At 65.6% G+C, this 57,671-nt stretch carries 48 protein-coding genes (1 of these 48 only partly in view); 19 read left to right on the top strand and 29 right to left on the bottom strand.

Features of this window, described 5'->3' with window-relative positions:
- Nucleotides 1-133: 133 nt before the first annotated feature.
- The 5 genes from folC (at nt 134) to L0U84_RS34065 (ending at nt 6,068) form a co-directional block, all read left to right on the top strand.
- A complete protein-coding gene (folC, locus tag L0U84_RS34085; RefSeq protein WP_233856435.1) occupies nt 134-1,444 on the top strand; it encodes a bifunctional tetrahydrofolate synthase/dihydrofolate synthase in 1,311 nt (436 codons plus the stop codon).
- Nucleotides 1,445-1,473: 29 nt separating this feature from the next.
- Nucleotides 1,474-2,427 carry an SPOR domain-containing protein gene (locus L0U84_RS34080; RefSeq protein ID WP_233856433.1) on the top strand — a complete coding sequence of 318 codons (954 nt, stop codon included), beginning with the start codon at nt 1,474-1,476 and terminating at the stop codon, nt 2,425-2,427.
- Between the two features lie 7 nt (nt 2,428-2,434).
- On the top strand, nt 2,435-2,986 hold the full coding sequence (locus tag L0U84_RS34075) for a CvpA family protein (RefSeq protein WP_129961753.1): 552 nt from the start codon (nt 2,435-2,437) through the stop codon (nt 2,984-2,986).
- Nucleotides 2,987-3,075: 89 nt separating this feature from the next.
- Nucleotides 3,076-4,626, top strand: a complete 1,551-nt coding sequence (gene purF / locus L0U84_RS34070) for an amidophosphoribosyltransferase (RefSeq protein ID WP_233856431.1) — start codon at nt 3,076-3,078, stop codon at nt 4,624-4,626.
- Nucleotides 4,627-4,871: 245 nt separating this feature from the next.
- A complete protein-coding gene (locus L0U84_RS34065) occupies nt 4,872-6,068 on the top strand; it encodes an O-succinylhomoserine sulfhydrylase (RefSeq protein WP_233856429.1) in 1,197 nt (398 codons plus the stop codon).
- A gap of 22 nt (nt 6,069-6,090) precedes the next feature.
- Here L0U84_RS34065 and L0U84_RS34060 read toward each other — a convergent pair whose 3' ends face one another.
- Both L0U84_RS34060 and L0U84_RS34055 read right to left on the bottom strand, forming a co-directional pair.
- Nucleotides 6,091-6,879: an AraC family transcriptional regulator gene (locus tag L0U84_RS34060; protein ID WP_233856422.1), complete on the bottom strand. Its 789-nt coding sequence runs from the start codon at nt 6,877-6,879 to the stop codon at nt 6,091-6,093.
- A gap of 20 nt (nt 6,880-6,899) precedes the next feature.
- Entirely contained in the window at nt 6,900-7,241 is a 342-nt protein-coding gene (locus tag L0U84_RS34055) for an FKBP-type peptidyl-prolyl cis-trans isomerase (protein ID WP_129961749.1), read from the bottom strand.
- A gap of 195 nt (nt 7,242-7,436) precedes the next feature.
- Here L0U84_RS34055 and L0U84_RS34050 point away from each other — a divergent pair, with 195 nt between their 5' ends.
- Nucleotides 7,437-8,258, top strand: a complete 822-nt coding sequence (locus tag L0U84_RS34050) for a sensor histidine kinase (protein ID WP_233856420.1) — start codon at nt 7,437-7,439, stop codon at nt 8,256-8,258.
- Between the two features lie 91 nt (nt 8,259-8,349).
- The gene (locus L0U84_RS34045; RefSeq protein ID WP_233856418.1) at nt 8,350-9,693 is read left to right on the top strand and encodes a hemolysin family protein; all 1,344 of its coding nucleotides are present in this window, start codon (nt 8,350-8,352) and stop codon (nt 9,691-9,693) included.
- A gap of 40 nt (nt 9,694-9,733) precedes the next feature.
- On the opposite strand, the gene treY is transcribed toward L0U84_RS34045, so the two are convergent.
- The 8 genes from treY to L0U84_RS34005 all read right to left on the bottom strand — a co-directional run bounded on the left by treY (nt 9,734) and on the right by L0U84_RS34005 (nt 29,476).
- Nucleotides 9,734-12,598, bottom strand: coding sequence for a malto-oligosyltrehalose synthase (treY, locus tag L0U84_RS34040; RefSeq protein WP_233856416.1), 2,865 nt, complete (start codon nt 12,596-12,598; stop codon nt 9,734-9,736).
- Nucleotides 12,595-14,793: a 4-alpha-glucanotransferase gene (malQ, locus tag L0U84_RS34035; protein WP_233856414.1), complete on the bottom strand. Its 2,199-nt coding sequence runs from the start codon at nt 14,791-14,793 to the stop codon at nt 12,595-12,597. Before malQ ends, treY begins: the two co-directional genes overlap by 4 nt.
- Nucleotides 14,790-16,694, bottom strand: a complete 1,905-nt coding sequence (gene treZ / locus L0U84_RS34030) for a malto-oligosyltrehalose trehalohydrolase (RefSeq protein ID WP_233856412.1) — start codon at nt 16,692-16,694, stop codon at nt 14,790-14,792. Before treZ ends, malQ begins: the two co-directional genes overlap by 4 nt.
- Nucleotides 16,695-16,832: 138 nt before the next feature.
- Nucleotides 16,833-19,046: a glycogen debranching protein GlgX gene (gene glgX / locus L0U84_RS34025; protein ID WP_233856410.1), complete on the bottom strand. Its 2,214-nt coding sequence runs from the start codon at nt 19,044-19,046 to the stop codon at nt 16,833-16,835.
- A gap of 115 nt (nt 19,047-19,161) precedes the next feature.
- On the bottom strand, nt 19,162-21,372 hold the full coding sequence (gene glgB / locus L0U84_RS34020; RefSeq protein WP_233856408.1) for a 1,4-alpha-glucan branching protein GlgB: 2,211 nt from the start codon (nt 21,370-21,372) through the stop codon (nt 19,162-19,164).
- A complete protein-coding gene (gene treS / locus L0U84_RS34015; protein ID WP_233856406.1) occupies nt 21,365-24,832 on the bottom strand; it encodes a maltose alpha-D-glucosyltransferase in 3,468 nt (1,155 codons plus the stop codon). Before treS ends, glgB begins: the two co-directional genes overlap by 8 nt.
- The gene (locus L0U84_RS34010) at nt 24,829-28,281 is read right to left on the bottom strand and encodes an alpha-1,4-glucan--maltose-1-phosphate maltosyltransferase (protein ID WP_233856404.1); all 3,453 of its coding nucleotides are present in this window, start codon (nt 28,279-28,281) and stop codon (nt 24,829-24,831) included. The genes treS and L0U84_RS34010 overlap by 4 nt, the downstream gene beginning before the upstream one ends.
- A 532-nt stretch (nt 28,282-28,813) precedes the next feature.
- A complete protein-coding gene (locus tag L0U84_RS34005) occupies nt 28,814-29,476 on the bottom strand; it encodes a DUF1345 domain-containing protein (RefSeq protein WP_233856402.1) in 663 nt (220 codons plus the stop codon).
- 379 nt (nt 29,477-29,855) lie between these two features.
- On the opposite strand from L0U84_RS34005, the gene L0U84_RS34000 reads away from it, so the two are divergent.
- The 4 genes from L0U84_RS34000 (at nt 29,856) to L0U84_RS33985 (ending at nt 34,570) form a co-directional block, all read left to right on the top strand.
- Entirely contained in the window at nt 29,856-30,482 is a 627-nt protein-coding gene (locus L0U84_RS34000; protein WP_233856400.1) for a sorbitol dehydrogenase family protein, read from the top strand.
- Nucleotides 30,483-30,591: 109 nt separating this feature from the next.
- Nucleotides 30,592-32,193: a GMC family oxidoreductase gene (locus L0U84_RS33995; protein ID WP_233856398.1), complete on the top strand. Its 1,602-nt coding sequence runs from the start codon at nt 30,592-30,594 to the stop codon at nt 32,191-32,193.
- A 20-nt stretch (nt 32,194-32,213) separates the two neighbouring features.
- Nucleotides 32,214-33,644, top strand: a complete 1,431-nt coding sequence (locus L0U84_RS33990) for a cytochrome c (RefSeq protein ID WP_233856396.1) — start codon at nt 32,214-32,216, stop codon at nt 33,642-33,644.
- A gap of 188 nt (nt 33,645-33,832) precedes the next feature.
- Nucleotides 33,833-34,570 (top strand): metallophosphoesterase, encoded by a 738-nt coding sequence (locus L0U84_RS33985; RefSeq protein WP_442794077.1) that lies wholly within the window; start codon nt 33,833-33,835, stop codon nt 34,568-34,570.
- A 48-nt stretch (nt 34,571-34,618) separates the two neighbouring features.
- Here the strand turns inward: L0U84_RS33985 and L0U84_RS33980 are convergent, their stop codons facing one another.
- The gene (locus L0U84_RS33980; RefSeq protein ID WP_233856392.1) at nt 34,619-35,320 is read right to left on the bottom strand and encodes an RES family NAD+ phosphorylase; all 702 of its coding nucleotides are present in this window, start codon (nt 35,318-35,320) and stop codon (nt 34,619-34,621) included.
- Entirely contained in the window at nt 35,317-35,754 is a 438-nt protein-coding gene (locus L0U84_RS33975) for an MbcA/ParS/Xre antitoxin family protein (RefSeq protein WP_233856390.1), read from the bottom strand. The genes L0U84_RS33980 and L0U84_RS33975 overlap by 4 nt, the downstream gene beginning before the upstream one ends.
- A gap of 112 nt (nt 35,755-35,866) precedes the next feature.
- Between L0U84_RS33975 and L0U84_RS33970 the strand changes: the two genes are divergently transcribed.
- The gene (locus tag L0U84_RS33970) at nt 35,867-36,565 is read left to right on the top strand and encodes a hypothetical protein (protein ID WP_233856388.1); all 699 of its coding nucleotides are present in this window, start codon (nt 35,867-35,869) and stop codon (nt 36,563-36,565) included.
- Between the two features lie 44 nt (nt 36,566-36,609).
- Here L0U84_RS33970 and L0U84_RS33965 read toward each other — a convergent pair whose 3' ends face one another.
- A complete protein-coding gene (locus L0U84_RS33965) occupies nt 36,610-37,461 on the bottom strand; it encodes a LysR family transcriptional regulator (RefSeq protein ID WP_233856386.1) in 852 nt (283 codons plus the stop codon).
- A gap of 98 nt (nt 37,462-37,559) precedes the next feature.
- Between L0U84_RS33965 and L0U84_RS33960 the strand changes: the two genes are divergently transcribed.
- Nucleotides 37,560-37,946 carry a tautomerase family protein gene (locus L0U84_RS33960; protein WP_233856384.1) on the top strand — a complete coding sequence of 129 codons (387 nt, stop codon included), beginning with the start codon at nt 37,560-37,562 and terminating at the stop codon, nt 37,944-37,946.
- Between the two features lie 162 nt (nt 37,947-38,108).
- On the opposite strand, the gene L0U84_RS33955 is transcribed toward L0U84_RS33960, so the two are convergent.
- On the bottom strand, nt 38,109-39,137 hold the full coding sequence (locus L0U84_RS33955) for a zinc-dependent alcohol dehydrogenase family protein (RefSeq protein WP_233856382.1): 1,029 nt from the start codon (nt 39,135-39,137) through the stop codon (nt 38,109-38,111).
- Between the two features lie 121 nt (nt 39,138-39,258).
- Between L0U84_RS33955 and L0U84_RS33950 the strand changes: the two genes are divergently transcribed.
- A complete protein-coding gene (locus L0U84_RS33950) occupies nt 39,259-40,176 on the top strand; it encodes a LysR family transcriptional regulator (RefSeq protein WP_233856380.1) in 918 nt (305 codons plus the stop codon).
- Nucleotides 40,177-40,317: 141 nt separating this feature from the next.
- On the opposite strand, the gene L0U84_RS33945 is transcribed toward L0U84_RS33950, so the two are convergent.
- Nucleotides 40,318-41,562: an MFS transporter gene (locus tag L0U84_RS33945; protein ID WP_233856378.1), complete on the bottom strand. Its 1,245-nt coding sequence runs from the start codon at nt 41,560-41,562 to the stop codon at nt 40,318-40,320.
- A 224-nt stretch (nt 41,563-41,786) separates the two neighbouring features.
- Nucleotides 41,787-42,035: a hypothetical protein gene (locus L0U84_RS33940; protein WP_233856376.1), complete on the bottom strand. Its 249-nt coding sequence runs from the start codon at nt 42,033-42,035 to the stop codon at nt 41,787-41,789.
- Nucleotides 42,036-42,248: 213 nt separating this feature from the next.
- Between L0U84_RS33940 and L0U84_RS33935 the strand changes: the two genes are divergently transcribed.
- Both L0U84_RS33935 and L0U84_RS33930 read left to right on the top strand, forming a co-directional pair.
- On the top strand, nt 42,249-42,953 hold the full coding sequence (locus L0U84_RS33935; protein ID WP_233856374.1) for an SDR family NAD(P)-dependent oxidoreductase: 705 nt from the start codon (nt 42,249-42,251) through the stop codon (nt 42,951-42,953).
- Between the two features lie 86 nt (nt 42,954-43,039).
- The gene (locus L0U84_RS33930; RefSeq protein ID WP_233856373.1) at nt 43,040-43,885 is read left to right on the top strand and encodes a TOBE domain-containing protein; all 846 of its coding nucleotides are present in this window, start codon (nt 43,040-43,042) and stop codon (nt 43,883-43,885) included.
- A 45-nt stretch (nt 43,886-43,930) separates the two neighbouring features.
- On the opposite strand, the gene L0U84_RS33925 is transcribed toward L0U84_RS33930, so the two are convergent.
- The 4 genes from L0U84_RS33925 to L0U84_RS33910 all read right to left on the bottom strand — a co-directional run bounded on the left by L0U84_RS33925 (nt 43,931) and on the right by L0U84_RS33910 (nt 46,995).
- Complete coding sequence (locus tag L0U84_RS33925) at nt 43,931-44,641, bottom strand: sulfate/molybdate ABC transporter ATP-binding protein (protein ID WP_233856372.1); 711 nt, start codon at nt 44,639-44,641, stop codon at nt 43,931-43,933.
- Nucleotide 44,642: 1 nt separating this feature from the next.
- Entirely contained in the window at nt 44,643-45,317 is a 675-nt protein-coding gene (modB, locus tag L0U84_RS33920) for a molybdate ABC transporter permease subunit (RefSeq protein ID WP_233856371.1), read from the bottom strand.
- A 21-nt stretch (nt 45,318-45,338) separates the two neighbouring features.
- Complete coding sequence (gene modA / locus L0U84_RS33915; protein ID WP_233856370.1) at nt 45,339-46,112, bottom strand: molybdate ABC transporter substrate-binding protein; 774 nt, start codon at nt 46,110-46,112, stop codon at nt 45,339-45,341.
- Between the two features lie 181 nt (nt 46,113-46,293).
- Nucleotides 46,294-46,995, bottom strand: coding sequence for a phosphatase PAP2 family protein (locus L0U84_RS33910; RefSeq protein WP_233856369.1), 702 nt, complete (start codon nt 46,993-46,995; stop codon nt 46,294-46,296).
- Between the two features lie 359 nt (nt 46,996-47,354).
- Here L0U84_RS33910 and L0U84_RS33905 point away from each other — a divergent pair, with 359 nt between their 5' ends.
- Together L0U84_RS33905 and L0U84_RS33900 are read left to right on the top strand one after the other, a co-directional pair.
- A complete protein-coding gene (locus L0U84_RS33905) occupies nt 47,355-48,533 on the top strand; it encodes an extracellular catalytic domain type 1 short-chain-length polyhydroxyalkanoate depolymerase (RefSeq protein WP_233856368.1) in 1,179 nt (392 codons plus the stop codon).
- A 109-nt stretch (nt 48,534-48,642) separates the two neighbouring features.
- Complete coding sequence (locus L0U84_RS33900; protein ID WP_233856367.1) at nt 48,643-48,825, top strand: DUF3563 family protein; 183 nt, start codon at nt 48,643-48,645, stop codon at nt 48,823-48,825.
- 157 nt (nt 48,826-48,982) lie between these two features.
- Here the strand turns inward: L0U84_RS33900 and L0U84_RS33895 are convergent, their stop codons facing one another.
- The 7 genes from L0U84_RS33895 to L0U84_RS33865 all read right to left on the bottom strand — a co-directional run bounded on the left by L0U84_RS33895 (nt 48,983) and on the right by L0U84_RS33865 (nt 54,772).
- The gene (locus L0U84_RS33895) at nt 48,983-49,441 is read right to left on the bottom strand and encodes a TspO/MBR family protein (protein WP_233856366.1); all 459 of its coding nucleotides are present in this window, start codon (nt 49,439-49,441) and stop codon (nt 48,983-48,985) included.
- 45 nt (nt 49,442-49,486) lie between these two features.
- On the bottom strand, nt 49,487-50,986 hold the full coding sequence (locus tag L0U84_RS33890) for a cryptochrome/photolyase family protein (protein ID WP_233856365.1): 1,500 nt from the start codon (nt 50,984-50,986) through the stop codon (nt 49,487-49,489).
- 184 nt (nt 50,987-51,170) lie between these two features.
- Nucleotides 51,171-51,590 (bottom strand): organic hydroperoxide resistance protein, encoded by a 420-nt coding sequence (locus L0U84_RS33885; RefSeq protein WP_233856364.1) that lies wholly within the window; start codon nt 51,588-51,590, stop codon nt 51,171-51,173.
- A 171-nt stretch (nt 51,591-51,761) separates the two neighbouring features.
- Entirely contained in the window at nt 51,762-52,214 is a 453-nt protein-coding gene (locus tag L0U84_RS33880; protein ID WP_233856363.1) for a MarR family winged helix-turn-helix transcriptional regulator, read from the bottom strand.
- 156 nt (nt 52,215-52,370) lie between these two features.
- The gene (locus tag L0U84_RS33875; RefSeq protein ID WP_233856362.1) at nt 52,371-53,177 is read right to left on the bottom strand and encodes a BPSS1780 family membrane protein; all 807 of its coding nucleotides are present in this window, start codon (nt 53,175-53,177) and stop codon (nt 52,371-52,373) included.
- A complete protein-coding gene (locus L0U84_RS33870) occupies nt 53,168-54,163 on the bottom strand; it encodes a homoserine kinase (RefSeq protein WP_233856361.1) in 996 nt (331 codons plus the stop codon). Before L0U84_RS33870 ends, L0U84_RS33875 begins: the two co-directional genes overlap by 10 nt.
- 213 nt (nt 54,164-54,376) lie before the next feature.
- Nucleotides 54,377-54,772 carry a hypothetical protein gene (locus tag L0U84_RS33865; protein WP_233856360.1) on the bottom strand — a complete coding sequence of 132 codons (396 nt, stop codon included), beginning with the start codon at nt 54,770-54,772 and terminating at the stop codon, nt 54,377-54,379.
- Nucleotides 54,773-54,960: 188 nt separating this feature from the next.
- Between L0U84_RS33865 and L0U84_RS33860 the strand changes: the two genes are divergently transcribed.
- On the top strand, nt 54,961-56,487 hold the full coding sequence (locus tag L0U84_RS33860; protein ID WP_233856359.1) for an AMP nucleosidase: 1,527 nt from the start codon (nt 54,961-54,963) through the stop codon (nt 56,485-56,487).
- Between the two features lie 109 nt (nt 56,488-56,596).
- Here the strand turns inward: L0U84_RS33860 and L0U84_RS33855 are convergent, their stop codons facing one another.
- Together L0U84_RS33855 and L0U84_RS33850 are read right to left on the bottom strand one after the other, a co-directional pair.
- Nucleotides 56,597-57,127 (bottom strand): chromate transporter, encoded by a 531-nt coding sequence (locus tag L0U84_RS33855; protein WP_233856358.1) that lies wholly within the window; start codon nt 57,125-57,127, stop codon nt 56,597-56,599.
- Nucleotides 57,124-57,671, bottom strand: partial view of a chromate transporter gene (locus L0U84_RS33850; protein WP_233856357.1) — the 3' portion only. Its footprint extends 22 nt past the window's final position; the window shows 548 of its 570 coding nt (coding positions 23-570); its start codon lies off the right edge, out of view; it ends in the stop codon at nt 57,124-57,126. The genes L0U84_RS33855 and L0U84_RS33850 overlap by 4 nt, the downstream gene beginning before the upstream one ends.

Genomic DNA, 57,671 nt, shown 5'->3' with positions numbered 1-57,671 from the left:
TGTGCGCATAAACCGCGCGGCCGCTTCCGCTCCTGACCGGCTGCGTTCGGCGCCCGCCAACCGCGGCCATCTGACCAGCATCCTTCGCAGCGCTGCAGAACCGAACCACCGCGACTCACTCAAGATTCACCCGATGACCACATTCCCCACCCTCGACGCGTGGCTCACGCACCTTGAATCCGCGCATCCAGTCGGCATCGACATGGGTTTGGGCCGCATCTCCCAGGTACGCGATGCGATGAAGCTGTCGTTCGCCTGCCCGATCATCACGGTCGGCGGCACGAACGGCAAAGGCTCGACCTGCGCGATTCTCGAAGCGATCTTGCTGCGCGCGGGCTATACGGTCGGTTGCCACACGTCGCCGCATCTGCTGTCGTTCAATGAGCGGGCGCGCATCAACGGCGCGATGGCAAGCGACGCTGATCTGCTGCCGCACTTCGAAGCCGTCGAAGCTGCGCGCCAGAGCCTCGCCAAACCGGTCACGCTGACCTACTTCGAATTCACGACGCTCGCGATCATGAGTCTGTTCGCGTCGCGTGGCCTCGATGCCGTGATTTTCGAAGTCGGCCTGGGCGGCCGTCTCGACGCGGTCAACATCCTCGATACCGATTGCGCGATCATCACGAGCATCGATCTCGATCACATCGACTATCTCGGCGATACGCGCGAAAAAATCGCGTTCGAAAAAGCCGGCATTTTCCGCCCCGGCAAACCGGCGATCTGCGCGGACCCGGTGCCCCCGCAATCGCTGATCGATCACGCGGAAAAGATCGGCGCGCAATTGTGGCTGTTCGGCCGCGATTTCCGATACGAAGGCCAGGCCGGCAGCGAGCGTCAGCAGTGGAGCTATGTCGGCCCGACGCTGCGACGCTCGGCGCTCGCCTATCCGTCGCTGCGCGGCGCGAATCAGCTGATCAACACGTCGGCGGCGCTGGCCGGGCTCGAAGCTTTGCGCGACCGGTTGCCGGTGTCGGCGCAGGACATCCGGCTCGGCATCGCCAATGTGGATTTGCCCGGCCGTTTCCAGGTGCTGCCAGGCAAGCCGTCCATCGTGCTCGACGTCGGTCACAATCCGCATGCGGCCGCGGTGCTCGGTCAGAATCTCGGCAACATGGGCTTTTTCCCGTACACATACGCGGTGTTCGGCGCAATGCGAGACAAGGACATCGCCGGTGTGCTCAACCATCTGAAAGGCGAGATCGATCACTGGTGCGTGACCGATCTGCCGACGCCGCGCGCGGCGTCCGCGCAGGAGCTCGAAACCGCGTTGCGCGAGCTGGGCGTGGAAGACAGTACCGACAGCAGCGTCACACGTTTTGAAACGCCGGCACAGGCTTTCCAGGACGCGCTAAAACGTGCGTCAGAGAATGATAGAATTGTCGTTTTCGGCAGTTTCTATACGGTAGCGGGTGTGATGGCCTACCGGAAATCGCAGCAACACTGAGCGGGCACCAGGCTCGAACCAAGCGATTCATGGGAATTTTCTCGTTCGGCAAGAAAGACGACGCGCCCAGCCGGCGCGGCGCAAACACCAGTTCCAATCGGGCCGCCCGGGGTGAGCGCGTCGAGCGGCGCACCCGCCGCACCGAGCGCGCCGTCGATGCAGATGCCATGCTGCTCGACCCAACGTTGCCGGAAAAGCAGCGCGCACGTCGCCGGCTCGTCGGTGCAATTGCACTGGTCGTCGCGGCGGTGATCATCCTGCCGATGGTGCTGGATTCGCATCCGAAGCCCGTCACCGACGACATCTCGATCGACATCCCGAGCCGGCCCGCGCCGAAGCTCTCCAGATCCACCGCCAACGAAGACGTGCAAGCCGGCGTCGCGCCGGACAATCCTCCGGCCGCCGACACGGGCGTCGCCGCGTCCAGCCTCGCGCCGGCAACGGCCGCAGCGACCACGGCAGCGGCCTCGGCCTCCGCAGCGAAGCCGACCCAATCGACCCAATCGACCGCAGCGAAACAGGGCACGACCCCGTCCGCCGCAACCGGCGCCGTTACCGCCGCGACGCCGAAGCCCGCCGCGAAGCCGCAAACGCAGTCGCTCGCAGCCAACACCGCGCCCGCTGCTCCCGCCAAACAGACGAAGCCACCCGCAGCCGCACCGTCGGCGTCGACCGACGGCGATGCGAACCCGGCCGCCGCTAGCGCCGACGCGAACTCCGGCACGCCGGCCTCGCCGCCGGGCAACCGTTTCGCGGTTCAGCTTGGCGCTTTCTCGAACGAAGCGAACGCGCGCAATTGGGCCGCGAAGTTGAAAGCGGCGGGCGTGCCCACATATACCGAGCACAGGAAGCAAGCCGACGGCTCGACGCTGACATTGCTGCGTGCCGGCCCGTTCGCCGACCGCGCCGCGGCCACCGCCGCAGTCGCGAAGGTCCGCGAGGCGGGCTTGGTGTCGGGCTCGAACGGCGGCAGCGCACAGTAAGCGAGCGATGTTCACTGCCTTCGACTACGCTGTAATGGCGGTGATCGGTTTGTCGGCGCTGCGAGGCGCCTGGCGCGGATTGCTGTCGGAAGTGTTTGGATTGATCGGCTGGATCGCGGCGTTTTTCCTCGCTTGCGAGTTCGTGGGCTACGTGGTGCCGTATATTCCGTCCACCTGGCCGGGCGGCGCATTGACGCAGTGGCTGCTGGCTTTTTCGCTCGTGGTGATCGGCGTAGTGCTGGTCGCGAGCGTGGTGAGCGCGATGCTCAGCCGCCTCGTGCAGGTTACGGGACTGGGCGGTGCGGACCGCTCGCTCGGTTTGATGTTCGGCCTCGTGCGTGGGGTCGTTCTGGTGCTGATTCTGGTCGCCCTCGCAGGCTTGACCGAACTGCCCAAACAGGAATTCTGGCGCAACGCGCTGCTTCGTCCGTATGCGGTTGCGGGCGTACGCGCAATGAAACCGCTGCTCCCCGAGGCGCTCGCCGCATACGTCCATGTGGACGATTTGGGCGCCCCGAGCAATGCGCAACAGGACTCCGGCGCATACCGGCTGCCTTGACGTCGTAGCGCGTCCCGTCGAATCGAAGCGCGGGCGCGGTCGCAGGCACCGGTCGCCATCATGAATTTCGTACCTTTGAAGGACATGCCATGTGCGGCATCGTAGGCGTAGTTTCCCACTCCCCGGTCAACCAGCTGATCTATGACAGCCTGCTGCTGCTGCAGCATCGCGGTCAGGACGCCGCCGGCATCGCGACGGCGAACGGCAGCAATTTCCACATGCACAAGGCCAACGGCATGGTGCGCGACGTGTTCCGCACGCGCAACATGCGCAGCCTGCCGGGCACGACGGGCATCGGCCAGGTCCGTTACCCGACCGCCGGTTCGGCGTCGAGCGAAGAAGAAGCGCAGCCGTTCTACGTGAACGCGCCGTTCGGCATCATCCTCGCGCACAACGGCAACCTGACCAACTGGCAGCAGCTGAAAGATGAGATGTTCCGCATCGACCGGCGCCACGTGAACACCAATTCCGATACCGAAGTGATGCTGAACGTGCTCGCGCACGAGCTGCAACTGTCGAGTTCGGGGCTGCAGCTCGATCCGGCCGCTCTGTTCAAGGCGGTGTCGGGCGTGCATCGCCGGGTGCGCGGCTCGTACGCGATCGTTTCGCTGATCGCCGGCTACGGCCTGCTCGGTTTCCGCGACCCGTTCGGTATCCGGCCGCTGTGCCTCGGCAAGCAGGAAACGGCAGAGGGCGTCGAGTGGATGCTGGCGTCGGAGTCGGTGGCGATTGAAGGCATCGGCTTCGAATTCGTGCGCGACGTGCAGCCGGGCGAGGCGATTTTCATCGACGCCGAAGGCCAGTTGCATTCGCAGCAGTGCGCGACGTCCCCGAGCCTGAACCCCTGCATCTTCGAACTCGTGTATCTGGCGCGTCCGGATTCGGTGCTCGACGGCGTGCCGGTCTACAACGTGCGTCTGCGCATGGGCGACTACCTCGCCGAAAAGATCAGGCGCGAGCTGCCCGATGTCGCGATCGACGTGGTGATGCCGATTCCCGATTCGTCGCGCCCGGCCGCGATGCAGGTCGCGAAGAAGCTCGGCGTCGAGTATCGCGAGGGCTTCTTCAAGAACCGGTACGTGGGTCGTACCTTCATCATGCCGGGTCAGGCGGTGCGCAAGAAGTCGGTGCGCCAGAAGCTGAACGCGATGACCATCGAGTTCAAGGGCAAGAACGTGCTGATCGTCGACGACTCGATCGTGCGCGGCACGACGTCGCACGAAATCGTGCAGATGGCGCGCGATGCGGGCGCGAACAAGGTGATTTTCGCGTCGGCGGCGCCGCCGGTGAAATTCCCGAACGTCTACGGCATCGATATGCCGACGCGTGGCGAACTGGTCGCGCATGGCCGCTCGGACGAGGAAGTCGCGCGCATGATCGGCGCGGATCACCTCGTGTATCAGGACGTGGATGCGCTGAAGCAGGCGGTGCGCGATATCAATCCGGCGCTGAAGGAGTTCGAGGCTTCGTGCTTCGACGGCAACTACGTGACCGGCGACATCACGACCGAGTACCTCGACCGCATCGAAAGCGCGCGTCTCGCGCCGTCGTCGCAATCCGATCGCGATGCCGCGAGCGAAGCGATCGACGGTGGCGGCCCGGCGCGTTCGCAGCTGCATCTGCAACTGTCGGTCGGCTGAGCATTCACCACGACGCGAGCGTGCTAGCATGACTGCTTGCGTCGATTTGATCTCAGCTTGCGGACGCGGGGTGACCCGAAACAGCTAAAGCGCAGGGCGGAAAGCCGTCCTTGCTCCAGCCTCCCCGTACATGAAGCCCGCTTATGCCGACGCATAAGCGGGCTTTTTCGTTTCCGTAGTCACCGAAGCACCCACGAAAGCGTCGCCACCGAAACAGATACCGAACCTTGGAGACCAGAACCAACATGGACGACTCCCCGAACTTCGACTTCGATACGCTGGCCGTCCGCTCGGGCACCGCGCGCAGCGACTTCAACGAGCACTCGGAAGCGATCTTCCTGACCTCGAGCTTCGTGTTCGCGAGCGCCGCGGACGCCGCCGAGCGCTTCAAGAACTCCGAAGACTATTTCACGTACTCGCGCTTCTCGAACCCGACCGTCTCGATGTTCCAGGACCGTCTGGCCGCGCTCGAAGGCGGCGAGGCCTGTATCGCGACGGCGTCGGGCATGGCCGCGATCATGTCGGTCGTGATGTCGACGTTGCAGGCAGGCGATCATCTCGTCAGTTCGCGGGCGCTGTTCGGCTCGACGCTCGGCATGTTCTCGCAGATCTTCAGCAAGTTCGGCATCACGACCACGTTCGTCGATCCGACTGATTTGAACGCGTGGAGCGAAGCGGTGCGTCCCGAAACGAAGATGTTCTTCCTCGAAACGCCTTCCAACCCGCTGACGGAAGTGTCGGATATCGAAGCGATCGGCAAGATCGCGAGGGCCGCGAAGGCGCTGTTCGTCGTCGATAACTGCTTCTGCAGCCCGGCGTTGCAGCAGCCGCTGAAACTCGGCGCGGATGTCGTCATGCATTCGGCGACCAAGTTCCTCGACGGCCAGGGCCGCGTGCTCGGCGGCGCGCTGGTCGGTTCGAAGCAACTCATCATGGAAAAGGTGTTTCCGTTCGTGCGCAGCGCCGGGCCGACGCTGTCCGCGTTCAACGCGTGGGTGCTGTTGAAGGGCTTGGAAACGCTATCGCTGCGCGTCGAAAAGCAGTCAGCGAACGCGCTCGAAATCGCGCGCTGGCTCGAATCGCATCCGGCTGTCAATCGTGTGTTCTATCCGGGGCTCGAATCGCATCCGCAGCATGTGCTCGCGATGCGTCAGCAGAAATCGGGCGGCGCGATCCTGTCGTTCGAATTGAAGGGCGACACACCCGAGCAGATGCGCGCGAACGCATGGCGCGTGATCGACGGCACAAGGGTGTGCTCGATCACCGGCAATCTGGGCGACACGCGCACCACGATCACGCATCCGGCGACGACCACACACGGCCGTATCACGCCCGAAGCGCGCGCGGCGGTGGGCATCAGCGAAGGTTTGATCCGGCTTGCGGTGGGGCTTGAAAGCGCGGGCGATATCCGTGTGGATCTGCAGCGTGGGCTCGAAGGCTGATCGGCAGAGCCCGCGCGCACCCTCAGTGCCGCAACGCGCGCCACTGCCCCGGCGCCAGCCCAAAACGCCGCGTGAACGCGTGCGTGTAAGCGCTCTGATCGCCGAAGCCGATCTCGAGCGCGATATCGGTCAACGAAAGACGCTGATCAGCGAGCAGCGTGATCGACGTGTCGAGCCGCAGCCGCTGCAAATAGCGGTGCGGCGTCTCGCCGAACGCGTCGATGAACAGTTGATGAAAACGTCGCATGCCGAAGCCGCAGTGCGCGGCGAGGTCCGCGATCTTCAGCGGCTCGGACAGATGCGCGCGCAGCCAGCGGTCGATACGCGCGAAATCGAGCCGAACGCCTTCGCTGCGCGCACCGGCAAGTGCGCCGGAATCGGCGATGAGCGCGGCGCCCAGGCGTGCCGCGGCATCCCAATGGAAGCGGCGGTGATCGAAGGCGTTAGCTTGCGCTTCGCCCACGCCGCCTGTCGCGTGCGCGGCAATCGTGTGCACGAGCTGCGCGAGCGATGGATCGACAGCCACGGCTCGGGCGCGTTCGAACAGCCGCTCGGGCACCGCCAGCGACGCCGCCGGCAAATCGAGCACGAGCTGCCGGTTGGTGCCGACACCCGCGTAATCGTGCCGCGCGCCGGCCGGGATCAGCCATGCGGAGCCGGCGTCGATCTGCTGGGCGACGCCGTCCACCGCCATCACCATCGCGCCGTCGAGCCCGAGCACGACCTGGTGGAAGTCGTGCACGTCCGACGCTTCGATCGCGCCATAGCAGCGCAGCGAAACGTTAGGGGTGGCGACGGCGGCGTGGCTCAATGACCAGACTCAGGTGTAACTCAGACGGCGAGCAGTTCGACGTCGAACACGAGCGTCGCGTTCGGCGGAATCACGCCGCCCGCGCCGCGCACGCCGTAGCCGAGTTGCGGCGGAATGGTCAGCTTGCGCTTGCCGCCGACCTTCATGCCTTGCACGCCTTCGTCCCAACCCTTGATGACCATGCCGCCGCCCAGCACGAAGGCGAACGGGTCATTGCGGTCCTTGCTCGAATCGAACTTCTGGCCGTCGGTCAGCCAGCCCGTGTAGTGCACGGTCACGGTCTTGCCGGCCACGGCTTCGGCGCCGGTGCCTTCCACGAGGTCTTCGTACTTCAGGCCGGATTCGGTCGTCACAGTCGACATGCGTTGCTCCTCAGATCAAAACGTAAAACCGACATTGTAGGCGCGTTGACGCCGATCGCCGAGCCTTGCCCGGTTTCGCGTATGGCATGCGGATTGCGTCCCGGTTCGCGGTTCGGCTCGGGCTGGTCGGTCCGAACGGGATGCCTATAATGAGGCTTCGCCCCATCATCCAGCATTGCCTGAGAGGACTTGATCGTGACTACGTCACCCACCGGGACTGCTGGCGCCCAGCCGGCGTCGGCCGGCTTCGTCATCTCCGAACGCAGCGCGCTGCTGCGAGCCGAAACGGCGTTGTTCATGCGCGATCATGTGCTGTCGCTGGTGTCGCACGACCTGCGCGGTCCGTTGAATGCGATTCATAGCTGGGCGTACGTGCTCGAGCGCAAGCTCGACGCGAACGATGCCAACTCGCAGCGCGCGATCACCGGCATTCGCAGCGGCGTCGATCAGCAGGTGAAGCTGCTCGAGACGATCGTCGATGCGACGCGCGCCGAAACGAAATCGCTCGCGCTCACGTACGAACCCTTTCCGCTGCATCCGCTGCTCGACGAAACCGTCGAGGAAGTCCGCGCCGGCCTCGCCCGCGCGCGCGGCGTCGAAGTGCGGCTCGACTCGCAGATCGCCACCGAGCAACTGAACGGCGACCGTGCCCGCCTCGGCGCAGCGCTGTGGCTGATGCTGACGTTCGCCGCCGAAGCGAGCGCGCGCAGCGCCGAGGTCGCACTGGCGGCGCGCGCGGACAACGGCACCTGGCATGCGAGCGTCACGTACGAGCCGAACGACGCCGCGTTGAACGACGCCGCGCTGCCGCACGTGCTCGAAGCGTTCGCGCGCAAGCAGGCTGGCGAGCCGCGCGAGGCGAAGCGGATCGCGTGGGTGTTCGCGTTGTGCAAACGCGTCGCGGAGGCGCACGGCGGAAGCTTCGAGCAAAGCGATACGACGGAAGCCGGCGGCGTCACGGCAAACCCCGCCACGCTGGTGCTGCGCGTGCCGTTCAGCGCGGCGGCGCCGAAATGAGCGTCGCGCGCGAGTGCGTTGGCGCGCGATCGATATTTCATCGAGCTTTCAGTCTCTATACTGACAACTTTTGTTGCCGGAGCCCGTCGCTTTGATCCAGGTTGTCGCTCTTATCGGTGCAATGTTTCTGGTTGCACTCAACGGCTTTTTCGTCGCCGCCGAATTCGGTCTGGTCAAACTGAGGCAGACCCGCGTGCAAAGCCTCGCAACCCAGCATGGCATGCGCGGACGTCTGCTCGCGAAGGTGCATGGACAGCTCGACGCCTATCTGTCGGCGTGTCAGCTCGGCATCACGCTCGCGTCGCTCGGGCTCGGCTGGATCGGCGAGCCTGCGTTCGCACAACTGCTGACGCCGCTTTTCTCCGTGATCGGCGTCGAGTCCGAGCAGCTGATCCACGGCATTTCGCTGTTCTTCGCGTTTTCGTGTATCTCGTTCCTGCATATCGTGGTCGGCGAACTCGCGCCGAAGTCGCTCGCGATCCGCGAGGCGGAGAAGATTTCGCTGTGGGCCGCGACGCCGCTGTACTGTTTCTACTGGGTGATGTACCCGGCCATCTGGGTGCTCAACACCAGTGCGAACACGGTGCTGAAGGCCGCGGGGCTCGATAGCGAGCACGGCCACGACTCGCATTACTCGACCGAGGAACTCAAGCTGATCCTGCGCGGCCGCCGCGCGAACGTCGCGAGCGAACTCGGTTCGTCGACTGGTGCGTACAGCCAGGACGAATGGAACACGATCGCGCACTCGCTCGACTTCTCGCGCATGACCGTATCGGACCTGATGCGGCCGTCGCATGAAATGGTCTGCCTGCGGCGCGATCTGCCGCTGCGCGACAACATGCAGGTGGTCGCGCGGCATCGCTTCAGCCGCTATCCGCTGTTCGAGGACGCATCGGGCGAGCGCGTGGCCGGCATGATCCATCTGAAGGACCTGCTGCTCGCGCGCCAGGCGGGCAGCACGCTCGACGACCTGTCGCGTTACGTGCGCCCCGTGCAGTACGTGAAGCCGGAGATGCCGGCGCTCGAACTGTTCCGGCGCTTTCGCAAGGGCGCGCCGCACTTCGCGCTGGTCGGCCACAAGCACGCGAAGCCGATCGGCTTCCTGACGCTCGACAACCTGCTCGGCGCACTGGTCGGGCAGATCCACGACGAATTCCGTCAGGGCGACGCCGATTGGACCCGCATGGACGACGGCACGCTGATGGGCAAGGGCAGCTTGCCGGTGGTGTCGCTCGAACGCGCGCTAGGTATCGACATCGACGAAGGCAAGGCCGAATCCGTTGGCGGCCTCGTGATCCAGGCGCTCAACGATCTGCCGGGCGAAGGGCAACGCGTCGAGTTCGAAGACTTCGACGTCGTGGTCAAGAAGATGAAGGGACCGCGCATCGTGCTCGTGCGCGTGTATCCGAAGGTGTTCGACGACGAGGGCGGTTGAGGCCCGAGCCGACCCGAAGCCTCAACCCTTTCAGGCCGCCTCAGCTTCGAGGCACCCCATCCTCCACCAGCACCGCGACCGGCATCGTGGCGAGCGCATCGCGCAGATACAGCAGCCCGTGATCGTCGACCTTCGGCGCGGCGGGGCTCAGCCAGTCGAACAGCGCGCGCGCCGACAGGTCGGACGGCATTTCGATGGCCGTATCCGCCCATTGCGCCGGCTCGACGAGCGGTAGCTCGGCATCGCCGAGCAACCCCGCGGCCAACCGGCTGGCAATCACCACGGCCCACGCATTGCCATGCCGCCGCGCGAACGCGATCACACTCGACGCATGCGCGCCGCGCACCGTGAGCGGCAGATACGAGCTCTGACTCAGCAATTCCGGCAGATGCGCGCGCAATGCCAGCACGCGCTGGATCACTGCGAGCTTCACGCGACCGTCGCGCCAGTCGGCGAGAAATTCCGCCGGCGGCGTTTGCGTTTGCGGCAGCCACGCCTCGCGTTGCGCGAAATCGACGGGTCGCCGGTTGTCCGGATCGACGAGGCTGAAGTCCCACAGCTCGGTGCCTTGATAAAGATCAGGGATCCCAGGCGACGCGAGACGCAGCACCGTCTGCTGCAAACTGTTGAGCGCACCCGCGCGACCGATGCGCTCGACGAACGCCGACAACTCCTTCAGGAAGCCATCGCGCCGCTGCGGCGCGAGGATGCCGAACAGGAACTCGCGGCAGCCGGCTTCGTAGGCTTCGTCGGGCGCGAGCCAGCTGGTTTGCAGCTTCGCCTCGCGCAGCGCCTTCAACTGCCATTGCGCGACTCGCTCGGCCAACGCGTTGACGCCGGCTTCGTCGTCGGCGCGCAGTTGCGGCGGCCAGCAGCCCACCAGCGTCTGATACAGCATCGCCTCGGCGGCGGGGCCGGGAGCCCATGCGTCGCCCTTGTCCCGGCTCACGCTGCTGATCGGCGTGCCGTCGAGCGCGCGCCGCTGCGGCGCGTTCAACGTCGACCATGCCCGCAACGTCGCGCCCCACTCGTCGGCGATCTCGCTCAACACCGCGAGCCGCGCGCGCACGTCTTCCCCGCGCTTGTGATCATGTGTGGCGGTCGCGAGCATCGCATGCGGAAAACGTTGCGCGCGCTCGAGATTGCCCGCGTGAAACTGCTCCACCGATAGCGCGAACTCGCCCGGGTCCGAGCCGACTTCGTTGCGCGACAGCAGACGGCCGTAGCGATAGCACGCAGTGTCCTCGATCGCCTTGGCGGCGAGCGGCGCGGTCAGCTGCGAAAACAGCGTTTGCGCGCTGCGCCGCGACGACCCCGCATGCGGAGGCGGCCCGCCGCCTTGCGCCTGCTGCTGCGCCTGCGCGCCGGGCCGCGCGGGCGGCGGGTCTTCGGCGCTGCCGCCGAGCCACGCGCTCACGCGCTCGAGCGCCGCGTGGTCCGAGCGCGGCAGCGAAGCACGCGCGGCGTCGAGCGCCTGCTCGAAATAGACGTTGTCGGCGGCGCTGCGCAGGCCGCCCAGCGGATACATGCGGTACACGGGGAAATGCACGACCAGCTCGGTCAGCACGCGACGCAGCGACGTGTACGTGACGTCGCGCGTGTTCAGCGAATCGCGTGCGATCCGATGCAGCGCGCGCGCCGCGCGGTCCAGTTCCGCCGAAAGGTTTTCCGCGAGAATCTTGCGACGCGCCGCGTGCGCTTCATCGGCGAAGTGCGCGCTGCGGCCGGTGAGCTCGGCCCACGTGCCCGCGAGCGGTTCGGCGCCGGCCGGATCGTGCAGCAGCGCGCCGACGTCGCTCATGAAGTCGTAGCCGGTCGTACCGTCGACGGGCCAGTCGTCGCGCAACGGCTCGCCGCGGCCGAGGATCTTCTCCACCACCACGTACGGTGCGGTGTCGCGCAACTCGGTGAGCCGTTGGCGCAAACGCTGGCAGTATTCGCGCGGCTCGGCGAGCCCGTCGACGTGATCGATCCGCAAGCCGTCGACGAGCCCTTCGCGGTAGAGGCGAAAGATCAGCGCGTGCACCGCCTCGAACACCTCGGGCCGCTCGACGCGCACGCCCGCGAGCGTCGAGATGTCGAAGAAGCGCCGCCAGTTCACTTCGTCGGAGGCGGTGCGCCACCACGCGAGCCGGAAATGCTGCCGCTCGATCAGCCGATGCAGCCGGTCGCGCGTGACCGGATCTTCGGGCGCGTAAGTCTCCAGCACGAACTCGATCGCCGACTGGCCTTCGCGCGCGACGAACTCGCGCAGCGCGTCGCGCGCCTCCGCGGCGCGCGGCTGATCGGCGGGCTGCGTCGTGAGTCCCTGAAAGCGACTGGCGAGCGCGCTCAGATCGGCGCGGTTGGCGCCTTGCAGGATCGCCGCGTAATCGACCGGGCAGACCGGGAACACGTGCGGGCCGTAGCCGATATAAAAGCGTCCGCTGTCGGCCGCGAAATGCAGCCCGATGCGGGCCTCTGCCAGTTCTTCGCCGTACGACGCGCCGAGCGTCGGCAGCAGCACTTTGCCGCGCAGCGCGGGATCGGGCGAATGCCAGTCGACGTCGAAATGACGCGCATACGCGCTATGGCGGCCCCATTCGAGGATGTCGAGCCACCACGCGTTGCTCGAACCGCCGACGCCCATGTGATTCGGCACCACGTCGACGATGAGCCCCATGTCGTGCGCGCGCAGCTTGTCGACGAGGCGCTTCAGACCCGCCTCGCCGCCGTATTCGGCGCTGACCTGGGTGTAGTCGACGGTGTCGTAGCCGTGCAGCGAGCCGGGCTCGGCCGTGGTGATCGGCGACGCGTACAGGTGGCTGATGCCGAGCGCGGCGAAGTATTCGACCCGCCGCGCGGCGTCGTCGAACGTGAAGCCCCGATGGAACTGGAGGCGCAGCGTGGAGCGTGGAACGGTCATGGCGTGTCAGGCTCCGCGGAAGGGTTGGATGAAGGCGCGGCGGCGCGGCGCGCGCCGTCGACGGCCAGCAGGCGGTCGGTGAACACCGGGTCGTCGAACATCGCATCGACGGGCAGCGTCATGCGGCGGCGCCAGTTAGGATGTTCGTCGATCGAGCCCGGCAGGTTCGGCTGCTCGGCGAGCGCGAGCAGGTCTTCGAGCGGAAAGGTGACGAGCGGCCCGGGCGTCGCGGCGACGAACGCGAGCGCTTCGTCGACCGGCGCGTTGTCGGCGTCCGGCGGCGCGACGTCGGGCGCGGCCACGCCTGCTCGCTGGAACGCGAGCCACAAGTCGGCGCGTTGCTGCGCGCGCTCTTCGAGCGCCGCTTCCTCGGGGTCGCGGCCGTCGGCGCGCGCCATCGTTTGGCCGATGCGGTTGCGCCACATGATGTCGCTGCCGCGCCACCAGCCGGCGACGGTCGGCAGATCGTGCGTGGTCGTGGTGCCGACCGCGTAGCGGTCCCAATCGGCCGGCGCCTTGAAGCCGTTGCCGTCGGGCGCGCCTTCGAACCACAGCACGCGAATCCCTTCGATGCCGTGCTCGTCGAGCCGCTCGCGAAAACCGGGCGGCACGGTGCCGAGGTCCTCGCCGATCACGATCGCGCGATGCCGCCACGATTCGAGCGCAATCAGCCGCAGCAGGTCTTCGAGCGGATAGCGCAGATACGCGCCATTGCGCGCGCTCTCGCCTTCGGGCACCAGCCACAGACGCCGCAAGCCGAGAATGTGATCGATGCGGATGCCGCCGGCATGCGCGAACGCGGCGCGCAGCATGTCGATGAATGCGACGAAGCCTTGCGTGCGCATCGCGCGCGGCGAAAACGTAGTGAGTCCCCACGACTGGCCGGCCTGGTTGAAGAGGTCGGGTGGCGCGCCGACCGAGACGCCCCGCAGCATATCGTCCGGATAGGACCACGCGTGACTGCCGGCGCTGTCGCAACCCACCGCGAGATCGGCGATCAGGCCGATCGCCATGCCGGCTTCGCGCGCGGTGTGCTGCGCGTGCAACAAGCCGCGCGATGCCAGCCACTGCAGGAACAGATGAAAGTCGACCTCGTCGCGATGCGCAGCGGCGAATGCCTCGACTTCGGGACTGCGCGGGTCGCGCAACGCATCGGGCCAATTGCGCCAATGGCCGTCGCCGCCTTGCGCGAGCTGCGCGGCATGCAGCGCTTCGAAGCGCGCGTGATCTTCGAGCGCGCGCCCCGCGCGTTCGCAGAAGCCATGAAATTCGAGCGCGCGTGGCGAGTGCTGCGGGCGCTCGTTCGCGCTGAACTGCTCGTACAGCGCGCGCAATGCCGTGAGCTTCAGCGGTGTCGCGTGCGGCCAATCGATCAACGGCAGGTCCTCGTATTTCGATGCCGCATCGCCGGCCTGCGCCGATGCCGCTGCGCACGCGTCCGTGCCGAACACCGCGGCCGGATCGATATGCGTGACGTTGAGCCACAACCGCGACGACGGCGCATACGGGCTGAAGCGCTCGGGCTGCGCGCTGAACATTGCGTGCGTCGGACTGACCGCGAGCGCGTGCGCGCCGCGCTGAGCGCCGTGGCGTGCAAGCTGCGCGAGCGCCGTGTAATCGCCGATGCCGCCGTCGCCGGTGCGACGCAAGCCATACAGCTGCGCGGCGATGCCCCACAGTGGCGGCATGGGCGGCGCGGCTTCGCGTTCGCCTTCCCCGCCGTGCAGCGAGCGCCACGCGTCGGCGACGGTGTAGCAGCGCGGCGGCGCGACCGCGAGCGTCATGCGCTGGTCGTGGATCACGAGCGTGTGATAGCCGGCTTCGTCGATCGGCGCGAGCAGCGCTTCCTCACCTCTCGGCGCGGTGAAGCGGCCGTCGATGATCGCACCGCTCTCCAGCTCGATCCGGTAATGGCTGCCCGACTTCACCGGGGCCGCGGGCAGCGCGATGCCACGCCCGATCACCGCGGTCATCAGCGGCGGTAGCCGGCGGCCCGATAGTTCGGCCTCCAAAGCAGCGGCGCTGTGGCGGATATCCGTGGCATTGCCGCACGGCAGACCCATGCGTTCGAGCAGCGTGCCAAGGGTCTTTTCGGGCACGTGCTGCGTGTTGTGGTGCGCGTCCTGCCACTCCACCTCGAAGCCTGCGCGGGTAGCGAGCGCGGCGAGCCGGTCGTTGGGGCGTCGGGTCGTCACGCGCGCTGCTCCTCGTGCGATGCGATGCGCGCATCGTGGCGGCTCGCGAATTCGTTGATGTCGCCGGTCAGCCACGCGATGCACGCGTGCGCGGGCAGCACCCGCGCGTCGGCCTGCTCGCGCGCGCGCGGCGGCGTTTCGAAAATGATCTTGCCGTGGGGGATGTCGTCGAACGCGACGTTCTGCTGCGACAGATTCAGCGCGATCGACAGCGTCTCGCCATCGCCGAGTCTCCAGCGCGCGACCAGCGCGTTCGCGTCGCCGCCGCCGGCATCGCGCAGCACGGTCGCGCCGCACGCCTTCGTATGCTTCAGTCGCGGCGTGATCAGCTTCGCGCGCACCGCGAGCGCGGACTTGTAGTAATGCATCCAGTCGAGCCGATCCGGTGTCGGCTTCGCATCGGGCGCGGGCGGCGACGAGGCGGCGAAGGTTCCGGCGTCGTTCGGATCGGGAATCTGCGCGCGCCGCTGTTCGTCGCTGAACGCGGCGAAGCGCGCGAATTCACGGCGTCGCCCTTCGCGCACGGCGTCGGCGAGATCGCCGGTGTAATCGGTGAAAAACAGGAACGGTTGCGTCGAGCCGTGTTCCTCGTCCATGAACAGCAGCGGAATTTGCGGCGACAGCAACAGCAACGCGGTCGCGGCGCGCAGCGCGTCATCCGAGGTCAGCTTGCGCAGCCGCTCGCCGAACGCACGGTTGCCGATCTGATCATGATTCTGCAAAAACATCACGAACGACGTGGGCGGCAGATGCGCGCTCGCTTCGCCACGCGGCGCACCGTCGTGCAGCGGCGACGGCTCGCCCTGATACGCGAAGCCTTCGGACAGCACGCGCGCGAGCCGGCGAATCGGCTCGTTCGCATACGCGTGGTAATAGCCTTCGGTTTCGCCGGTCAGCAGCACGTGCAGCGTGTTGTGCGCATCGTCGTTCCATTGCGCGTCGAAGTGCGCGTCGAGCAGGCTCGCGCTGTTGTGCTCGTTTTCGAGCACCAGATGCACGTGGCGGCCATGCTGCACGCGCGCACGGATATGGTCCGACAGCTCGCGCAGCCACTCGGAATTGTCGATCGCATGCACCGCGTCGAAGCGCAGTCCGTCGAAGCGGTACTCGTTGATCCAGTAGACCGCGTTGTCGGTGAAGAAGTCGCTGACTTCGCTGCGCTCGAAGTCGATCGCGGGGCCCCACGGTGTGTTCACGCCTGCGCGGAAAAACGGCTCCGCATAAGTATGCAGATAATTGCCGTCCGGTCCGAAGTGGTTGTAGACGACGTCGAGAAACACCATCAGGCCGAGGCCGTGCGCGGCGTCGATCAGTGCCTTCAGCTCTTCGGGACGGCCGTATGCGGAGTCGGGCGCGTAAGGCAGCACGCCGTCGTAACCCCAGTTGTGACGACCGGGGAAGTCGTTCAGCGGCATCAGCTCGATTGCGGTGACGCCGAGCGCGGCGAGTGCGGGCAGGCGCTTTTGCACGCCCGCATAGCCGCCCATCGCACCGACGTGCAATTCGTACAGCACCGTTTCTTCCCAGGGCCGGCCGTGCCATTCGGTGTGTTCCCAATGGTAGGTGCGCGGGTCGATGACCTCGCTCGGGCCGTGCACGTCCTGTGGCTGGAAGCGCGAGGCTGGATCGGGCACCGTCTGCCCGTCGTCGAGCTGGTACCGATACAGCGTGCCCGCGCCGCTTTCCACGGTGATCTCGAACCAGCCGTTGCCGGTCGGCGCCATGTCGTGCACGCCTTGCGCGTGGCCGTTTTCGACGACCAATTGCACGCTTTTGCACGACGGTGCCCAGAAACGGAACCGCGTACGCGGCCGCGTGCCGCTCGCGCCGATCAACTGCGCGCTGAACGGCAGGCAGTGCGCGTGATGATGCGTGTGAGGATCAATCGGACTTTCAGACATGTCTTCACCATTCGATCTGCCAACGAGCCTGGATAGCAAGGCGCCGCGACGCAAGCAGGCATTGCGTCGCAACATTCTTGCCACCCCGGCTGCGTTGCGATTTGTCCACGCCAAAACTCTCTCGCCGCAGTGCTTCGATTATTGCGAACCATCGTCGTTTGCCGTCTGCGCGCCCGGATCGGGCGGCAGCGCGGTCAATAGCCGCGGCCCGTGCTGCGCGCCGGCCACCCAGCCGGCTTGCCAATCCGCTTCGCCGGTCGGCTGCGCGGCGAGTATCACGAGGCCGTGTGCGGCGACCTCGAGTTCGGTCGTTGCGAGCCGCTGCGGCGCGCGCTCCGGTTCGGCCGTGTCCAACAGCACATGCCATTCCAGGTGCGGCGCGGGAGGAGCGAACTGCAGCGCCTCCTCGTGTGCGTTGAGCATCAATAACAATACTTCGGTTTCGCCATTCAGGCCCGGCCCCGCGCGACGCAAAGTGAACGCGCGTCCCTCCGGGTCCTGCCACGCTTCGATCGTCAGCGGGTCGCCGTGTTCATCGAACCAGCCGACGTCGAACAGGCCGGGCAGCACTTCGCGGTCGCCGAACAGAAAGCGCGTTTCACGCAGCACCGGATGGCGCTTGCGCAGCGCGATTACGCGGGCGACGAACTCGGTCATGCGCTGGCCTTCCGGTGAATCCGCGAGGTCCCAATCGATCCACGATAGATCGTTATCCTGACAATACGCGTTGTTGTTGCCGCGCTGGGTGCGCAGCGCTTCGTCGCCGGCGAGCAGCATCGGCGTGCCGAGCGCGATCATCAGTGTCGCGATCAGCGAGCGCGACACGCGGCGGCGCGTCGCCAGAATCGCGGGGTCGTCGGTCGTGCCTTCGAGGCCCCAGTTGCGACTGCAATTCTCGTTGTGACCGTCGTTGTTGTCTTCCTGGTTGGCTTCGTTGTGCTTCTGCTCGTACGCGGTCACATCGGCCAATGTGTAGCCGTCGTGTGACGTAACGAAGTTGATCGAGGCCCATGGCTTGCGATGCCGCCGGTTGAACAGATCGGCCGAGCCGGTCAGGCGCGCGGCGAGGTCGGGCCGCAGGCCGGCGTCGCCGCGCCAGAAACGTCGCACGGTGTCACGGAAACGGTCGTTCCATTCGCTGAAGCCCGGCGGATGATTGCCTAGCTGATAGCCGCCAGGACCGATGTCCCATGGCTCGGAAATCAGCTTGCGCTGCGACAGCACCGGGTCCTGGCGCAACGCGTCGAACAGGCCCGCGCCCGGATCGAAGCCGTGGCTTTCGCGCCCGAGCGTCACGCCGAGATCGAAACGGAAGCCGTCGATATTGAACGCGGTCGACCAGTAACGCAGCGAATCCATCACCATCTGCATCACGCGCGGATGCGGCAGGTTGACCGTGTTGCCGCAGCCCGTGTCGTTGATGTGGTGACGCTCGTCGCCGGGAATCAGCCGGTAGTAGCTGGCGTTGTCGAGGCCGCGCCATGAGATGGTCGGACCCATCTCGTTGCTTTCGCAGGTGTGGTTGTAGACCACGTCGAGAATCACCTCGATGCCGGCCGCGTGCAGTTGCCGCACGGCGATGCGCATTTCGTCGAGCCGGTGCGTGCTCAGATAGGTCGGCTCCGGTGCGAAAAACGCGGCCGTGTTGTAGCCCCAGTAGTTGCGCAACCCGCGCTCCACGAGGAAGCGGTCGTTCAGAAACGCGTGCACGGGCAGCAGTTCGACCGCGGTCACGCCGAGCTTCAGCAGATGCTCGATGAACTCCGGCGACGCGAGTGCGGCGAACGTGCCGCGTTCGTGCTGGCGCAGATCAGAGCGCAGCATTGACGCGCCGCGCAAGTGCGTTTCGTAGATCACGGTCTCGCCCCACGGCACGTCGGGACGCCTGTCGTGCGACGAGTCGAACGCCTCGTCGATCACGACGCACTTCGGCATCGCGGGCGCGGAATCGCGCCGGTCGATCGAAAGGTCGGCGCGATTCGAATGCACGCGATAGCCGAACAGCGCGTCGGACCAGCGAAACTGTCCGACGAGCTTGCGCGCATACGGGTCGAGCAACAGCTTGTGCGGATTGAAGCGATGCCCGAAATGCGGCTGATACGGCCCATGCGCGCGAAAGCCGTACGCGGTGCCCGGATGCGCGTTCGGCAGATAGCCGTGCCAGATCTCGTCGGTGCATTCGGGCATCGTGAAGCGGCGGATTTCCTTGCGGCCGGTGGTATCGAACAGGCATAGCTCGATTTTCTGCGCGTTCGCCGAGAACACCGCGAAGTTGACCCCCAGCCCATCCCAACTCGCGCCGAGCGGATACGGCGAGCCGGGCAGCAACCGGTCGGGCAACGCATGCGACATGTTTTCCCTTTCCTGTTCTGATTGTCGAGCTAGAGACCGGGTCTGTCTGAGTCTTCACGCAACGGGCGCGCGACGTCTGCCGTCGCGCCGCGCGCCCGTGTTACCGCAGGTTCGTTCAGTCCGCGCGCAATACGATCGTCGCGAGCGGGGGCAAGGTCAGCGCGGCGGAGTGCGGCCTGCCGTGGCTCGTCACATGGTCGGATTGAATCAGGCCGCCGTTGCCCATGTTCGAGCCGCCGTACACGCCCGCATCGGTATTCAGCACTTCCACCCAGCGCCCGCCGCGCGGCATGCCGAGCCGGTAGCCGAGCCGCGGCACCGGCGTCATGTTGCACACCACGACGAACTCCTGGCCCGCGCCGTCGGTGCGCCGATAGGCGAATACGCTGTTGCCGCTGTCGTCGCCGATCAACCATTCGAAGCCGCCCGGTTCGCAGTCGAGCAGATGCAGCGCGGGCTCGTTGCGATACAGATGGTTCAGGTCGCGCACCAGCAACTGCACGCCGTGGTGGCCCGGATCGTCGAGCAGATGCCAGTGCGGCGAGTCGTCATGGTTGAATTCCGCCATCTGGCCGAATTCGCCGCCCATGAACAGCAGCTTCTTGCCCGGATGCGTCCACATGAAACCGAAGTACGCGCGCAGATTCGCGAAACGCTGCCAGCGGTCGCCGGGCATCTTGCCGAGCAGCGAGCCCTTGCCGTGCACCACCTCGTCGTGCGACAGCGGCAGCACGAAGCGCTCGGAATACGCGTACACCATGCCGAACGTCAGGTTGTGGTGGTGATACTGGCGATACACCGGGTCTTCGTGCATGTAGTGCAGCGTGTCGTGCATCCAGCCCATGTTCCATTTGAAGTCGAAGCCGAGACCACCGTCCGCGAGGTGCGCGGTCACACCCGGCCAGGCGGTCGATTCCTCGGCGACCGTGATCGCGCCGGGCGCACCCGGCACATAGCGGACTTCGTGATTCAAGCGCTTCAGGAACGCGATCGATTCGAGATTCTCGCGGCCGCCGTAGATGTTCGGCACCCACTCGCCGGCCGCGCGCGAGTAGTCGCGATACAGCATCGACGCGACCGCGTCCACGCGCAAGCCGTCGACGTGATAACGCTTCAACCACGCGAGCCCCGACGCGATCAGGAACGCGCTGACCTCGTTGCGGCCGAGGTTGAAGATCATCGTGTTCCAGTCCTGGTGATAGCCTTCGCGCGGATCGGAATGCTCGTAGAGCGGCGTGCCGTCGAAATCGATCAGGCCGTGCGCGTCGTTCGGAAAATGCGCGGGCACCCAGTCGAGAATCACGCCGAGCCCCGCTTCGTGCGCGCGATCGACGAAACGCGCGAACTGCTCGGGTTTGCCGAAGCGCGCGGACGGTGCGAACTGCCCGAGCGGCTGATAACCCCACGAGCCGCCGAACGGATGCTCGGCGATCGGCAAAAATTCGACGTGCGTGAAGCCCATGCTCTTCACATAGGGAATCAGCCGTTCGGCGAGTTCTTCCCAGACGAGACCTCGTTGACCTTCCTCCGCGATGCGCAGCCACGACTCCGCGTGCACTTCGTAGATAGTGATCGGCGTGCGCGCGGTCTGCTTGTCGGCGCGCGACTGGATCCACTCGTGATCGGTCCACGGAAACTGCTCGATCTCGTCGACGTGCGCGACGATCGACGCGGTGCCCGGCGGCCTTTCGGTCTGCATCGCACACGGGTCTGCCTTGAGCGGCAGCGGATGGCCGTCGCGCGACAGCAGCTCGTACTTGTAGCGCGTGCCGACGCCCACGCGCGGCACGAACAGTTCCCACACGCCCGCCTGATGACGCAGCCGCATCGGATGACGGCGGCCGTCCCACGCGTTGAAGTCGCCGACCACCGACACCCGCCGTGCATTCGGCGCCCACACCGCAAAGCGCACGCCCGGCACGCCGTCGATGTCGACCGGCCGCGCGCCCAGACATTCGAGCACCGCGTACGGATCGCCGTGCGCGAGACGTTGAAGCGGCTCGTCGCCGAGCACCGGGCCGAACGAATAGGTATCCTCCACTTCCTGCACGACGCCGTGCCAGTCGACCCGCAAGCGGTACGGCATCGCCCGCGTGATACGGCCCGCGAACAGGCCGGGCCGCAGCTGTTCGAGCTCGCCGAGCGTCGCGCCATCGGCGCGCGAAACCACGGTGACGTGCGCGGCATTCGGCAGCAGCGCGCGCACGATCGGGCCGGCATCGGTCTGATGCAGCCCGAGCTGCGAAAACGGATCGGGGTGACGCGCTTCGACGAGCGCGTCGATATCGACGGGTTGAAGGCCTGCTGCCGGATCATGCTCACTCATAGTCGCCCTCGGCCGGGTTAGGCGGCGTTGCGGTGCCAGGCACCCGGGTTGATGGATCGTAGTGCGGCGGCGCGCCGGTATCGCCGAGCAGCCGGCTCGTGAGCGACGCGAGGCCGCGCACCGGCAAGCCGAGCCACGTCGGCCGGTTGGCCGCTTCGTAGCGGATCTCGTAAGCGGCCTTCTCGATCAGGAACAGATCGAGCAGCGCTTCTTCGGATTCGGGCGCGACGAGCGGTGTCGGCGATTGCGCGGCGGCCGCGCGGTATTCCGCGAGAAACGCGCTGGTCGCGTGCGCACGGAAGCGCTCGAACAGCGCGCGCTTGCGGTCGGCGGTCTGTTGCGGCGCGCTTTCGGTGGTCGACTGCGCGGCCGCGCTGGCATACGACAGCGAGCGCATCAGGCCGGCAACGTCACGCAACGGGCTCGATTTCTGACGACGCTCGTCGAGCGAACGCGCGGGCTCGCCTTCGAAGTCGATCAGATAGGCATCGCCCTGCGCGACCAGCACCTGGCCAAGATGGAAGTCGCCGTGGATGCGGGTGCGCAATGCACCCGCGTCGCGCGGTACCAGCTTGCCGACCGCCTCGACGAGCGCGGCGCGGCGATCAATCAGACTTTGCGCGAGCCCCTTCGTGTCCGCGTCGCTCATCTCCGCGATGCGCGGCGCGAGCAGATCGAGCGCGCCAGCGAGCATCGTCTGCGTCGCGTCGACCCACGCCTTCACCTGTTCGGCGGTGGCCGGTTCCGGCGCGAACGCCGGGTCGTCGCTCGGCGTGGCGAGCGCGACGTGCAGCTCGCCGAGCCGGCGGCCGATGATGCCCGCGAGTTCGCCGTAGCCGTCCAGCAGGATCGATTCGTTGGTGCGATCCGGTACGCTCTGCGTTTCGGTGTCGATCGCGATCGCCAGTTCGTCGACCGAGCGGCGCAGATAATCGAGCGACCAGTTCCACGCATCGCCCTGATTGTCGATGAAGCCCTGCAGGATCGCGAGCGTATGCGGCACGCCCTCGGGATCGACGCGCACCACTTCGCCATACAACGGCGCGGTGTTCGCATAGCCGAGCTGCGTCAGATAGCGGCTGATTTCCGCTTCCGGATGGATGCCGCTGACGAGCCGCCGCACGAGCTTCAGCACGGCGGCATCGGCGACGATCAGCGAACTGTTGCTCTGCTCGGCCGCGAGCCAGCGAATCTCGGGCCGCTCGCCTAGACCGTCGAGTTCGGCGAAGCGCTCGGTCGGCAGGAACTTGATCTCGCTCTTCTGCACGGTCGGCACGACCGCGTGTTCGCGCATCTTGCGCAGCACGTTGTGGGCGAAGATCGGCAGCGAGAACGCGTCGGTCAGATGGCCGACGTTGCGGCCGCGCCGCACGCGCGCCAACGCGAGCTGCAGGAACAGCGGCGTGGTGGTCTCGCCGCCCCACGTGATCGCGATCGGCACCACGTAGCGCTCGGTGTGGTCCCCCACGTCCACTTCGATTTCGGTGAACGCGAAGCCGCCGTTCGGAATCGTGGTCAGCGCCGCGAGCCGCACCGCATGCATCTTCTGATCCTTCGACGCGAACCAGCGGCGCCGGCTCAGCCACGACGGCAGCACTTCGGATTCGAGCAGCCGCACGTTTTCGGGGGTCGGCCCGGACTGCCCTTCGCGGATCACGATCGTGACGAACTCGGGCAGCGGCTCGGAATGCGCCTGCGCCCACGTCGGACGCCCGCCGCCTTCGCACAGCATGAACCACAGGAAGCCGTACGGCGGGAACGTCAGCAGATAGGTCAACTGGCCGATCGCGGGGAACACCGAGTCGGCGGTCATCTCGATCGGCACGAAGCCGTTGAATTCGGACAGGTCGAGCTCGACCGCCTGCGGCGCGCGCGACAGATTCGCGACGCACAGGATCGGCGCCTCGCCGGGCATCTCGCGCAGATACGCGAGGATCTTGCGGTTTTCCGGCTTCAGAAAGCGGATCGTGCCGCGTCCGAAAGTCTGCTTCGAGCGCCGCGTCGCGAGCATGCGGCGCGTCCAGTTCAGCAGCGAGTGCGGGTCGCGGCTCTGCGCTTCGACGTTGACCGCGTCGAAGCCGTACAGCGCACCCATCACCGGGGGCAGCACCAGTTGTTCGGGGTCGGCGCGCGAGAAACCGCCGTTGCGATCCGACGACCACTGCATCGGCGTGCGCACGCCGTCGCGGTCGCCGAGGTGGATGTTGTCGCCCATGCCGAGTTCGTCGCCGTAGTAGATGACGGGCGTACCGGGCATCGACAGCAGCAGCGAATTGATCAGTTCGATGCGGCGACGATCGCGCTCCATCAACGGCGCGAGACGGCGGCGAATGCCGAGATTCAGGCGGGCGCGGCGATCGCTCGCATAGGTGTTCCACAGATAGTCGCGCTCGGAATCGGTGACCATCTCGAGGGTCAGCTCGTCATGATTGCGCAGAAAGATCGCCCATTGATTCGAGTTGGGGAGGTCCGGCGTCTGCTTCATGATGTCGGTAATCGGGAAGCGGTCCTCGCTCGCGATCGACATATAGATGCGCGGCATCAGCGGGAAGTGGAACGCCATATGGCATTCGTCCTCGTCGCCGAAGTACTCCTTTACGTCCTCGGGCCACTGATTCGCCTCGGCGAGCAGCATCCGGTTCGGATACTCAGCGTCGATGGTCGCGCGAATCCGCTTCAGGATCTCGTGCGTTTCCGGCAGGTTCTCGTTGTTGGTGCCTTCACGCTCAACCAGGTAGGGCACTGCATCGAGCCGCAGTCCGTCGATGCCCATGTCGAGCCAGAAGCGCATCACCTGCAGCACCTCTTTCAACACCGCCGGGTTGTCGAAGTTCAGATCGGGTTGGTGCGAGTAGAAGCGGTGCCAGTAGTACGCGCCCGCAACCGGATCGTGGGTCCAGTTAGACGGCTCCGAGTCGATGAAGATGATGCGCGTCTCCTGGTACTTCTGGTCGGTATCGGACCACACGTAGTAGTTGCGATAGTTCGAACCGGGCTTCGCGCGCCGCGCGCGCTGGAACCAGGGGTGCTGATCCGACGTGTGGTTGATGACGAGTTCGGTGATCACGCGGATGCCGCGCGCGTGCGCTTCCTGAATGAAGCGCCGCACGTCCGCGAGCTGACCGTAGTCGGGATGCACGTTGCGGTAATCGGCGATGTCGTAGCCGTCGTCGCGGCGTGGCGACGGATAGAACGGCAGCAGCCAGATCGCGTTGATGCCGAGCTCGGCGATGTAGTCGAGCTTGGCCATCAGGCCGGGGAAATCGCCGACGCCGTCGTTGTTCGCATCGAAGAACGACTTGATGTGCACCTGGTAGATGATCGCGTCCTTGTACCACAGCGGATCGTCGCTGAGCATCGCGGGTTTGCCGCGTCGGTGCGTGCGTACCTTCGCCGCGGTGCCGACGGCCGCGGCCGTTTGCGCCTCGTGCGTGGTTTGGGCTGGATCGTCGCGCTTCATGTTCCACCTTCCATCCAGGTTGGGTTGACAGCGTCCGCGGGAGGTACGCTGTCGGGATCGTGGTCGCCGTCCTCGGGACGTTCGGCGGGCAAGCCGCCCAAAGGCGCGATGCGCCAGATCGAGAACGGTTGGCCCGAGCCGAGTTGCACGTGCTGCCAGCGGCCGTTCCATTCGAAGCGTGCGCCGGTCATCTGGTCGACCACTTCGAGCGTGGCGTGATCGTGCAGATGCCAGCGCTGGAGCGTGTCCCACGACAACTCGATGTCCGCGCCCTGTTCGTTGAACGGATCGAGATTGATCGCAACGACTATCACGTTGTCGCGCGACTCGGTCGCCTTCTCGAAGAACAGGATGTGATCGTTGTGCGCGGTGAGGAACGTGAGTCCGAGATGCGTTTGCAACGCCGGATTCGCGCGCCGGATGCGGTTCAGTGCTGTGATCTCGCCGACGATATTGCCGGGCCGGTGCCAGTCCCACGCGCGCAGCTGATACTTTTCGGAGTCCAGATACTCTTCGCTGTTCGGCAGCGCGCTGGCCTCGCACAGTTCGAAGCCGCTATACACGCCCCACAGGCCGGCCAGCGTCGCGGCCAGCGCCGCGCGGATCAGAAAGCCCGTGCGTCCCTGCGATTGCAGATGGCGCGGGTTGATGTCCGGCGTATTGACGAAGAAGTTCGGCCGGTAGAAATCGCGCGCGCCGGTCTGCGTGAGCTCACCCATGTACTCGGTGAAATCGCGCTTCGACTCGCGCCACGTGAAGTACGTGTACGACTGCGAGAAGCCGATCTTGCCGAGCCGGTTCATCATGCGCGGCCGCGTGAACGCTTCGGCGAGGAAGATCGTGTCGGGATGGCGCGCGCGCACGTCGGCGATCATCCATTCCCAGAACGGCAGCGGCTTGGTGTGCGGATTGTCGACACGGAAGATGCGCACGCCCGCGTCGATCCAGAACAGGATCACGTCGCGCAACGCGAGCCACAGGTCGGGCTTCGCGTCGTGCGCATAGAAGTCCGGGTTGACGATGTCCTGATACTTCTTCGGTGGATTCTCGGCATAGCGCAGCGTGCCGTCGGGGCGCCACGCGAACCACGTCGGATGTTCCTTCAGCCACGGGTGATCGGGCGAACACTGGATCGCGAAGTCGAGCGCGATTTCGAGGCCATGCGCATGCGCGGCGGCGAGCATCGCCTTGAAGTCGTCGAGCGTGCCGAGCTGCGGATGCACGGCGGTGTGGCCGCCCTCGGCCGCGCCGATCGCGTACGGACTGCCTACGTCGCCCGGCTGCGCGGTCAGCGTGTTGTTGCGGCCCTTGCGGTTCGCGACTCCGATCGGATGAATCGGCGGGAAGTACAGCACGTCGAAGCCCATGTCGCGGATCCGCGGCAGCTTCGCGCTCACGTCCGCGAACGTTCCGTGGCGCGCTTCGTCGTCGCTCATCGAGCGCGGGAAGATCTCATACCAGCTGGCGAAACAGGCGGCCGTGCGTTCCGCGTCGATCTTGTAGATCACCGGGTCGCGGCTCAGAAACGGGCGATGGCGCGCGGCGGTCATCGCTGTCGCGGTGGCGGGCGCGAGAATCAGCGCGAGCTTCTGTTCAGCGTCGGCCTTCTGGAAGTCGCGCACGATGCGTTCGAGCGGCTCCTTATCGGCATCCTCGGTCGTCTCGACTTCGGCGAGCACGAGCGCGAACAGATGCGCGGCTTCGTCGAGCTCGATCTCGACGGTCTGGTTCGCTTTCAGCTTCTTCTGGATGTGCTCGACGAGCGATGCGAAGTCGTCGCGCCAGGCGATCACGGTGAACTCGTAACGGCCGATCCTCTCGAGCGGAATGCGCGCGCTCCACAAGTCGAGGCCGGCCGGCGACGCGGGCGACATCAGCTGTTCGTGCCACGCGGTTTCGTCGGCCGCGCGCCATAGCACGGCGGCGGCGATCTTGTCGTGACCTTCGGCGAAGATCGCCGCGCGAATTTCCGCGCGCTCGCCGACGCTGCGCTTCGCCGCGAAGTGGCCGTTTTCCACCGAAGGCGACACGCTCTCGATCGCGACGCGCGGCGCGTCGATCGCGTCGAGCACGGTCTTGCGGCCGCTGCGTTTGCTGTTCGCCTTGTCGAGCGGCGGCGCGAGGCGGATCGGCTGGTCCGTGAACGCGCGCAACAGCCGCACCGCACCGGGCGCGAGCGCGAACGGCGCGAGTGTCGCGGGTTCGGTTTGGCCGCGCGCGTCGAGCGGCGCGAAGCGCGTAAAGCTGCCGGGTACGCCCGCGAGGAAGCGCGCGGGATCGACACGCACCGGCGCGCCGAGCTCGGGATTCACGACGATCAGGACTGCTTCGCCGGCGTCGCGCAGATCGGGTGCGTCGGCGCGCAGCAGAACCGCGGCCGATGCGCCGGGGCCGCTCAATGGGCGCAACTCACCGTTCGCGTGCAGGGTCCGCGTGTTGCGCGCGAAGTCGTTGGCCTGGGCGACGGCCGCGCTCAGATCGAAGCGGCGCGACTGCACGGCGCGCGCGAACTGCGCGGCGTCGCCGCGGGTTTGCGACATCGGTTCGGCGATGCCGTATTCGAAGCCCATCGGCATCATCCAGCCGCTGCCCAGTGCAACCGACGTGAACAGCGCGCGTCGATACGCCCGCTCGACGATCGCCGCGTCGTGCATGTCGCTCAGCTCGCCGGCGAGGCGCGTGTCGTACGGCGCTTCGGGAAAGGCGATCGGCGCGCCGACGCGCGCGAGCGCCGCATGTTCCTCGGCCATCCAGCTCGAGCGGAAATCCCACCAGCGCACCGACGAAAACGCGCTGTCGAAGCCGGCTGCTTCGAGACCGGGAAGATCGCCGCGCGAAAGGCCCGGCGTTGCCGCGAGAAAGCGCGCTTGCGGATGCTTCGCGCGCACTTCGTCGCCAAGGTGCCGCCATACGGCGGCCGGCACGCGATGCGGTGAATCGAAACGGAAGCCGCCGACACCCGCCTCGGCGAGCGCGAGCAGTTGCTGGGTCCACCAGACGGTCAGCGAGGCGCTCGTCGCGGGGTCGTCGAAATTCGCGTAGGCAACGTTGTCTTCGCGATGCACGTGGCGCGGATCGAGCCGTGCGAGCTCCGACTCGCGCGCGTGAAACCAGTCCGAATGCTCGGCGTACAGCACGCCGTCGGCGGCCATGCGGTCGATCACCAGATCGACCAGCAGCGTCAGGTTGTTGCGGCGCGCGGCATCGGCGAGCATGCGCACGGCGTCGGGCACCGAGTGCTGTGCCTCGAACACCGGGTGCAGTCGCGCGTGATTGCCGACCACCTGGCCGTGGCCGGCCTGGCCCGGCTCGAACAGCCCGCCGATCAGCGCATGATCGAAGCCGAGCCCGGCCGCGTGAGCGAACTGCGCGGGCCAGGCGTCGAGGGGTCCGACGAGAAGAGAATGAAAAAAATAAATCCGCGGCGCGTACCCGTTTGGAGGTTCCATCGGTCGTTTCCAGAGTTGTCCTGCTGCGGTGTGGATGCAGTTGGCATGCGATCACAGCGCTCATTGGGCTTCCCGAGCCGGATACCGCGCGATGCGTCAGCGGGGCACGTACTGGTCAATGTAGTGCAAAGATCGTCACGCCGCTGGCCAGTCGCGGGTGCTTTGGCGCCAGATGCCGGCCCAGCGAGGCTGGTCGTCACTAGACGCGGAAAGGAGCAAACCGTGTGCCAACGCCGCGGGCCGCCGGGCGCCGCGCAAGCGCGGAAAGGGCGAGGTTACGGGAAGACGGCGGGTGCCAAAGGTGCGCGCGCGCACGGAGCGCGCGCGATTAAGCGGGCATTGTTACGCACGGCGCGGATGGCGCGGCATGTAAAACCGGGCGGCCCGGGGCCGCTTTTACACGGATCAACCGGCGCTGTGCCGATTGCCGTTCAGGCTTGCGCGTGAAGCCGGGATATCGCTCGTGTGGCGGCCGTGTGGCGCGCGCATGGCATTCGCATGAAATTCATCCGGGCATCGCGCCATGACTGCGTCACGAACCCAGCAACCCCGCCGCGATGTTCACGCACAAGCCGAGCACCGCGACGTTGAAGTAGAACGACAGGACCGATTGGGCGAGCGTCGCGCGACGAATCTCGCGCGAGCGCAGCACCACGTCTGAGGTTTGCGACGCGACCGCGATCGTGAACGAGTAGTACAGGAAGTCCCAGTAGTTCGGCAGCAAATGGTGATCGGGAAACTTCAACGCGGTTTCTTGCGTGTCGGTGTCGTAGTAGAGGCGCGCGTAGTGCAGCGTGAAGATCGTCGGAATCAGAAACCATGCGCCGATCAGCGTCAGTCCGGTCAACAGATAGTGCCAGAGGGTCGTTGCGCCGCCCGCGCCCTTGGCCGACGCGAGTTCGAGCACGATCGCCGCGATGCTCGCGACCGTCGCGATGCAGATTGCGACCAGCACGACGCCGGCGTTTTCGTCGTCACGCATCGCGTATTCGCGCACGCTATGTTCGTCGGCGAGGGCCATGTGCACCCAGATCATCAGCAGGTAGCTCCAGACGGCCGTGTCCCAGCCGATCAGTGCGCGTGCCATCGGACTCGTATGAATGGGCACGAGGAACGCGACCACGATGCCGATCGCGAGGCCGATCACCGTGCGGGGCCGATTGCGAAGAACCTGCGGATAGTATTTGATGGTCATGGGACTCGATGAACTACGACAGTGTTGGGCGACCGGTGTCGCGGATTCTACGCGTGCAACGCGGACGATTGTCGAATGGTGGGTCACAAGCTATAGTCTTTCGCAGCGGCCTTGCGCGCCGCTTTCAGTTGAAAGGCGATTGGCAGAAAACGGCAATGAAGGCACCGCGTCCGAGGCGCAACGCGCATCGTCATATCGCTGTCGTTGCGCTCATGCATGCAACACCACACATGCGGCGCGCGTGAATCGCGCGCACGGATACGAGACCGCTGAAGCGGCGTAAGACCAGGTTTGGGGAAGAGCAAACGAAGCGGCACGCGAACGGCATCATGCCCTCGCCGCGCTGCTCGTCGAGAACGACTCATCATCTGGAGCCCCCATGACAGATGTTCCTGAGGATAACGATGCGCATCCCAACGTGACGCATCGGCAAGGAGCGACGTCTTATCGCAGTGCCACTCGTTTCACCGGCTTGTCCCCGTCGTTTTCCGCTGCGCGCAGGGCCTGGGTGCTCGGCTCGTGCGCGGCAGCCGCGGCGCTCGCGTTCGCCGGCGCGAACCGCTCGCTGTCGCTGATCGCGCCAGCCTTCGCCGATACGCCGCCAGCCGGTGGCGGACTCGATGCCTTCCTCGCGCTGTCGCAACACCTCACCGGCCGCAGCAGTTTCGATGCCGTGCTCGGCAAGCGTGTCTACGATGCGCTGTCACATTCCGATAGCCAGTTCACGCAGAACGTCGCCGCGCTGAATACGTGGCTGCAAGGTCACGGCGGCGTGCCGTCCGATACCGTCACGCAGGCGCTGGAGACCGACCAGCCCGCGCTCGCGAAAGCAGTCGGTGCGATCATGCGCGCGTGGTATCTGGGCCTCGTCGGCGAGATGCCGCATGTCCAGGTGATTGCGTATGAAAAGGCGCTGATGTTCGAGCCCGTGCAAGACGTGCTCACGATTCCCTCCTATTGCCGCGACGTGCCGTTCTACTGGACGCAGAAGCCGACGCCCGCGTGAGCCACGCGAGCCCGTCAGCGGGCCGCGTCAGCAGCGCAACGAACACGCCGAACCCGCAAGCGTCGCACGAACAAAGCCCGCAACAGGCAGGGCATCGAAGAGAGAAACGATGGCAAACACACAATCCGCCGATATCGTCGTGGTCGGCTCGGGCGTCGCCGGCAGTCTGGTTGCGCATCAGCTGGCGCTGGCGGGCGCGTCGGTGATCCTGCTCGAAGCGGGGCCGCGCATTCCGCGCTGGCAGATCGTCGAGAACTTCCGCAACTCGCCGGCCAAGTCCGACTTCGCGACGCCATATCCGTCGACGCCTTACGCGCCGCATCCCGAGTACGCGCCCGCGAACAACTATCTGATCCAGAAGGGCGATTATCCGTACAACTCACAATACGTGCGGCTCGTCGGCGGCACCACGTGGCACTGGGCGGCGGCCGCGTGGCGGCTGCTGCCGTCGGACTTCCAGTTGCACAAGCTGTATGGCGTCGGACGCGACTGGCCGTATCCGTACGAAACGCTCGAGCCGTGGTACGTGGCCGCCGAAGTGCAGCTCGGCGTGTCCGGTCCCGATAGTTCGATCGATCTCGGCTCGCCGCGCTCGAAGCCTTATCCGATGCAGCAGCTGCCGCTGTCGTACATGGATCAGCGCTTCAGCGACGTGCTCAACGCGCAGGGCTTCAAGGTCGTGCCCGAACCGGTTGCGCGCAACAGCCGGCCGTACGATGCGCGGCCCACCTGCTGCGGCAACAACAACTGCATGCCGATCTGCCCGATCGCCGCGATGTACAACGGCGTGATCCACGCGGAGAAGGCCGAGCAGGCCGGCGCGAAACTGATTCCCGAAGCGGTCGTGTATCGCGTCGAAGCGGACGACAAAGGGCTCATTACCGCGGTCCACTACAAGGACCCGAACGGCAATAGCACACGCGTGACCGGCAAGCTGTTCGTGCTTGCGGCGAACGGCATCGAAACGCCGAAGCTGATGCTGATGTCGAGCACCGACAAATTCCCGCACGGCGTCGGCAACAGCTCCGATCAGGTCGGCCGCAACCTGATGGACCATCCGGGCACCGGCGTCACGTTTCTCGCCAACGAACCGCTGTGGCCCGGCCGCGGCCCGATGGAAATGACCTCGATCGTGAACTTCCGCGACGGCGCGTTCCGCTCCGATTACGCGTCGAAGAAGCTGCATCTGTCGAATGGCGTGCCGACGATGGGCGTCACCGCCAACCTGCTGAAAAAAGGCCTGACCGGCGCCGAGCTCGACCGGCAGATCCGCGACCGCGCGGCGCGCACGCTGAACATCAACAGCTTCCACGAACATCTGCCGGAGCCGCAGAACCGCATCGTGCCGTCGGCCGATCACAAGGACGCGCTCGGCATTGCGCAGCCTGAGATCTACTACTCGATCAACGACTACGTGAAGAAGAGCGCCGCCGATACGCACGAGCAGTATGCGAAGATCGCGGCGCTGTTCGGCGGCACCGAGGTTTCGTTCGACGACAGCTTCGCGCCCAACAATCACATCATGGGCACGACGATCATGGGCAGCGATGCGGCGAGTTCGGTCGTCGACGCGGACTGCCGCACGCACGATCATTCGAACCTGTTCATCGCGAGCAGCGGCGTGATGCCGACCGCCGCGTCGGTGAACTGCACGCTGACGATCGCGGCATTGTCGCTGAAGCTGGCTGACAAGCTGAAGCGCGAAATCTGAGCGCCGACCGGAGAGCCACAATGATGAAGAACACCTCTCGCGTGCAGCCCGACCCCGCGCTGATGCACGTCACCCCACGCCGCCGCTTTGGCGGCGCCACGCTCGCGGCCGCGTTTTCGCTGTTCGCGCTGTCGATTGCGTGGCACGAGTCGCACGGCCCGGACGCCCACTCCACCGACGAAATGCCGATCACCCAGGCGCGCGCCGACGACGCGGCGCAGGCGTCGGCCGGCGGCCCGGCCATGCTCGCCGGCACGGCCGCGAATGGCCAACTCGTGAAGCGCGGCCAATACCTGACCCGTGCCGCCGATTGCGCGGCCTGCCATACGGCCGACAAGTCGCGCCCATTCGCGGGTGGCCTGCCGATCAGCACGCCGTTCGGGACGATCGTGACGCCGAACATCACGCCCGATCCCGACACCGGCATCGGCCAATGGAGCGACGCCGATTTCATGCGCGCGATGCACGAAGGTATCGGCAAAGGCGGCGAGCGGCTCTATCCGGCGTTTCCGTACACCGCCTACACGCGCGTGACCGATCAGGACGTGCTCGCGATTCGCGCGTATCTGAACACGCTCACACCGATTCACTACACGCCGCCCGCGAACAGTCTCACGTTCCCGTTCAATCAGCGCTGGCTGATGGTGTTCTGGAACATGTTCAACTTCACCGAGGGGCGCTTCGTGCCGGACCCGAAACGGAGCCCCGAATGGAACCGTGGCGCGTATCTGGTCGAAGGGCTCGCGCATTGCGAGGAATGCCATACACCGCGCAATTTCATGCAGGGGCTGAAGTCGAGCGCGCGGTTCTCCGGTGCGGTGCAGGCCGGCTGGCATGCGTTCAATATCACGCCCGACAAGCTGAGCGGCGTCGGCGACTGGCGCGACGACGAACTCGTGTCGTATCTGTCGAACGGCGCGGCGCCGGGCCGCGCGAACGCGGCCGGCCCGATGGGCGAAGTGGTCGCGAACAGCACGCAGTATCTGACGCCGGTCGATCTGCGCTCGATCGTCGAGTACCTGCGCTCGCTGCCGGCCGTGAGCGGCGGCGACGCTCGTCCTCGCCATCAATGGGGCAATCCCGCCAACGACGTCACCGCCATGCGCGGCACCACGATCACCGGCGTGAACGGCGCGCAGCTGTTCGTCGCCAATTGCGCGACCTGTCATAGCTGGACCGGGCAGGGCGTGGGCGCGAGCGCGCCGGGCGCGTATCCGTCGCTGATCCATAACTCGACGGTCGGCGCGAACGACCCGAACAATCTCGCGTTGGTCATTCTGCACGGCGTGAACCGCACGACCGCGCACGCTGACGTGCTGATGCCCGCGTTCGGCGGCCACCTTGACGACGAGCAGATCGCGGCGATCACCAACTACGTGACGAAGCAGTTCGGCAACCCGCAGGCGACGATCACGACCGACCAGGTGGCGAAGCTGCGCACGCTGCAATAGCGTGCGACGCGCGTCGAGCGCGCGGCAGGAGTGACTCGCGCAAACGTGCGCTGCCGATACCGCATACCGCGAATTTGCCGTTTAAGCGTCATATTTGCGTCGGTTGGTGTCTTTCTTGCTCGATGAAGCGTGCGGATACGATAGGCACCCCGCATACGCGGGCGCGTCGGTCGCATTATCATGGTGAGATGAGTGCTACTTCCGCCAACTTCGTTCAGCATCACGACGCCAACGAGGCCGGCCGCGATTTCGTGGTCGGCGATCTGCACGGCTGCGTCGATGCGTTGCGCTACCTGCTGCGGCAGATCGCGTTCGATCCGACGTGCGACCGGCTGTTTTCGGTCGGCGATCTGGTCGATCGCGGCGAGCACTCGGAGCAGGCGCTCGCGCTGCTCGCGAAGCCCTGGTTCTACGCGGTGCTCGGCAATCACGAGGACGCGCTGTGCGCGGTCGCCGACGGCCGCTTGCGGCGGCAGTGGTGGTACGGCATCGGCGGCGCGTGGGCGGCCGCCGTGCCCGACGAACGGCTGCGCTACTACGCCGAGCATCTGCGCACGCTGCCGCTCGTGCGCGTGATCGGTAGCGGCAAGACGCGTTTCAACGTTCTGCATGCCGAATTTTTCGGCTCGGATGCCGAGCTCGACGCGGGCAACTTTTCGGCCGACACACGCCAGCGCTTGCTATGGGGGCGCGAGCTGGCGCTCGGTAACGGCGATCCGCTGCGGCAGCGCGGGCTATCGCTGACCTATTGCGGCCATACGCCGATGCCCGACATCTCGCAGATCGGCTCGCAGGTGTTCATCGATACCGGCGCGTTCGGGCCCGACGGCAAGTTGACGATCGTGCAGCCGCAGGCGCTGCGTCGCTGGTCGATCTCGGTCGAGGCCGCGCGTGCGGAAGGCGCGGCCGAATTGACCTTGCCTTGACCTTGCCTTGAGCGGCCGAAGTCCGCACGCCGCCTCGCCGCTGTTCCGTCATCCGACCTGATTCAGCTCGAACACCATATCGACGCTGGTGCCGTTCCAGTTGTATTCCAGGTATGCCGCGTGATGGCAGTCGCGCAGCAGCATCGTGCGGAACGCGGCGAGGCATTCGCCGGCGCTGTCGCGCACCGACGGATACACGATGCCCGGCGCGCCCGCCGCGCGCACCGCGCGCCCCAGCGCCTGCCCGGCGACGTAGTCATCGGGCGACAGCACCGCGGGATCGAACTCGGGGTCGCGACGCAAGTCGACCACGCTGCCTTGCGCGATCACCGTGTAAAGACGCATCTGCTGGCGCATCGGCGGCTCGGCGGTCGCTTTGAGAAACTGACCGGTGTGAAAGCGCGTTTCGGCGATTGCCGTCGCGCGGGAACGCGCGCAATAGAACACGCCATACGTGCCATCGGAAAAGCGGCTGCCGAGCGGATTCAGATGCGTGAGCGCGGCCATGATAGGCCCGTAGCCCGGGCCGAAACGGCGCTCCTCGCGCGGCACCAGATCGAGTTCGCCGATTTCGGTGCGCAGACGGTCGTTGGTCATCGCTTCGAGCGCGTACAGCGCGTCGAAATCCTCCGGCGACGCGACGCGGTCGAACAGGTTGATGGCCGGGAAGCGCGTCGGAATCACGCGATACGCGGGCGACCAGTCGAGCGCGGCGCTGGTCCAGCGGTCCTGCCATTGCGGTTGTGTCACGCCCAGCCGCCTCGCATTGCGTCGAGATACTGGCGCACGGCTACGAGATCGCTGATGTTGCCCGCCAGCATGCGGTCCAGCGCGCGTTTGCCGCCGAACGGCGGCGCGCTGTTGGGTCGTTTGACCCAGCTGTCGGCGGCGCTCGGCTGCGGCAGCAGAATCTGCAGCGCCTTGTAGATGCCAAGCAGCAGCGACAGTCGCTCCAGCGTGTCGCGGCTCAGACGCGCGGTTTGGGGCATTTTCTTCCAATTGAAGAACGTCGAGCGGCCGGGTGAGCCGAGCAGCACGATCTGCTCGTCGGCGTTCAGGTCCCAGTCGTCCGCGATTTTGAAAAACGCACGCAGACCCGCCGCGGACATTTGCGTCAGCGTGGGTTCCGAAAGCGATCGTCGCGGCGATGCCTCGGGTGAAGAAATTCGGGCAGCGTGAGCCATTGCGGGTAAGTCCCTATGTGTACTTTTTAATGATATTAGTCCAAAAATGGATTTTTGCAAGAGAATATAATCCCGGCTCGTTTTGGCAGTCGTCGATCAGGAGAAGCAGCAGATGCGGGTTCGAGCAGTAGCAGCGGCGCTGGCCGTGTGGTGTGTATCGGAAGCGGCGTTCGCTGCCGGTTATGCAGAAGTGTGGAATCCGCCGGAGGCGAGCGGGCATGTCGCCAGCGGACACGTTACGAAGCAGGCACACTCGCGGAAAAAGACCCAGGCGGTGAAGGTGAAGGCTGGCGCCAAGGGCGGAATCAAGACCAAAGCCGGCGCGCATCCGCAGCAGACGGCGAGCGTCCGGCACGGGGTGCCGCATGTCGCGTCGGCCGGCGCGGGCCACCGCGGGAAACTCGCAGCGCATGGGGACGGCGTGAAACATCTCGCGGCTGGCGGGCACGTGAAAGGCGGCGTGCAGGGCGGTATGAGGGGCGGCATGAAAGTCGCGGCCTCGGGCCAGAACCGGTCGCACGGCGTGGTTGCCGCGCAGGCCGCCAAGCACGCGCAGCCGCATGTGCAACTGGCCCACGCGAAGCCGCCTCAGGGCAAGGTCGTGCACGCCGATTTCCCGGCAACTCGCGGCGCGCGTCCGCGTGTGGACAAGGTTGCGGCGAAGCCGGCGGTTTCCCGTCCGAATCCGATCAGGCCCGCCGTGCAGACTTCGTCGGACGCGTCCGCAAACGTTAGCGACATCGCGCCGATGGGCTCCGTGCCCAATCCGGCGACGGCCAGCAGCGATTCGCTGCCGCCGATCATCCACTAAGGCTGCTTCGGGCGGCGCGGCATGCTGCGGCATCGGTCGTGGCTTCATGCCGCGGCGAGGCCGTTTGCGAGCAGCCGCAGTGTTTCGGCCGAGCGCGGCTCGCGCACCCGCGAATGCAACGTCACGCGCGATTCCGCGAGCGCCGGCAGGCCAAGCCGCGCGCCGACATCGATCAGTCCGCGCGGCGCGACCCGGCGCGCGAGCGGCGACACGGCGAGCCCGGCGGCCACGGCCGCGCCAACCGCCGCGACGCCGCCGCCCACGAACACCTCCTGCCATGCGACTCCCGCCGCCGTCAGCGTGCGCAGCGCGACGTCGCGCACGTTGCACGGCGGGCTCAACAGCGCGAGCGCCAGCGGCTCACCGACGCGCGGCAGCCACGTCGGCGTCGCGAGCCAGCCGAGCGGTTCGCTGAACAGCGTCTGCGCGTCGTCGCGCGGCGGTTCGTCGGCGCCGTAGCGAACGATCGCCGCATCGAGCCGGCGTTCGTCGAACTGCGCGAGCAGCGCCGCCGACGTGCCCATATGCAGCTCGACCACGAGACCCGGATCGTGCGCGTTGAGCCGGCCGAGCAATTGCGGCAGATCGGGTCCCGCGACGTGCTCGCTGAGCCCCAGCACGAGCCGGCGCCGCTCCACCGACAGCGCGCCGAGCGCGCGCTCGTGCGCGTTCAGCAACTCGCGCGCGGCGCTGAGAAACGCGTGGCCGTCGGCGGACAGACGCACGACGCGCGGCGTGCGCTCGAGCAACTGCTTGCCAAGGTGTGCCTCCAGTCGCTTCAACTTCAGGCTGACGGCCGATTGCGTCGTGTCGAGCGCGTCCGCGGCGCGCGTGAAGCTGCGCAGATCGGCGACCAGCACGAAGGCCCGCACCGCATCGAGATCGAGTACTTTCATTTCAGATTGAAATGGATGAAATAGGCATGGATATCTGTTTATTATGACCGAGCCCGCCTAAGCTGTGTTTAACCCAACACCGCAACCCGGAGCCCATCATGCCCCTCACCCGAATCTCCCTGCGCGCCGGCAAGCCGGCCGACTATCGCCACGCGCTGACCGCCGGCATCCAGCGCTCGCTGGTGGACACGTTCAACGTGCCGAAAGACGACATGTTCATGCTGATCACCGAGCACGCGCCCGACAACATGATCTACGACCGGCAGTACCTGAACATCGAGCGCGGCGACGATCTCGTCGTGATCCAGCTGACCGTCAGCAACACGCGCTCGGTCGAGCAGAAGAAGGCGCTGTACCGGCGCATCGTCGATGAACTCGGGAAGTCGCCGGGCGTGCGGCCCGAGGATGTGTTCATCAATCTCGTCGAGGTCGAGAAGGAGAACTGGTCGTTTGGCAATGGGCTTTGCCAGTACTCCCCGTTGTAGCCGTGCATTGAGCTGCCGCGGCCGCCCCGAAAGGGACACCCGGAGCAATGCTGCACGGCGGCGGCTGGAATTCGGCAACGGACTTTGGTGAAACGCCTCGCGCAGGCCGCGAGGCTCAGCGAACGCAACGATGCTGGCCGCACTGAATTCGAGCGGACGCGCTTACACGCCGTTGCCGATCCTGATCACCACTTTGCCGAACGGGCCGCGAGCAAGATGCTCGAACGCCTGTACGGCTTCGTCGAAGCGATAGACGCGATCGATGACCGGCTTGATCTTGTGCGCATTCAGGAACACGTTCATGCGTTCAAAGGAAGTGCGCGGCGCGACGGCGATCCCCCGAATCGTCGTCTGCCGGAAGATCAGCGGCATCAGATCGAGGGCCGTCGTCTGTCCCGTGAGGAAACCGACCTGCGCGATCACGCCTTGCACCCTGGTGGCCGCGACGGACTGGTTGATGCCGTCGCCGCCCGCGACGTCGATCGTCACGTCCGCCCCCAGGCCGCCGGTCAGTTCGAGTACTTTCGCGGACCAGTCCGGATTCGTTTTGTAGTTGATCCCTTCGACCTTGTCGCTATCGAGCAGCGCCTTCACCTTCGCCAGATTCTCGTCCTTGCTCGACGTGACGATGACGCGCGCGCCATGCGCGATGGCGATCTGCGCCGCAAAAATCGACACGCCTCCGGTTCCCTGCACGAGCACCGTTTGCCCCGCCTGGAGCTGGCCGACGTCCGTCAACGCATACCAGGCGGTCAACGCGGCGATCGGCAGGGTCGCGGCTTCCTCGTCGCTCATCGATGCGGGCGCTGCCACCGCACTGTCTTCGTGGATGATCATGTATTCGGCGAGTCCGCCCGGAAGCGGCATGCCGAGGCAATGCGCCGGTTCGTCGGGTCCGGGCGCACCATCGATCCAGTGCGAATACAGCGTTGAGTTCACGCGGTCGCCGAGCTTGAAGCGGGTCACGCCGTCGCCGATGGCGACCACCGTGCCGGCCGCGTCCGATACAGGGATCAGCGGCTTCGGCACGCGCTCGGGCTCATAGATGCCGTCGACGATCGCTTTGTCGCGGAAGTTCAGCGACACCGCGCCGACCTTCACGAGGAGCTCGCCCGGCTGAGGAGTGGGCGTCGCCACCTCGCCGGCTCGCAGGTTATGTAGACCGAAATTGTCGAGAAGCCATGCCTTCATTTCAAACCTCACGTTCACTGGGACGGCGGATGCCATCGTGCTGAGCAGTGTAATTTCGGCGGTGTGGTTGAGTTAGGCGATAAAATTCCGGACATTCCTTCCTCCAGTTCCAGAATCGACGATGAATGATCGTTTTGCCGGAATCCGCGAGTTCGTTGCCGCCGTCGATCGCGGCAGTTTCACCTCTGCAGCCGAGACGCTGGGTATAACCGGGTCGGCGGTCGGCAAGAGCATCTCGCGGCTGGAGACGCGTCTCGGGATGCAACTGCTGCATCGGACGACGCGACGCATCGACCTGACGACGGCGGGCGAAACGTTCCTGCTCACGTGCCGGCGGATCCTCGAAGAGCTCGACCAGACCGAAGCGTTTCTGTCCACCGGTCACGAGCAACCGATCGGCCGCCTGCGCGTCGATCTACCGACGACATTTGGTCGCCGCCACATCGTGCCCGCTCTATTGAGCCTGACGGAGCGCTTTCCGCGCCTGGATCTCGCCATTACGTTCCAGGATCGTGCCGTGGATCTCGTGAGTGAGGGCGTCGACCTGGCGGTGCGTATCGGCACACTCGATGCGTTTCCGGATCTCGTCGCGCGCAAGCTGGGCGAGCAGCGGCTCCTCATTTGCGGCGCGCCCGGGTACCTGGAGCGGCGCGGCGAACCGGTGCGGCGAGACGATTTGCTCGCGCACGACTGCCTGATCGGTTGGCGACGCAGCGCGCGGTCCGGCTGGTTGCTTGCAGGTGCCGGGAACGATAGCGAAGCCTCGTACTTCGATGTGCGAGCGCGCCACGAGTTGACAGACGGCGACACGCTACTGAACGCGTGCATCTCAGGTTGCGGTCTGGCTCAGCTCCCGGGATGGCTCGCGAAAGATGGCTTGCGCACGGGAGCGCTGCGCGAGGTACTACCGAGCCTGTCGACGACGACACCGATTCACGCGATCTGGCAGAAGACGCGACATCTCCAGCCGAAAGTCAAAGCGGCTGTCGATGAGTTGACGCGACTCGCAGCGCTCGAGACGTCGGTGTTCCAACCTTGATTGCCGGGCACGCTCGATGCGCGGCAACGGCCGGCCAGGTCAACGTATGGGCGGTCGAACGTCTGTTTCGCAGGTGGTGCTGCCTGATTGGACCAGGCGAAGGGACCAGGCGAAGGGACCAGGCGAAGGGACCAGGCGAAGTCAGTACGCGCTGAAGCTTTTCGCCCGTGCGATCAGTGCTAGTCCGATAACGGCGATGCCGGAGAAAAACGCGGGCAGCAGGAAAACGTTCGGAAGGCCCAACAACGCGACCCCGAGACCGCCCGCCAAACCGCCCAGCGCCGACGCGAGCGCCGTCGAGCTCATGAAGATCGCCGACGCCGTCGCTACCGCGTTCGGCAGTAAGCGTTGAGCCACGATGATGCCCAGAACCATAAAAATGCCCCAAACGCCGCCCATGAGAATCTGTCCGGCAAACATGCCGGCTGCGGAAGGCCAAAGTGCGAAGCATAGGTTGGCGAACACCCCCAGAGCGGCTGCGACGCACATCAGCCCCGCATTGCCGAGCTTACGACCCAGCCCGAGGCTAAACGGCATGATCAGTAACTCGATGAACGGCTGAATCCCGATGACCGCCCCTCGTACGGCGGGACTGAGCTTCAGGTGTTCCTCCATGTAGACCAGCAGAAAACCGTACTTCACCGGCTCCCCTGCATAGACCAATACAAACAGCCCCGTAAACGTCAGCAAAGGAAGCATGGCGCGAAGACTTGCGTGATTTGCAGGCGCACTAGCCGACTGGTGTTTGAGCTTGACGGTCGGTTTCAGCGTTCCGAGCGGTACGATCTGAAGAAGCATGCAAACAGCGGTCATCCATAGCATGATCCGCAGGCCATAGGCCGCCGCCACCGACGCTCCCAACACAGGCCCGACGATCCAGCCACCGGTAAGCGCCATGCGGATGATGGCAACGACGCTCTCATTCGCGTCATGAGGCTTCTCGTCAAGTTCGTCGTGGACAGCCGCGAAAATTTGCGAAGCGGTCGCGCCGGAGAAAGCGAGTAAGACGATGGCGATGACGAACGGCACCCAGACCGAAGTCGAGAGGGCCACCGCTGCCCACCCCACGAATCCCGCGACAGCACAGACGCGGAAAAGACCAAGTCGATTCCCCGTCCGGTCGGAGTAGCGACCGACGAAATACCCCGCAACCGGAGCCGCGAGACTGGTCAAGTAATAAAACCCCGCCAACTGGAGCGATGCGCCGAGTTCCTTGACCAGAAACAGCACGATCTGCGGTGCTGCCGCAGACACGCCAAGACCCGACAGAAACATCGCAACCGTAGAGCCAAGAAAGAGTCTCGAAGTCACGACCTGCCGCAACGCGGATTGATTGCCGGGTTCGACGGATATCGCGACGGCTTCACTACCTGTTTGGTCAGACATCGGGCAACAAGCTCCGCCGTTAGGAATAAACAGACTCGTGAGTTCACCGCGACGGAACTTCGTCGGCTGCGCATTCGGCGAACAGGACAGCAGATGAGTCGCTGTGTGGAAGCGCTTCCACATTACCGCGTACTATGCGCAAACGACGCTTGCAACGCACTAGGAATTTATCCTGAGTTAGGACCGTGAGAACCCGCGCGAGCCGCGTAAAGCGAGCGCGGTGGTTAGTCCTTACCCCACCGCCAGCGCGGCGGCTCGCCCTTCAGCCAGCACACGGCCACGAGGGCCGCGGTTAATAGCGCGACCAGCAAGGCGAACGTGAGCGGATGACCCACGGGTTGAAACAGGAAAACGACTGCGCCGAGCAACACAAAATACGCGAGCAGCGTCACCCATCCTTGCCAGCGCACGGGAAAGCCCCAACCCCAGCCATAGCGTTTTGCCGGGAACCAGTATTCATGCAAGGGTGACATCGCGCGGTCTCCAGATTCGGGCGCTCGCTCATTGTCGACGATTCACGATCGGCCGGGAGCGTACCCATTGCCGGATCGAAGCGGTGCTTCACGACGGCGCCTTACCGTCGCGTGCATCTTATAAGTGCAAGCGTTGCGTCTTCCACCATCTATGACGCGTGACTATATTTCGTGGACCGACTTCAACCCGAGTTCATCGACAGGAAACGCTCAATGCAATCCCCAACCCGGCAAAAAACCGTGCTTCTGATCGGCGCCTCGCGCGGTCTCGGCTTCGCGATGGTCGAGGAGTACCTGAAACGCGGCTGGCGAGTCATCGCCACCGGCAGGCAGAACTCCACGACCAGACTCCTTCAGCTTGCGAAGACGTCAGATGGAGCACTCGAAGTCGAAACGGTCGACATCACGATTCCCGAACAGGTCGCCGCGTTGCGCAGCCGCGTCGAAGGACGCCCGCTCGACATGCTGTTCGTCAATGCCGGCGTCAAGAACGACGATAGTGAAACGATCGCGGATGTATCGACCGACGAATTCGTGCGCGTGATGGTGACGAACGCGTTGAGCCCGATGCGGGTCGTCGAGACGCTGCAGGAGCTCGTTCGACCGACCGGCACGATCGGCGTGATGTCGTCGGGGCAGGGCAGCGTCGCCAACAACGAGAACGGCAACTACGAGGTCTATCGCGGCAGCAAGGCCGCGCTCAACATGTTCATGCGCAGCTTTGCCGCGCGTCATCGAAGCGATGGCAAAACCTTGCTGCTGATGGCGCCCGGCTGGGTGCGAACCGATATGGGCGGCCCGGACGCGCGTCTGAGCATCGACGAAAGCATCCCGAACCTGGTCAGCACGATCGATGCTTACGAAGGCCGTACCGGTTTGCACTACCTCGATTACCTCGGCCGAGTCGTGCCGTGGTGAGCGGGCAAGCGTAGCGGGCGGCGGCAGAAGAGGGCGTCGCTATAATGATTCGCCGCCCAACCACGTCCCCTCGACCACTGTCCGCCATGACCATCGACCATCCCGATCCTCCCCGCGACGGCCTCGAACTCGGCGGCTCCGTCTGGTTTCAGGCCGGCACGCAGACGCTCGGCGGCGCGGCCCGCATCGCGCTGCTTGCGGCGATCGGCGAGACCGGCTCGATCACTAGCGCGGCGAAGGCGGTCGGCATCAGCTACAAGGGTGCGTGGGATGCCATCGACACGATGAACAACCTCGCCGGCGAGCCGCTGGTCGTGCGTCTGACCGGCGGCAAGGGCGGCGGCGGCACGACTCTGACGCCGCGCGCGATGAAGCTGATCCAGACGTTTCGCGCGGTCGAGCGCGAGCATCGGCGCTTTCTTGAACGCGCGGGCGCGGCGATCGGCGAGGGCTTTGCGACGGATTGGGACCTGATCGGCCGCATCGGCGTGAAGACGAGCGCGCGCAATCAGTTTTACGGCACGGTGTCGGCGATCGAGCGCGGCACCGTCAACGACGAAGTGTCGCTCGCGCTGCCCGGTGGCCACACGATCGTCGCCGTGCTCACGCACGAGAGCACCGAAGCGCTCGGGCTCGCGGTCGGCGTGGCGGCGTTTGCGCTGATCAAGGCGTCGTGGGTCGTGCTATTGATCGCGGCTGACGGCGATGCGCCGTTGAAACTGTCGGCGCGCAATCAGTTGCATGGCATCGTGCAGAGCGTGAAGCGCGGCGCCGTGAACGCGGAAGTGTCGCTTGGGCTCGAAGGCGGCGCGGTGGTGACCGCGGTCGTCACCAATGGCAGTGTCGATACGCTCGGTTTGCACGAAGGCGCGAGCGCGGTCGCGGTGTTCAAGGCGTCGAGCGTGATACTCGGCGTGAAGGATGGAGCGTAGCCGGGCCTGAATGAGTGTTCACAGCGAGGGCGCAAAGCCATCCGCTCAACGAGGCGACGCCTCGCTGCGCGCATACCCGGCGAACGGATGATCCTCACGCACGCGGCCGTCACTGACCTGCACGACCTGATCGCCGAATGCGGCGACGTCGTCGGGATCGTGCGTGATCAGTACCATCGGAATATCGAGCCGCGTTTGCAGGTCCGATAGCTCGCGCCGCATACGCTGGCGCAGCTCGCTATCCAGCGCGGAAAACGGCTCGTCGAGCAACAACAGCCGCGGCTGCGAAACCAGCGCGCGCGCAAGCGCGACGCGCTGCTTCTGCCCACCCGACAGTTGCGCCGGATGATTGCCCGCCACGCCCCTCAACTCGAGCGCGTCGAGCCAGTAATCGACCTGCGCGTGCGCGCCGCGCGCACGTGGATTGAGCCAACCCCGGTGCAGCCCGAAGCCGATGTTCTGCCGCACGTTCAGATGCGGAAACAGCGCGTAGTCCTGAAACAGATACGCGATCTTGCGCGCCTGCGGCTTCTGATCGATGCCGGCCGCGCTATCGAACAAGGTGGTGCCGTGCAGCGTGATGGTCCCTTGATCGGGACGCAGCAAACCTGCGATCGCCTGCAAGGTCAGGCTCTTGCCCGCGCCCGACGGCCCGAACAGCACGAGCCTCTGCGTGCTCGCGCTGAACGCGACGTCGAGCGTGAAGTGCCGCTCGGCGGTCTCGAAGGTCTTGCGGATGGCGACGTCGAGCGGCATGTCAGCGGGCTCTCAGAAGCGTGTGCTGTGGCACGAGTCGACCCGCGAGCAGCAGGATCGTCACGCACGCGACCGAGGTCACGAGCACGAGGAAGTTGGCGGTGCTGTCGTCGCCGGCCTGCACCGCCGAATAGACCGCGACTGAAAGCGTCTGCGTGCGGCCGGGCAGATTGCCCGCGATCATCAGCGTCGCGCCGAACTCGCCGAGCGCGCGTGCGAACGCGAGCAGGCCGCCGGCGAGGATGCCGCGCGCAGCGAGCGGCAGCGTGACGCGGAAAAACACCGCGGCTTCGCTGACGCCGAGCGTGCGCGCCGCGCGCTCCAACTGCGGATCGACGCCTTCAAAGGCGGCGCGCGCCGACTTCAGCACGAGCGGAAACGCGACCACCGTCGATGCGATCACCGCGCCCTGCCACGTAAAGACGAGCTGGATGTCGAAGCGGTCGAGCCACGCGCCGATCACGCCGCGTCGGCCGAGCAACACCAGCAGGTAATAGCCGAGCACCGTGGGCGGCAGCACGAGCGGCAGCATCAGCAGCGAATCGATCACGTCGCGCGCGCCGGAGCGCCAGCGCGACAGCCCGAGCGCGGCCGCGACGCCGAGCACGAGATTGAGCACGGTGGCCCAGCCCGCGACCTTCAGCGATAGCAGCAGCGGAACCCAGGCTTGTTGCATGAGCGTGTGCTCTCCCGTGAATCAGTGCGCCGGCTTGAAGCCGTACTTCGCGAGCACCGCCTGGCCGGCCGGCGACAGCACGAAGTCGATGAATGCCTGCGCGTCGGCCGCGTGACGGCTGCCTTCGACCTGCGCGATCGGATAGGTGATCGGCGTTTGCGTCGGCAGGTTCAGCGCGACCTTGACCTTGTCGGGCATGATCGCGGCGTCGGTGCCGAACACGAAGCCGGCGTCGACTTCGCCGCGCGCGACGTAATCGAGGCTCTGCCGCACGTTCGCCGCGAGCACCGCTTTCGCGCTGACCGCGTCCCACACGCCCGCGGCCTGCAGCGCGCCCTGCGTGTAGCGGCCGACCGGCACCGAAGCCGGATCGCCGAATGCGACGCGCTTGACGTTCGCCGTGGTCAGCGCGTTCAGGTTGGCGGGCGCGAAATGGCTGTCGGACGGCACGATCAGCACCAGCGAGTTGGCGGCGAAGTCGCGCCGCGTGGACGGCGCGATCACCTTTTCGGCGGCGGCCTTGTCCATTGCCTTCTGATCCGCGGATGCGAATACGTCGGCGGGCGCGCCTTTGACGATCTGTTGCATCAGCACGTCGGACGCGCCGAAGTTCAGCAGAACCTTGGTGCCCGGATGTTGCTGCTCGAACGCGTCGCCGACCGCCTTGAACGCATTGGTCAGGCTCGCGGCGGCCGAGACCACCAGTTCATCGGCGTTCGCAGTCGCGCTGACCGCTACGGAGACGGCGGCTGCGACGCACAGCGCGTATTGCTTCAGCCTGGAAGAGAGTGTCATGAAGGACCTGGAGTCGGACGTGGACGAGAAGCAGCGGCTTAAAAACGCTATCGTAATATATGCGCGGTTATAGCGGTGCGCGAAACGGCCGATTCGGCGCAGCGCTTCACGCATGGCGCGAAACGCTACGAAACTGTCGAAGAAAGCTTGAAAACTCGCCGGAAGGAGGGGCGCAGTGCGCTCAGATGTCCGACGCGCGCATCGGCTGGAGCGTATTGCGCGTTTGCGACAGCGGCGCCGCCGACGGCCGAATGTCGCGTACGGACTTCCATTTCGCGCGAATGAACGGCCGGTCGTGGCCGGACACCTTCAACGCGATATGCGTGACCCAGCGCTGCGTGGGCACGTGCACGCCGTGCATCACGATTGCCAGCACCATCATGCTGGCGGCGACCGGCAGCGCCGACAGCCGGCCCGGCTCCGCATTCCACGCGATGCGCACGAACACGAGCGCGGCGAGCGCGCCGACGAGGCAGCCCGTCACGGCTTCGGACGGCGAATGCGCGCTCAGCACGACGCGCGAAAAACCCACCGCCAGGCCGGCGGCAAGCCCCGCCAGCACGCCGAGCAGCCGGATGGCGCGGCGCGCGGGCAATAACATCAGGAATAGCGCGACCGGATAGACGGCCGTGGACAGCATGGAGTGACCGCTGACGCCGGTGAAATCGAGCTCGCGCACGCCGACGCCCCAGCCGAGGAAGGCGATCTTGGTGACGGTTACGAGGCCGATGGCCGCGCCGAGCAGGGCGAGCCAGCAGGCCGCGAGCCGCCACGAGTAGCCGACCGCCAACCACAGCGCGATGGCGAGCGCGAGCGGCAGCGTCAAGCCGGCGCCGCCGAGGCTGGTGATCGAATACCACAGGTGGATCGGTAAATCGGGCATGGCTGGAGCGCGACGCGGGTCGCGTGAAATCGGGTTGGTGAAAATCGGCGCGCGGCCGGCACGAAACGCCGGTGCGGCCCGGATCGACACGTGGGGAGATCAACCGCCAGTATAGTCGGGTGTCGCCAGACGGTCTTGCGGCGCACACTGCTTTCGTACGCCGAGTGTGGGATGCCGAACAGGTATTGAAGTAGGTTTGACGGCAGGCCCCCAGCAAGGTTCGCCGTGACTCAAATCGGCACGAAAAGCGGCGCCGGTGTTCAGCAACGCATGAAAAATGATGTTATTGTGCATTGCACAACTTCATCTGATCCGCTGTTTTTGGGTCTGCATTTGTCCCTTTTGCGAGGTTATCGCCGATGGCAAAAAGCCTGTCGAAAATCTGGCTGCGCGGTTTCAAGCGCCTGCTCGCGATCCAGACCGAACACGCGCAAAAAACCGCCAAGCGAACGCAGTCGCGACCGGTTCGCGCCGCCACCACCAAACCGTCGAGCAAGGTTCATCCACTGAAGCCGACTGCCGCGCTGCGCACGCCGGCGAAGCGCGAAGCGCCGCGCGAGTCGCGCGTGCGCCCGCGCGCAGCCGCGTGGGCGAGCGGCGCGTGGACGCGCTCGTTCCACTCCGCGCCGGCCGCGCCGGGCCGGCTGGTCAATCACCTGCAGTACGGGCTCTATATCCCGTCCGGGCACGCGCACGAGGCGATGCCGCTCGTCGTGATGCTGCACGGCTGCACCCAGTCGATCGACGAATTCGCCGAAGGCACGCGCATGAACCTGCTCGCCGACCGCTACGGGTTCGCCGTCGTGTATCCGGAGCAATCGAAGCACGCGCACTCGCACCGCTGCTGGCATTGGTACGACGCCGGCGAGCACGCGGGCGGCGCGGAAGCGCGCGCGGTCGTGTCGCTGGTGGATGCATTGGTCGAACAGCACGGCTTTGACCGCGAGCGCGTCTACGTGGCGGGGATTTCGGCGGGCGCGGGGCTGGCCGCGCTGCTGGCCGTCAAGTACCCCGCGCATTTCGCCGCAGTCGCGCTGCATTCCGGCCCCGCTTTCGGAGAGGCCCGCTCCGGCATTACTGCAATGGACGTGATGCGACGGGGCGCGCGTCGCGAGCCGGTCGAACTCGTCGACGAAACGACGAACGTCGCGCAGTATCCCGGCATGCCGGCTCTGATCGTCCACGGCGACGCCGACCATGTCGTCACGCCAGTCAATGCGGACCAACTGGCGACCCAGTTCCTGCGCCTGAACCGGCTCATCGACGCAAACGGCGCGCGCAAGGCCGGCGAAACGCGCGAAGACCGCAAAAATGGCGTCGTGATGCGCGATTATCTGCGCGGTGGGCGGCGCGTGGTGCGGCTGTGTCGCGTGCAGGGGCTTGGCCACGCCTGGGCCGGCGGCGACGATGCGCTGCCGTTCCATTCGTCCAAGGGCCCCGACGCGAGCGCCATGCTGTGGGAGTTTTTCCGGCATCAGCGTCGCACGGACGCGGGCCGCATTGCGGAAGGATTGGCGGCGGCGTCGCTCGGGCGGTGACGTCCGAGCAACACCTCGAAAATGACCAGTAGCGCGACGCTAGGGTTTTCCCTATAATAGGGGTTATCCCTTAGGCGTAAACGCCTAGCTTCAATTGCCGAGGTGAACCATGTATCTGATTAGCCGCCTGTTCCTGTTTTTGACCAAGTCGCCGGACCAGCTCGCGAAAGAGCGCGCTGACGCTTATCTCTCCGAAGCGACCGACCTCTACGACCTCGAATTCCGTATGCGCAAGCTCGATCGCGAAGCGAATGTGCGTGCGCCGTCGTGGATGAGCCAGCACTACGGCTAAGCCGACTGCCTGAAACCGGCATCAGGCCGGCAGCAATCGGAACATCGGCGCGTGGTGAGGCGCCGGTGTTTGGGGTTGGCCACCAAGGCTATCGCCCCATATCGCGCAGTCTCCTTCGCTCATCGCGCGGCCTTGGCGTCCGCCTGGCACGCTCCGCTCAAGCAGCCGGATTCAGCTGCCATAACGCGTAGTTCAAGAGCGCCGCATACGTGACCCAAATGACGTACGGCACGAGCAGCACGCCCGCGAGGCGATCGCGTCGCCAGAACACATAAGTCAGCATCACGATCAGCACCAGCAGGATCAGGATGTCGACCAGCCCCGCCTCCGGCCGATGCAGGCCGAAAAATAGCCACATCCACGCAGCATTGAACAGCAGCTGCACGACCCACAGTACGATCGCCGCGGTCAAACCGTCGCGCTTCCACACGCGCCACGCGGAAAACGCCATCAGCACGTAAAGCACGGTCCAGACCGGCGGGAAAACCCAGTTCGGTGGATTGAATGCGGGTTTTTGCAGACCCGCGTACCACGCGTCCGGCAGCGACAGACTCGCGGCCCAGCCGGCCGCCAGGGTCAGGATCAGGAACACGAGCAGCGACGGCAGACGGCGCATCTTTACCCCCTCCAGACGTTCTTATTCAATGATGTGAGCGGGCACTCACTTGCCGTATCGGGCCAGTGTGCGCTCGCGGGCCTGTGCGTGATCGACGATCGGTTCCGGATAATTTCCGCCCAGCACCACGTCGAACTCCGCGAGCCGCTCCGCGCCCGCCAGCCACGGCGCGTGAATCCATTTTGCCGGCAACTTCGCGAGTTGGGGCAGATATCGTTTGATAAAGCGCCCGTCGGGGTCGAATTTTTCGGATTGGGTCACTGGATTGAAAATGCGGAAGTACGGCTGCGCGTCGCAGCCGGTCGAAGCGGCCCACTGCCAGCCGCCGTTGTTTGCCGAGAAATCGAAGTCGTTCAGCAGATCGGCGAAGTAGCGCTCGCCGAGCCGCCAGTCGATGCCGAGATCCTTCGCGAGGAAGCTCGCCGTGACCATACGCAGGCGGTTGTGCATATAGCCGGTCTGGTTCAACTGCAGCATCGCGGCGTCGACGAGCGGATAGCCGGTGCGGCCGTCGCACCACGCGGCGAACGCTGCGTCGGCCGCGCGGCCTTTTTCCCAGCGCAAATGCTCGTATTCCGGCTTGAACGACGCGCCTTTCGCGATGCACGGGTGGTGCGCGAGGACCATGAAGTAGAAATCCCGCCAGATCAGTTCCGACAACCAGGTCGCCGCGCCTGTGCCGTTGGGTTGCAGCGACATTTCGTGCGCGAGACGCGCCAGTGTGCGGATCGACACCGTGCCGAAACGCAGATGCACTGACAGATAGCTCGGACCCTTCACCGCGGGAAAATCGCGCCGATCCGCGTAGCTATCGATGCGCGTCAGGAAATCGTCGAGCAGCCGTTGCGCGCCGCTCATGCCGGTGGGCAGTTGCAAGTCCGTCAGGTTGCTCGGCGCGAAGCCGAGTTGATCGAGCGTGGGCAACTGGCGGTCGAGCTTGCGCGGCGGCGGTGCCAGATGCTTCGTGTAGGTCTCTACCGGGTAAGGCTTCAGGTCGAACGCGCTCAGTTGCTTGAGCCACGCGTTCTTGTACGGCGTGAAGACCGCGAACGGCTTGCCCTGTCCGTTCAGCAGCTCGTCGCGTTCGAAAATCGTCTGGTCCTTGAAGGTTAGCCACTGGCGGCCCGCTTCCTCGAGACGCTCGCCGACGGTGGCGTCGCGCTCGATCGCGACCGGCTCGTAGTCGTGATTCGCGAACACCGCATCGACGCGCAGCTCCGCCGCGAGCTTCGGCACCAGTTCGGCCGGATCGCCGTATAGCACGACGAGGCCGCCGCCGTTCGCGCGCAACGCGTCGTCGAGTTCGGCCAGCGAAGCCAGAATGAAGTCGATGCGGCGATCCTGCACCGGCTCGCCGGGGTGGCGCGTCTGCCAGATATCGACGATCGGCTGCAGGATCGTCGTGTCGAACACGAACACGCACCAGACTCGCTCGCAATGCTTGAGCGCGTAGTACAGCGCGGCATGATCCGTGCTGCGCAGATCGCGGCGGAACCAGACGAGGCCGGAGTCGAAGGTGTCGTGCAGACGGCGGGCGCGTGTCATCGGGAGGGGCAGTCGGGATGAAGGAGGTTGAGGACCGGCGTCGCAGATTGCGTGCCGCGCGCCAAAACAGGCAGCGCCCGGCCCTATTGTGCAGGGTCCGGGCGCTGGCCCCGACGGCACGGGATGGTGCGCTGTGAGCGGTTCTTCGTGGGCATTGCTGATCGGCGCGGCGGCCGACCTGAGCTTAAGCGACGTGCAGGCGAACCGCGACGTTGTCACGCGTGGCGTTCGAGTACGGGCAGACCTGGTGCGCCGCGTCGACCAGTTCCTTCGCTGCGTCCGCAGCGAGACCCGGCAGCGTGATGCGCAGATCGATGTCGAGCGCGAAGCCACCCTTGTCGTTCGGGCCGATGCCGACGTCGGCGGAAACCTGCGTGTCGGCCGGCAGCGCCTGCTTGCGCTGGCCGGCGACGAACTTCATGGCGCTCAGGAAACAGGCCGAATAGCCGGCCGCAAACAGTTGTTCGGGATTCGTGCCCGCTGCGCCGGTACCACCGAGTTCACGCGGCGCGGCCAGCTTCACGTCCAGCGCATTGTCCGACGATACGGCGCGGCCGTCGCGGCCACCGGTGCTCGTTGCGCTTGCCTTGTAGAGGATGTTCATCGTGCAGCTCCTAGTCTGGGGTATCAGGGTTGGCATATTTGCCGCTGGCTGCCGGTCCGCCGGTCTGGCGAAGCGCTAGCGAAGCGGCATGTGAGTAAGATAGCGTACAAATCATTTGTGTACAAATGAATTTTGCGGTGAAACCGGAACTAGTCTTTTTCAGTTATCGCGCTACTGGTCCATGAAGTCGTTGAGCGTCGTGCGCAGGCGCGTGAGGTCGTCGCGCAGCCGCAGCAGAAAGTCCGGCGACTGCTGCGTCGCGCAGAGGATGTCGCCGGGCACGTCGCGCGCCTGACGCTTGAGCGCCTTGCCCGCGCCCGTGAGACGAATGTAGACGAGGCGTTCATCGTCGGTGCCGCGCACGCGCTCGACGAGCCCCTGCGCTTCGAGACGCTTGAGCAGCGGCGTGACCGTCGCCGGATCGAGATTCAGGCGCGCGGCCATGTCCTTGACGGCGACGTCGTCGGTTTCCCACAGCACGAGCATCGCCAGATACTGCGGATATGTGAGCCCGAGGTTTTCGAGCAGCGGCTTGTACGCTTTCGTCATCGCGAGCGACGTCGAGTAGAGCGCGAAGCACAGTTGCTCGTCGAGTGTGAAAGGAAGAGCGGGGCGCTGGGTCATGATCCATCTCGGCTAAAAGAGCGTGCAAATGGATTGCACACAAATCATTGTGCCGCAAATCGATTCAGGATGCGCAGCGTCGGGAATGGTGTTTCGACAGGGACGCCGAGACGATGCGCGCGGGCGCCAGAACGGCTCCCGCGCGGGAACGACGGATCAGGCCGCCGGCGTGGTCGGCAGATCCGGCGTTTGCGGCGTCTGCACGCCGAAGCAGCCGCGATAGGTCGCGTAGAACGAGCAGTACAGCATGGTCGTGACGATCATCGTCGCGGGCATCAGGATCGCGAACGCGAAGTCGGCCGCGCCGAGCGCCTGCATCAGCGTGGACAGCCCGAGCGAAACGACCGTCGCGACCGCGAACCACAGCGCCGCGAACACGATGAAAGCGCCGCGATTGCGCCAGCAACTGACGACGCTGAAGAACATCGCCTTCACGGGCGGTATGTCGTGCCAGGCGACGAGGATCGGCGAAAACCAGAACAGCATCGCGACCGGCACATAGAACGCGAGCGCGGTGATCACCGCGAGCGGGATGTTGCTGTTGGCGATCGTGTTCTCATCCATCGCCGCGCTGCCGAGCATCACCTTCAGCAGCATGCCGCCGTCGGCGAGCGCCGAGCCGGCCAGCACGAGCGCCATCGCAATCACGTACAGCACGCCGAGCACGAGCAGCCGCCGCGCGACCATCGGGCCATACGAATGAAAGCCGTCGACGAGGATGGTTGGAAACACCGGTTTGCCCGCGATCGTGTTGCGGCACGCGGCCATGAAGCCGACCGCGACCCCCGGAATGAACAACAGCGGCAACACGCCGCCGACCACCGGAATCTGCGACACGAGCGTCATCACCAGCAAATAGGTGAAGAACAGCGTCAGGAAGGCGAGCGGATTCTTGCGGAACAGCCAGATGCCCTGGCGGAACCACACGTAGCCGGTTTTCGCGGGGACTTCGATCAGTTGCATGAGGTATGGATGCCAGGATTTGCGACGCCCTGCAGGCGCTCGCGCAGAATGCGTTCGAAATGGCCGGGGTCGTGCGGCTTCAGCAGTTCGGCCGCGCGGGGCAGATGAAAATCATACAGGCGCGAGACCCAGAAGCGGTACGCGCCCGCACGCAGCATGTCGCCCCAGTGATGGTTTTCCTCGACACTGAACGGCCGCACCGTCTGATATGCGCGCAACAGCGCCTCGGTGCGTTCGGTGTCGAGCTTGCCGGTCGCAAGATCGACGCACCAGTCGTTGACCGTCACCGCGACGTCGAACAGCCACTTGTCGCAGCCGGCGAAATAGAAATCGAAGAAACCGCCAAGCCGCACTTCGTGGCCGGTCTCGGGCGCCGCGTGCGCGAACATTGCGTTGTCGCGGAACAGGTCGGCGTGGCACGGGCCCGCGGGCATTGCCGCGTATTCGGCGGAGGCGAAGAACGCTTCCTGATGCGCCAGCTCGGAGGCCAGCAGATCGCGCTGCTCGCCTTCCAGATACGGCAGGATCGTCGGCACGGTTTCGCGCCACCACGGAAGGCTGCGCAGATTCGGCTGATAGCGCGGATAGTCGCGGCCCGCGAGGTGCATGCGCGCGAGCATGTGGCCGACCTCGGCGCAGTGCTCGACGCCCGGCGCGAGCTCGGGCGCGCCTTCGAGCTTCGTCACGATGGTCGCGGGCTTGCCGAGCAGCAAGCCGAACAGCGCTCCGTCGAGGCGCGGCATCGGATCCGGTACCGGCACGCGATGAGCGGCAAGATGCTTCATCAGGTCCAGATAGAACGGCAGTTGTTCAGCTGTCAGCTTTTCGAAAATCGTCAGCACGTATTCGCCGCGCGTCGTCGTCAGAAAGAAGTTGCTGTTTTCAATGCCGGACGAAATGCCGCGAAACTCGACGACATCGCCGAGATCGTAGTGACTCATCCATTCTGCGAGTTGGGATTCGTTGACAGCGGTGAAGACGGCCATGCGGAAACGTCGGATCAGGTTGTTCGGGCTGGCGCGGTGCGGCCAGTGCGAGGTGAGACAAATGAGCGTGGCGAGCGGGCGGCGAGTGCGGAACGGCGAGGTTGTAAGCGTCGCTGCATTCAGCGCAGGTTCATCGCGCGGCGGCTGCGATCGGATCAAGCGGAACGCGGCCGCGCCGCGGCCGCCGTTGACGGCGTGCCGCTTTCGTAACGATCAATAGTGGAGATTCACCGACGGCAAGCGCGTACTGGGCTTGCCGCTGTCGTGGACGGTGGGCGACGTGTCGGGCGATGCGCTCATCTGATAGCGGGTGCCGAAATTCGATTGCACGTTGATTTCGACCGGCTTGCCCTTGTCGCGGAATTCCGTGATTTCGGTGCCGTTCGGGCTCACTTCATGAAAGCTCGGCGTGCGCGGCACGTTGATGTCGACCTTCGAGCTGACCTCCGCTCCCGGACGATTGATCTTTTCCAGGTCCGGCAGACCGGCCCGTTCATTGGCGGACTGGGGCGCGCCGGCGGGCGGCGGTTCGTCGACGGGCTGGGCAGCCATCGCGGCGTTGCCGAAGGCGAGAGCCAGCGCAACAGCGATGGGAAGGAGCGGCTTCATGGTGATTCTCCGATTGGGTGCCCAGATTCTAGCAAATCCGGCCTGACGTACGGGCGCGAAGCCTTATTTTGCGCCGCTTTCGCGCAACATGCGTGCGCTCTCGCGAGCGCTGTTGCAAGCGTCGCAGCTGACATTTGGCAACAGTGGGTTCCGTGGTAATGTCGTCTCATCAAAAAGGGTGAACGATGATGAACAACGATATTAATCAGCGCACGGTGCAGACTCCCGCCAACAGCTTCCCGACCGAAGGCTTCGACGACGCGGCCGAGGCCGTCACCCGCCTCGCCGCGATCTACGAGGCGAACACGTCGTTCCTGCGCGATGCGTTCGCGCGCTATCGCCGCAACGAGCAGTTCGACCATCGCGTGCGCGCCTGCTATCCGTTCGTGCGCGTGCGCACCGAGGTCAACACGCACATCGATTCGCGCCGCTCGTACGGGTTCGTCGCGGGGCCCGGCGTGTTCGAGACGACCGTCACGCGGCCCGACCTGTTCGGCAACTACTATCGCGAGCAGTTGCGGCTGCTGTCGAAGAACCATCACGTGCAGATCGAGGTCGGCGTGTCGGACCAGCCGATTCCGATTCATTTCGCGTTCGCCGAGGGCATCCACCTCGAAGGCGATCTGGATCGCGAGCGCCTGTTCCTGATGCGCGACATCTTCGATACGCCGGACCTCGCGCTGCTCGACGACCGCATCGTCAACGGCACGTACGAGCCGCTGCCGGGCGAGCCGCATCCGCTCGCATTGTTCACGGCGGCGCGCGTCGATTTTTCGCTGCATCGGCTGAAGCACTACACGGCGACGGCGCCGACACATGTGCAGAACTACGTGCTGTACACGAACTACCAGTTCTATATCGACGAATTCGTGAAGCTCGGCCGCGCCATGATGGCCCATACCGACGACGCGGAGTTGCGCGCCTATCGCAGCGAATACACGTCGTTCGTCGAGCCCGGCGACGTCGTCACCTACAACGAGAATCTCGGCGAGCAGGCGCAGGAGGGGACGCAGCCGCCGCGTCTGCCGCAGATGCCCGCGTATCACCTGAAACGCGCGGACGGCAGCGGCATCACGATGGTCAACATTGGCGTCGGGCCGTCGAATGCGAAGACCATCACGGATCACATCGCGGTGCTGCGTCCGCATGCGTGGATCATGCTCGGCCACTGCGCGGGGCTGCGCAACACGCAGCGTCTCGGCGACTACGTGCTCGCGCACGGCTATGTGCGCGAAGACCATGTGCTCGATGCCGACCTGCCGCTGTGGGTGCCGATTCCGGCGCTCGCGGAAGTGCAGGTCGCGCTCGAGCGCGCGGTCGCGCAGGTCACGCAGCTCGATGGCGCCGAGCTCAAGCGCGTGATGCGCACTGGCACCGTGGCGAGCGTCGACAATCGTAACTGGGAGCTGCGCGATCATCGCGAGCCGGTGCAGCGGCTGTCGCAGAGCCGTGCGATCGCGCTCGATATGGAAAGCGCGACGATCGCCGCGAACGGCTTTCGCTTCCGTGTGCCTTACGGCACGCTGCTGTGCGTGTCGGACAAGCCGCTGCACGGCGAACTGAAGCTGCCGGGCATGGCCGACCAGTTCTATCGCGCGCAGGTCGATCAGCATTTGCAGATCGGTGTGAAGGCGATGGAACTGCTGCGGATGAATGGGCTGCATCGCTTGCATAGCCGCAAGCTGCGCAGTTTCGCGGAAGTCGCGTTTCAGTAACTCAGGCCGACATACTGATTGATAAGCGGCCCACCGGCGCCGGATGGGCCGCTTTGCGGATGGCTCGCGAGTGCGAGCGCGAAAATCCTTCGAGGCGACGCTTGCCGGTTCAACCCTGCCCGAACCCGGTCAACCCGATCAGGCTCCCCGCGGCCAGCAGCCACAGCGGATGAATCCGCGTCTTCGTCGCGATCGCGGCCGTGAACGCGGTAATCGCCCACGCTATCGCGGTCGGGTTCGACGCGCGCGCGATCAGCGCCGCGCTCGCCGCGACGAGACCGGCCGTCACCGGCACGAGCCCGAGCTGCGCATAGCGGCGCCACGGGCGGTCCTTGAAGCGGTCCCACGCATGAAGCGCGAGGATCGTCACGAGCGACGACGGCCCGAACTTCGCAATCGACGTGACGAGCATGCCGGCCCACCCGGCCACATGCCAGCCGATCAGCGTGACGATCATCAGGTTCGGGCCGGGCGCGGCTTGAGCGAGCGCGAACAGCGCGCTGAACTCGCTGGCCGGCATCCAGTGATGCACGTCGACCACCTGCCGCTGCATCTCCGGAAGGATCGTATTGCCGCCTCCGAACGCGAGCAGCGACAGCTGACTGAAAATCGCCGCGAGAGAAACGAGTGTGTCGTTCATCGCGCGCTCCTTGCCGCAACATAGATGCTGAGCGGCGTGAGCGCGAGCATGGTCGGCAGCAGCGGCAGTCGCAGCACCGCGATCGCGACGAAGCCGAGCGCGGCGATCAGCGCGGCGAGCGGCTTGTTGCGCAACGGCAGCACGACTTTGATCGCCATCGAGATCAGCAGGCCCGAGGCCGCCGCCGCAAGTCCCGCGAACAGATGGCGCACGTGCGGATCGTTCTGCGAGTGCTCGTACAGCACGCCGAGCCCGATCACCACCAGCGAAGGCCCGGCGATCAAGCCGAGCAAACCGGCCAGCGCGCCGGGCACGCCGCGAAAGCGCATGCCGATCGCGACGGACAGATTGATCACGTTGCCGCCCGGCAGGAATTGACAGAGGCCGAGCAGGTCGGTGAATTCGTCGCTGCTCAGCCAACGGCGTTGTTCGACCAGTGCGCGGCGCGCGAGCGGCAACGCGCCGCCGAATGAAATGAGGCCGAGGCCGAGAAAGCCGCCGAAGATCTCACGCAACGTCGGGGTGGGCGCGAGCGCGGCTTCGG

Origin of the sequence: Paraburkholderia sp. HD33-4 (assembly GCF_021390635.1) — a bacterium.
Classification (GTDB): Bacteria; Pseudomonadota; Gammaproteobacteria; order Burkholderiales; family Burkholderiaceae; genus Paraburkholderia.
This window is presented reverse-complemented; position numbering and strand designations above follow the sequence as displayed.

Excerpts from the sequence above, each read along its gene's own strand:
- folC (WP_233856435.1), top strand. The coding sequence starts at position 134 with ATGACCACATTCCCCACCCTCGACGCGTGGCTCACGCACCTTGAATCC.
- L0U84_RS34080 (WP_233856433.1), top strand. The coding sequence starts at position 1,474 with ATGGGAATTTTCTCGTTCGGCAAGAAAGACGACGCGCCCAGCCGGCGC.
- L0U84_RS34075 (WP_129961753.1), top strand. The coding sequence starts at position 2,435 with ATGTTCACTGCCTTCGACTACGCTGTAATGGCGGTGATCGGTTTGTCG.
- purF (WP_233856431.1), top strand. The coding sequence starts at position 3,076 with ATGTGCGGCATCGTAGGCGTAGTTTCCCACTCCCCGGTCAACCAGCTG.
- L0U84_RS34065 (WP_233856429.1), top strand. The coding sequence starts at position 4,872 with ATGGACGACTCCCCGAACTTCGACTTCGATACGCTGGCCGTCCGCTCG.
- L0U84_RS34055 (WP_129961749.1), bottom strand. The coding sequence starts at position 7,241 with ATGTCGACTGTGACGACCGAATCCGGCCTGAAGTACGAAGACCTCGTG.
- treY (WP_233856416.1), bottom strand. The coding sequence starts at position 12,598 with ATGACCGTTCCACGCTCCACGCTGCGCCTCCAGTTCCATCGGGGCTTC.
- treZ (WP_233856412.1), bottom strand. The coding sequence starts at position 16,694 with ATGTCTGAAAGTCCGATTGATCCTCACACGCATCATCACGCGCACTGC.
- glgX (WP_233856410.1), bottom strand. The coding sequence starts at position 19,046 with ATGTCGCATGCGTTGCCCGACCGGTTGCTGCCCGGCTCGCCGTATCCG.
- glgB (WP_233856408.1), bottom strand. The coding sequence starts at position 21,372 with ATGAGTGAGCATGATCCGGCAGCAGGCCTTCAACCCGTCGATATCGAC.
- treS (WP_233856406.1), bottom strand. The coding sequence starts at position 24,832 with ATGAAGCGCGACGATCCAGCCCAAACCACGCACGAGGCGCAAACGGCC.
- L0U84_RS34010 (WP_233856404.1), bottom strand. The coding sequence starts at position 28,281 with ATGGAACCTCCAAACGGGTACGCGCCGCGGATTTATTTTTTTCATTCT.
- L0U84_RS34005 (WP_233856402.1), bottom strand. The coding sequence starts at position 29,476 with ATGACCATCAAATACTATCCGCAGGTTCTTCGCAATCGGCCCCGCACG.
- L0U84_RS34000 (WP_233856400.1), top strand. The coding sequence starts at position 29,856 with ATGACAGATGTTCCTGAGGATAACGATGCGCATCCCAACGTGACGCAT.
- L0U84_RS33995 (WP_233856398.1), top strand. The coding sequence starts at position 30,592 with ATGGCAAACACACAATCCGCCGATATCGTCGTGGTCGGCTCGGGCGTC.
- L0U84_RS33990 (WP_233856396.1), top strand. The coding sequence starts at position 32,214 with ATGATGAAGAACACCTCTCGCGTGCAGCCCGACCCCGCGCTGATGCAC.
- L0U84_RS33985 (WP_442794077.1), top strand. The coding sequence starts at position 33,833 with ATGAGTGCTACTTCCGCCAACTTCGTTCAGCATCACGACGCCAACGAG.
- L0U84_RS33975 (WP_233856390.1), bottom strand. The coding sequence starts at position 35,754 with ATGGCTCACGCTGCCCGAATTTCTTCACCCGAGGCATCGCCGCGACGA.
- L0U84_RS33970 (WP_233856388.1), top strand. The coding sequence starts at position 35,867 with ATGCGGGTTCGAGCAGTAGCAGCGGCGCTGGCCGTGTGGTGTGTATCG.
- L0U84_RS33965 (WP_233856386.1), bottom strand. The coding sequence starts at position 37,461 with ATGAAAGTACTCGATCTCGATGCGGTGCGGGCCTTCGTGCTGGTCGCC.
- L0U84_RS33960 (WP_233856384.1), top strand. The coding sequence starts at position 37,560 with ATGCCCCTCACCCGAATCTCCCTGCGCGCCGGCAAGCCGGCCGACTAT.
- L0U84_RS33955 (WP_233856382.1), bottom strand. The coding sequence starts at position 39,137 with ATGAAGGCATGGCTTCTCGACAATTTCGGTCTACATAACCTGCGAGCC.
- L0U84_RS33950 (WP_233856380.1), top strand. The coding sequence starts at position 39,259 with ATGAATGATCGTTTTGCCGGAATCCGCGAGTTCGTTGCCGCCGTCGAT.
- L0U84_RS33945 (WP_233856378.1), bottom strand. The coding sequence starts at position 41,562 with ATGTCTGACCAAACAGGTAGTGAAGCCGTCGCGATATCCGTCGAACCC.
- L0U84_RS33940 (WP_233856376.1), bottom strand. The coding sequence starts at position 42,035 with ATGTCACCCTTGCATGAATACTGGTTCCCGGCAAAACGCTATGGCTGG.
- L0U84_RS33935 (WP_233856374.1), top strand. The coding sequence starts at position 42,249 with ATGCAATCCCCAACCCGGCAAAAAACCGTGCTTCTGATCGGCGCCTCG.
- L0U84_RS33930 (WP_233856373.1), top strand. The coding sequence starts at position 43,040 with ATGACCATCGACCATCCCGATCCTCCCCGCGACGGCCTCGAACTCGGC.
- L0U84_RS33925 (WP_233856372.1), bottom strand. The coding sequence starts at position 44,641 with ATGCCGCTCGACGTCGCCATCCGCAAGACCTTCGAGACCGCCGAGCGG.
- modB (WP_233856371.1), bottom strand. The coding sequence starts at position 45,317 with ATGCAACAAGCCTGGGTTCCGCTGCTGCTATCGCTGAAGGTCGCGGGC.
- modA (WP_233856370.1), bottom strand. The coding sequence starts at position 46,112 with ATGACACTCTCTTCCAGGCTGAAGCAATACGCGCTGTGCGTCGCAGCC.
- L0U84_RS33910 (WP_233856369.1), bottom strand. The coding sequence starts at position 46,995 with ATGCCCGATTTACCGATCCACCTGTGGTATTCGATCACCAGCCTCGGC.
- L0U84_RS33905 (WP_233856368.1), top strand. The coding sequence starts at position 47,355 with ATGGCAAAAAGCCTGTCGAAAATCTGGCTGCGCGGTTTCAAGCGCCTG.
- L0U84_RS33900 (WP_233856367.1), top strand. The coding sequence starts at position 48,643 with ATGTATCTGATTAGCCGCCTGTTCCTGTTTTTGACCAAGTCGCCGGAC.
- L0U84_RS33895 (WP_233856366.1), bottom strand. The coding sequence starts at position 49,441 with ATGCGCCGTCTGCCGTCGCTGCTCGTGTTCCTGATCCTGACCCTGGCG.
- L0U84_RS33890 (WP_233856365.1), bottom strand. The coding sequence starts at position 50,986 with ATGACACGCGCCCGCCGTCTGCACGACACCTTCGACTCCGGCCTCGTC.
- L0U84_RS33885 (WP_233856364.1), bottom strand. The coding sequence starts at position 51,590 with ATGAACATCCTCTACAAGGCAAGCGCAACGAGCACCGGTGGCCGCGAC.
- L0U84_RS33880 (WP_233856363.1), bottom strand. The coding sequence starts at position 52,214 with ATGACCCAGCGCCCCGCTCTTCCTTTCACACTCGACGAGCAACTGTGC.
- L0U84_RS33875 (WP_233856362.1), bottom strand. The coding sequence starts at position 53,177 with ATGCAACTGATCGAAGTCCCCGCGAAAACCGGCTACGTGTGGTTCCGC.
- L0U84_RS33870 (WP_233856361.1), bottom strand. The coding sequence starts at position 54,163 with ATGGCCGTCTTCACCGCTGTCAACGAATCCCAACTCGCAGAATGGATG.
- L0U84_RS33865 (WP_233856360.1), bottom strand. The coding sequence starts at position 54,772 with ATGAAGCCGCTCCTTCCCATCGCTGTTGCGCTGGCTCTCGCCTTCGGC.
- L0U84_RS33860 (WP_233856359.1), top strand. The coding sequence starts at position 54,961 with ATGAACAACGATATTAATCAGCGCACGGTGCAGACTCCCGCCAACAGC.
- L0U84_RS33855 (WP_233856358.1), bottom strand. The coding sequence starts at position 57,127 with ATGAACGACACACTCGTTTCTCTCGCGGCGATTTTCAGTCAGCTGTCG.